This window comes from Amycolatopsis panacis (assembly GCF_003600245.1).
Classification (GTDB): domain Bacteria; phylum Actinomycetota; class Actinomycetes; order Mycobacteriales; family Pseudonocardiaceae; genus Amycolatopsis; species Amycolatopsis sulphurea.
The window spans coordinates 1-57,671 of sequence record NZ_QZFV01000093.1 but is presented as its reverse complement, the minus strand read 5'-3'; the positions used below and the strand labels follow the sequence as shown (position 1 = coordinate 57,671).

Below are 57,671 nucleotides of genomic sequence, written 5' to 3'. Positions count from 1 at the left end.
CACGAGGGAACCGATGGTCGCTACGGGCGCACCCGCACTGTCGGCCACCAGCACCGACACGGAATCGGTCCCGGTCGGGGTGACGCGGACCCGCAGGGCCGTCGCGCCGGTGGCGTGCAGGGTGACGTCGCCGAACAGGAACGGCAGCCGGATCCCTTCGCCGGGAGCCAGGCCGATCGCGTGCAACGCCGCGTCGAGCAAGGCCGGGTGCAGCCCGAATCGTGCGGCCTTGTCCTGTTCTTCGTCCGGCAGGGCGACCTCGGCGTAGATGTCGTCGCCATCGCGCCAGGCAGCCTTGAGGCCCTGGAAAACCGGGCCGTAGGCGAGCCCTGCGGCGGCGAAGTCCGAGTAGAGGTCGTCCACCGCAACGGCCGGTGCGTCGGGCGGCCACGCGGTCAGATCGGCCTTCGGCGGCGCCGAGGCCGGGGCGAGCACACCGGCGGCGTGCTCGATCCACGGTTCCCGCGGGCTGCGCGAGTGCACTGAAACGGTACGGCGCCCGGTCTCGTCCGCGGCGCCGACGAACACCTGGACGTCCAGCGCCCCCGAGCGGGGCAGCACGAGCGGCGCCCGCAGAGTCAGCTCCTCGACACTGCCGCAGTCCACCTCGTCCCCGGCGCGGACGGCGAGTTCGAGCAGGCCGGTGCCGGGCACGAGCACGGTGCCGAGCGCGACGTGGTCGGCCAGCCACGGCTGGGTCGCGAGCGAGAGCCGCCCGGTGAACACCCAGCCGTCGCCCCCGGCGAGCGGAACCGCGGCGCCGAGCAGCGGGTGACCAGCCGGTTCGAGACCGGCCGCCGCCACGTCGGCGCCGCCACCGGTCGGGGCGAGCCAGAACCGCTGATGCCGGAACGCCGAGGTCGGCAAGTCGACCATCCGCGCGCCGGAACCGGCGAACACCCCGGCCCAGGCGACCGGCACACCGCGGGTGTACGCGGCCGCCAGGGCGGTCATCGCGGTGCCGGCCTCGTCACGGTCCTTGCGCAGGAACGAGGTGAAGAAGCTGTCCACGGTGCCGAGCGCGTCGGCCGCCATCGCGGCGAGCACGCCGTCCGGGCCGATTTCGAGGAACCGCGTGACCCCTTCGGCGCGCAGCCCGGCGAGTGCGTCGGTGAAGCGGACGGTCGCGAGCAGGTGCTCGACCCAGTATCCGGGCTCGATGATCCGCTCCGCCGGTCCACCATCCACAGTGGACATTATTGGAATCGTGGGCGGGGCGAAGGTCAATTCCCCGGCCACGGCGGCGAATTCGGTCAGGATCGGGGCCATCAGCGCGGAGTGGAAGGCGTGTGAGACGTTCAGCTGCTTCGTCTTGCGGCCGAGTTCCTTGAACCGCCGCGCAACCTCAAGCGCCGGCGCGGCGGCTCCGGAGAGCACCACCGAATCCGGGCCGTTGATCGCGGCCAGCGAGACCTCGGCGCTCAGGTACTCGCGCACCTCGTCCTCGGTGGCCCGCACCGCGACCATCACGCCCCCGGCGGGCAATGTCTCGCTCAGCCGCCCCCGGGCCTCGATCAGCCTCGCGGCGTCGGCAAGCGACAGGACGCCCGCGACGTGCGCGGCGGCGATCTCGCCGATCGAGTGCCCGGCGACGAAGTCCGGGACGATCCCCCAGGACTCGACGAGCCGGAACAGCGCGACCTCCAGCGCGAAGATCGCAGGCTGGGCAACGCTCGCCCGGTCCAGCGCCGCCGCGTCGGTGAGATCCCGGACCATGGGCAGGTGCTCGCAGATCTCGTCGTAGGCACGGGCGAACGCCGGGTATGCCGCGTACAGCCCGGCGCCCATCCCGACGCGGTGCGCACCCTGACCGGCGAACAGGAACGCGGTCCGTCCGGAAAGGACTCGCCCGGTCACCACCGTGCCAGTCTTCTTCCCTTCGGCCAACCCGGCCACACCGGCGCGCAGCTCGTCCGAAGTGGATCCGAGGACAACCGCTCTCCGGTCCTGGGCGGTACGGGTGGTGGCCAGCGACAGTCCGATGTCGACGGTCTCGCCGTCCACTGTCATTAACCGGGAGGCCTGTTCGCGCAACGCTTCGTCGCTGCGGGCCGAGAGCACCCACGGAGTCACCACGGATGCGCCGATCTCGCGCGGCCGGTCCGGGGTCTCCGGGGCCTGTTCCAGGACGACGTGCGCGTTGGTGCCGCTGATCCCGAACGAGGACACCGCGCAGCGGCGCGGCCGGGACAGCTCCGGCCACCCGCGCCGCTGTGCCAGCAGGCTGACCTCGCCCGAGGCCCAGTCGACGTGCGAGGTCGGCTCGCCCAGGTGCAGGGTCCGCGGCAGCACGCCGTGCCGCATCGCCTGGACCATCTTGATGATCCCGGCGACCCCGGCCGCGGCCTGCGTGTGCCCGAAGTTGGACTTGATCGAGCCGAGGTAGAGCGGTTCCGCGTCGCGGTCCCGGCCGTAGGTGGCCAGCAGGGCCTGTGCCTCGATCGGATCGCCGAGCGAGGTGCCGGTGCCGTGTGCCTCGACAGCGTCCACTTCGGACGAATCGACGCCCGCGGCGGCCAGCGCCTGCCGGATCACCCGCTGTTGCGAAGGCCCGTTCGGCGCGGTCAGGCCGTTGGACGCGCCGTCGGAGTTGACTGCGGAACCCTTGACCACGGCGAGGATGTGGTGACCGTTGCGCTTCGCGTCGGACATCCGCTCCAGCACGAGCATGCCGACGCCTTCGGCCCAGCCGGTGCCGTCCGCGTCGGCGGAGAAGGACTTGCACCGGCCGTCGACGGCGAGGCCGCGCTGACGGGAGAAGCCGATGAACGTCCTCGGCGTGGCCATGACGGTGACCCCACCGGCGAGCGCAAGCGAGCATTCCCCCGAGCGCAACGCCTGCATCGCCCAGTGCAGGGCGACCAGCGACGAGGAGCACGCGGTGTCGACCGACACGGCCGGCCCCTCCAGGCCCAGGGTGTAAGCCACGCGGCCGGACAGCACGCTGCCGGAGGTCCCGGTGCCGAGGAACCCTTCGACACCCTCGGGCAGTTCGCCGAGCCCGGTGCCGTAGTCGTGGTACATGACCCCGGCGAACACCCCGGTCGCGCTGCCGCGCAACGCCGCCGGGTCGTACCCGGCGCGTTCCAGTGCCTCCCACGAGGTCTCCAGCAGCAACCGCTGCTGCGGGTCCATCGCCAGCGCCTCGCGCGGGGAGATGCCGAAGAACTCGGGGTCGAACTCGCCCGCGTCGTGCAGGAACCCGCCCTCGCGGGTGTAGGTCTTGCCGGGCCGGTCGGGATCGGGATCGTAGATACCGTCGACGTCCCAGCCGCGGTCCTCCGGGAAACGGGTGATCCCGTCCCGGCCGTCGGCCACCAGGTCCCACAGTTCTTCCGGCGAACCGACACCACCCGGGTAGCGGCACGCCATGCCGACGATGACGATCGGGTCGCCGGTGATCGCCGCGGGGGAGAACACCGGGGCGGCCGGGCCGTCCTGCTCGTCGAGCAGCTCCGCGCGCAGGAACTCGCCCAGCGCCGCGGGTGTCGGGTAGTCGAAGGTCATCGTCGCGGGCAGCCGGAGCCCGGTCACCTCGCCGAGGCGGTTGCGCAACTCGACCGCGGTGAGCGAATCGAAACCGAGTTCGCTGAACGCATGGCCGAGTTCGACTGCGTCCGGGCCGGTGTGGCCGAGCACCATCGCGATCTCGGTACGGATCAGCTCGGCCAGCTGCCGCAGCTGACCGTCGGCGGGCAGCCCGGCGAGGCGCTGCCGCAGCCCGTCCGCCTCGGGTGCCTGCGCGGAGCGCCGCGTGCGTTTGACCAGGCCACGCAGTACGTGGGGCACCTCACCGGCGCTCCCCCGCACGGCTGCGAGGTCCAGCGCCATCGCGACCGGGACCGCGTCCGAACCGAAGGCGGCCAGGTCGAACGCCGCCAGTCCGTCCTCAATGGACAACAAGCCGGTCGGGCCGGCCGGGCCGGTGCCCATCCCGGTCTCCCAGCGGCCGTAGGCGATCGACGTCGCGGGCAAGCCCTGGGCACGGCGCAGCACGGCGAGACCGTCAAGGAAACCGTTGGCGGCCGCGTAGTTCGCCTGTCCCGCCGAGCCGAGGGCGCCCGCCACCGAGGAGAAGGTGACGAACAGCTCGACGTCACCGGCCAGCTCGTGCAGGTGCCAGGCGGCTTCGGCCTTGGGCCGGAACACCTCGTCGACGCGGCCGGGCGTCATCGCGGCGAGCACGCCGTCGTCGAGCACACCCGCGGCGTGGACGACGCCGACGAGCGGATGTTCCTCCGGCACCAGCGAAAGCGTCGCCGCGACCTGCGTCCGATCGGAGACGTCGCAGGCGGCGAAGACGACCTCCGCGCCGAGCGCCGCGAGGTCCGCCGCGAGTACGGCCGCGCCCGGCGCGTCGGCACCGCGACGGCTGGTGAGCAGCAGGTTCCGGACGCCGTGCCGCTCGGCCAGACGGCGCGCGACCTGCGCGCCCAAGCCCCCGGTGCCGCCGGTGACCAGCACCGTGCCGTCGAGCGTCCAGTCGGCGGAGCCGCTCGGCTTCGCCCGGACGAGCCGTGGCACGCTCAGCGCACCGTCCCTGACCGCGATCTCGGGCTCCCCGGTGCCGACAGCGGCCGCGATGTCGCCGGTTCCTCCACTGTGGACCAGAACGATGCGACCGGGGTGCTCCGCCTGTGCACTGCGGACAAGACCGGCGACCGCCGTCTGCGCGGGGCTGTCCCCCACTGTGACGACCAATTGCGTAGTGCGATCGGACGCAACCCAGTCCCGCAGTACTTCGAGAACCCGGCCGACGAGTTCGCGGGCCTCGCCGTCGGGCACGGCATAGACGACCGCGTCGGCGTCCTCGTCTTCGGAGCCATACTCGTGGCACACCACGGGCTTTCCCTCGGCGACCGGCCGCCATTCGATGCGGAACAGCACGTCCCGTCCGGCTCCGTCCACCGTCGCGAACCGTTCCGCGTCAACGGTGAGCAGCGTCAGAGAGGCGGCGGTCAGGACCGGCTCGCCGGCGGCGTCGGCGACCAGCAGCGACACAGAATCGGTGCCCACAGGAGCCAAACGCACGCGCAGCGCGGTCGCGCCGGTCCCGTGCAGCGTCAGCCCTGTCCAGGAGAACGGCAGCCGGGCCGTGTCGGCGGAAAGCCCGGCAGCGTGCAACGCGGCGTCGAGCAACGCCGGGTGCAGGCCGTATCGCGTGACGTCGGTGCCGTCCGGGAGAGCGACCTCGGCGAAGGTCTCCTCACCGCGGCGCCAAGCCGCGTGCAGGCCACGGAACTGCGGCCCGTAGGCCAGCCCTGCTTCGGCGAGGTCTTCGTAGAAGCCGTCCAGTGGCACCGGTTCGGCACCCGGCGGCGGCCACTCGGCGAGGTTCTCGCCCGGTTCTCCGGCGCCGGGGGTGAGCGTGCCGGTGGCGTGCAGGGTCCATTCCTCGCCGGGCTCGGCGTTCTGCCGCCGGGAATGGATCGTCAGCGATCGGCGTGCGGCGCCATCGTCTGAAATGGACACTCGCAAGTGGACGGTCCGGGTCAACACCAGCGGTGCGTGCAGCGTCAGCTCGTCAACCGTGGCGCAGCCGATCTCGTCCCCGGCGCGGGTCGCCAGTTCGGCGAACGCCGTTCCGGGTAGCAGGACGGAGTCGAGCACTCGGTGCCCGGCCAGCCAGGGCTGTGCCTCAAGCGAGAGCCGGCCGGTCAGGACCAGGCCACCGCTGTCGGGCAGGGTGACCGCCGCACCGAGGAGCGGGTGGCCGAGCGCGCCGAGACCGAGCCCGGCGGCGTCACCGGCCACGGGCGGGGAAAGCAGCCAGAATCGTTCACGCTGGAACGAATACGTCGGCAGTTCGGTACCGCGCGCACCGGTACCCGCGAAGTAGGCTTCCCAGTCCACTTCGGACCCGTGTGCGTAGAGCAGACCCAGCGCGGAGAGCAAGGTAGTCGCCTCGCCGTGGTCCTTGCGCAGCGCAGGCGCGAATACCGCGTCGGCCGACTGCTGCCCCATCGCCGACAGCACCGCATCCGGCCCCAGCTCCAGGAACCGCGCAACGCCTTCCCCGGCCAAGGACTCCACGCTCTGGGCGAACAGGACCGGTTCGCGCACCTGCCGGACCCAGTACTCCGGATCGGTCAGATCCGCGCCGAGTTCCACCGTGGACACGACCGGGATCGACGGCTCGTGATACGTCAAACCCCCCGCCACCTCCCCGAACTCCACCAGCATCGGATCCATCAACCCCGAATGGAACGCATGCGACACCGCCAACCGCCGCGTCCTACAACCCGCATCCCCCAGCCGCCGCGCCACCGCAAGAACCGGACCCTCCACCCCCGACAACACCACCGACCGCGGACCATTCACCGCCCCCAACCACACCCCACCGTCGGCCGTGAAGGGACCCTTCACAGCCTTAGAGTCCGTGAAGGGTCCCTTCACAGCCCTCAAACCCGACACAAACGGCGCAACCTCATCCGCTGACGCCTCCACCGCCACCATCACCCCACCCACAGGCAACGCCTGCATCAACCGCGCACGCCCAGACACCAGCCTCGCCGCATCCCCCAACGACAACACCCCGCCAACATGCGCCGCAGCCAACTCACCAACCGAATGCCCCACCAGAAAATCCGGACGAACACCCCACGACTCCAGCAAACGAAACAACGCCACCTCAAGCGCAAACAACGCAGGCTGAGCACTCCCCGTCTCATCAAGATCACCACCCACCGGCAACAGTTCGCACACCTCGTCATACGCCGCCGCGAACACCGGGAACGCCGCGTAAAGCTCGCGACCCATCCCGATCCGCTGCGAACCCTGACCCGTGAACAGGAACGCGGTCCGTCCGGAAAGGACCCGTCCGGTCGCCGCGCGTCCGGTGTCCGCGAGCGCCGACAGGCCCGCGATCAGCTCGTCGCGATCGCCGCCGACGAGCACGGCCCGGCGCTCGTGCGCCGTCCGCTGCGTCACCAGCGAGTAGCCGACGTCGAGCGGGGTGGCCCGCTCCGCCGTGCGCAGCAGGTTCCGCGCCTGGTCCCGAAGCGCGTCGTCGGAGCGCGCGGAAAGGACCCACGGCACCACGGCCGGTGGTGTCGCTTCGGCCGGTTCGAGTGACGGGGCGGGCGCGTGCTCCAGGACGACGTGCGCATTCGTCCCGCTGAACCCGAACGACGACACCCCGGCCCGGCGCGGCCGGTCCGCCGCCGGCCAGTCCCTCGGCCCGGTCAGGAGCCGGACCGCGCCCGCGTCCCAGTCGACCTGCGCGGACGGTTCGTCCACGTGCAGGGTGCCGGGCAGCACGCCGTGGCGCATTGCTTCGACCATCTTGATCACCCCGGCCACCCCGGCGGCGGCCTGGGTGTGTCCGAGGTTCGACTTGACCGAGCCGAGCCACAGCGGCTCCTCGCGGTCCCGGCCGTAGGTGGCCAGCAAGGCCTGCGCCTCGATAGGATCGCCGAGCCGGGTGCCCGTGCCGTGTGCCTCCACCGCATCGATGTCCGAAGTGGACAGACCGGCGTTCGCGAGCGCCTGGCGGATCAGGCGTTGCTGCGAAGGACCGTTCGGTGCGGTCAGGCCGCTGCTGGCGCCGTCGGAGTTGACGGCGCTGCCGCGCACCAGCGCCAGCACGGGGTGACCAAGGCGTTCGGCGTCGGATAGCCGTTCCAGCAGCAGGATCCCTGCTCCCTCGCCCCAGCCGACGCCGTCTGCGCCGTCGGCGAAGGCCTTGCACCGGCCGTCGATCGCCATCGCCTGCTGTTTGCTGAACTCGACGAACGGGTCCGGCGTGGCCATCACGGTGACCCCGCCGGCCAGGGCCAGCGTGCATTCGCCCGACCGCAGGGCCTGCATGGCCAGGTGCATCGCGACCAGTGAGGACGAGCACGCGGTGTCGACCGAGACGGACGGGCCCTCGAAGCCGAAGGTGTAGGAGATCCGGCCGGACATCATGCTGCCGGAGCTGCCGGTGCCGAGGAACCCTTCCAGCTCTTCGGGAATCGCGGTCAGCCGGGACGCGTACTCGTGGTAAATCACCCCGGCGAAGACGCCGGTCGCGCTGCCCCGCAGGGTCTCCGGCCGGATCCCCGCCCGTTCGAACGCCTCCCAGGAGATCTCCAGCAACAGCCGCTGCTGCGGGTCCATCGCCACCGCCTCGCGCGGCGAGATGCCGAAGAACCCAGGGTCGAACTCGCCCGCGTCGTGCAGGAATCCGCCGCGGCGGGTGGCCGAGACGCCCTGCCGTCCCGGGGTGGTGTCGAACAAGGCTCCCAGGTCCCAGCCGCGGTCGTCGGGGAACGCAGTGATGCCTTCGCGGCCTTCGGCGACCAGCCGCCAAAGGTCTTCCGGAGACCGGACGCCGCCAGGGAAGCGGCAGCTCATCGCCACGATCGCGATCGGCTCGTCCGCCTCCGCCCGCCGTGGCGCGGCCACCCCGGCGACGGCGAGGTCGCCGAGCAGCTCGGCGCGGATGAACCCGGCCATGGCGACCGGGGTCGGGTGGTCGAAGATCACCGTGGACGGCAGGCGCAGGCCGGTGGCCGCGCCCAGCCGGTTGCGCAGTTCGACCGCGGTCAGCGAATCGAAGCCGAGGTCGAGGAAGCCACGGCCCGGTTCGACGGTCGCCGCGCTCAGGTGCCCGAGTACCAGCGCCACCTGCGAACGCACCAGGTCCAGCAGTTCGTGGTCCTGATCGGCCTCGGTGAGCCCGGCCAGCCGCCGGGCCAGCGAGGAACCCTTGCCACTGCCCGCCTGCGCGCTGCGCCGGGCCGGAGTCCGCACGAGCGCGCCGAGCAACGGCGGCAACGGCGCGGTCCGGGCGGAAGCGCTGAGCACCGGCAGGTCCAGCTTGACCGGCACCGCCATCGGCGCCCCGGCGGTGACCGCGGCGTCGAACAGCGCGAGGCCCTCCGCGACAGACAACGCGGGAGTGCCGTTGTTCCGCAACCGCGCGAGATCGGCGTCGCTGAGCGTCTCCCCCATCCCGGCGGCCCACAGTCCCCAGGCCAATGACTGGCCGGGCAGGCCCCGCGACCGGCGGTGCGCGGCGAGTGCGTCGAGGTAGGCGTTGGCGGCGGCGTAGTTGCCCTGCCCCGGAGCGCCGAGCACGCCGGCCGCCGAGGAGAACGTCACGAACATCGCCAGGTCGTGGCCCGCGGTCAGGTCGTGCAGGTGGCGGGCCGCGTCGGCCTTCGGGCGGAGCACGGTAGTGAGCCGGTCCGCGGTGAGGGAGTCGATGGTGCCGTCGTCGAGGACACCCGCGGCGTGCACGACGCCGGTCAGCTCCACGCCGTCGAGCAGCTCGGCCACTGCTGCGCGGTCGGTGACGTCGCAGGCGGCCACCGTGACCTCGGCGCCGAGGCCGGTCAGCTCGGCCTGCAGCCGTCCGGCGCCCGGAGCGTCCGGGCCGCGGCGGCTGGTCAGCAGGAGCCGCCGGGCGCCGTGTGCGGTGACCAGGTGCCGGGCGAACAACGCCCCGAGACCGCCGGTGCCACCGGTGACCAGCACCGTGGCAGCCGGGTCCAGCTTCTGCGGGACGGTCAGCACCACCTTGCCGATGTGCTTGGCCTGGCTGAGGAATCGGAACGCCTCGCGCGCCTCCCGCACGTCCCACACCCGGACCGGCAACGGCGTGAGCGCACCCTGCTCGAACAGTGCGATCAGCTCGGTCCACAGCTCGGCGACGCGGGCCGGGCCTGCCTCGATCAGGTCGAACGCCCGGTACCGGACGTCCGCGAAGTCGCCGGGGTCCCGGACGTCGGTCTTGCCCATTTCGAGGAACCGGCCGCCCGGGGCCATCGTCCGCAACGACGCGTCGACGAAATCGCCCGCGAGCGCGTTGAGCACCACGTCGATCCCGGAGCCGAACTTCTCCTCGAAATCGAGGCTGCGCGAGGAGGCGATGTGGTCGTCGTCGAGCCCGGCCGCGCGCAGGACATGCTGCTTGCCCTCGCTGGCGGTGCCGAACACCTCGGCACCGAGATGCCTGGCCAGCTGGGTGGCAGCCATCCCGACGCCACCGGCCGCGGCGTGAATCAGCACCGACTCCCCGGCTTGAAGCCCACCGAGATCACACAGCGCGTAGTACGCGGTCAGGAAGACCAGCGGGACGGACGCGGCCTGCTCGTAGGTCCAGCCTTCGGGTTTGCGGGTGATCATCGGCCGGTCTGCGAGCACGATCGGGCCGGCGCCCCCGGAGACCAGGCCCATCACCGCGTCGCCGGGCGCCAGGTCGGTCACCTCGGCGCCGACCGCGAGCACGGTCCCGGCGGCCTCGCTGCCGATCAGCCCCGCTTCGCCGGGGTACATGCCCAGCGCGTTGAGGACGTCGCGGAAGTTCAGGCCCGCCGCGCGGACCGCGATCCGTACCTCCGTCGCGCCCAGCGGACCGGAGGACGTTGACTCGGACAGGGTTTCCAGGGTCAGGTGGTCGAGGGTGCCCTTGCCGGACAGGCCGAGCCGCCAGTCCCCGGCAGGCGGGAGCAGCCGTCCGGCCGCCACGAGCCGCGGCACCAGCAGCGCGCCGTCCCGGACGGCCAGTTGCGGCTCGTCCGTGCCGAACACGACGTCGGTGATCTCCGCGGCGTCGACCAGCACGAACCGGTCGGGGTGCTCGGACTGCGCGCTGCGCACCAGTCCCCACACCGCCGCGAGCACCGGGTCCGGCGAGTCGGACTCGACGGCGACCGCGCCGTCGGTCTGCACGATCAGCCGCGAATCGGCGAACCGTTCGTCGGCCGGCCAGGCCTGCAGGACTTCCAGCGTCGCGGCCAGAACCTCGTGCACGTCCTCGCCGCCGGCCCGGTGCACGACCACCGGCGGGACGTCCTCGCCGACCTCCGACCAGTACGTCCACTCCGGAACCTCGACCGCGCCGGCGGTGATCGGCTGCCAGACCGTCTCATACAGGCCGTCCTGAGTGGACACTGGACGCAGCTGGTCCGCGGAGACCGGGCGTACCGCCAGCGAACCCACCTCGGCGACCGGCAGGCCCGCACCGTCGGCGACCCGCAACGAGACCGCGTCCGGACCGGACGGGGACAGCCGCACCCGCAGTTCGGCCGCGCCGGTGGCGTGCAGCACGACGTCGTTCCAGGCGAACGGCAACCGCGCCTGGCCGCCACCGATGGCGAGCGCGTGCAGCGCCGCGTCGAGCAGGGCGGGATGCAGCCCGAACCGAGCGGCCTGGTCCCGCGCCTGTTCGGGCAACACGACCTCGGCGAACACGTCGTCGCCGAGGCGCCACGCACCACGCAGCGAACGGAAGGTGGCGCCGTAATCCAGCCCCAGTCCGGCCAGCTCGGAGTAAAGGCCTTCCAGGGAAACGGCTTCCGCACCAGGTGGCGGCCATTCGGCCAGGCTCCATGAGGCGTCACCGGCGCCCGGGCCGAGCGTGCCGGTGGCGTGCGGCGTCCACGGCGCATCGGCAGCCGCGGCCCGCGGGCGGGAGTGCAGCGTCAGGGTGCGGCGGCCGCCCTCGTCCGGGGCTCCGGCCCACAGCTGGACCTGTACCGCGCCGGTGTCCGGCAGCACCAGCGGCGTCTGCAGAGTGAGTGCCTCGACGGCGCTCAGCCCGGCCTCGTCGGCGGCGCGGACGGCCAGCTCCACCAGCGCCGTACCCGGCACGACCACCGAGCCCAGCACGACGTGCTCGGCGAGCCACGGGTGGGTCCGCACCGAAAGGCTGCCGGTGAAGAGGAATCCATCGGCGTCGGCGACCGAGACCGTGGCGCCGAGCAGCGGGTGGTCCACGCGGCCAAGCCCCAGGCCCGTGGCGTCGCCACCGGAGGACGTGGTGGGTAGCCAGTAGTGTTCGCGCTGGAAGGGGTAGGTCGGCAGCTCGACAATCCGGGCACCGGTGCCCGCGAAGTAGCGACTCCAGCCGACTGTTCCGCCGTGGACATGCAGCGCGGCGACGGCGTTCAGCACCGTCGCCGCCTCGTCGCGGTCCCGGCGCAATGCGGGCACGAACAGCGCACCGGCGTCGTTGACGCAGTCCTGGCCCGCTGCGGAAAGGACTCCGTCTGGGCCGAGTTCGAGATACCGGGTCACGCCGGCCGCTTCGAGCGTTGCCACCCCGTCTGCGAAACGGACAGCGTCGCGGACGTGCCGGACCCAGTACTGCGCGGAGCAGATCTCCTCGGTCCGGGCGATCTCCCCGGTCACGTTCGAGACCAGTGCGATCTTCGGTGCCGCGTACGCGATCCCACGCGCCACCTCGGCGAATTCCGCGAGCATGTCGTCCATCAGCGCGGAATGGAACGCATGCGAAACCGGCAACACCCGGGTTTTGCGGCCCTGCGCGGCGAAGTGCGCCACCACCGCTTCAACACCAGCGGCCTCACCCGACACAACCACCGACGTCGGACCGTTGATCGCCGCCAACGACACCCGCTCCGCTGTGAAGGGACCCTTCACAGCCCCAAAGTCCGTGAAGGGACCCTTCACAGCCCCCGAAAGGAACGAAGCGACTTCGTCCTCGGCGGCTTGGACGGCGACCATCGCGCCGCCCGCAGGCAACGCCTGCATGAGCCGCCCGCGCGCGGCCACGAGACGGGCGGCATCGGCCAGCGACCAAACCCCCGCGACGTACGCGGCAGTCAACTCGCCGATCGAGTGGCCGATCAAGAAGGCCGGTTCCACGCCCCAGGACTCGACCAGCCGGTACAGCGCGACTTCCAGCGCGAACAACGCGGGCTGCGCGTTGCCGGTCTGGTTCAGCACGTCGGCGTCGGCCCCGAAGACGACCTCGCGGACGCCGGGGATCTCGGCACAGACCGCATCGAACCCATCCCTGAAGACCGGGAAGGCGTCGTACAGCTCGCGGCCCATGCCGAGCCGTTGCGAACCCTGGCCGGTGAACGAGATCGCGAGCTGTCCGCCGGCTGCTTCGCCACTGTGGACACCCGCAGCGGGGCGTTCCTCCGCAATAGCCGCAAGTCCGTCACGCAGGCCGTCAAGATCGGGAGCAGTGACGACGGCGCGATGCGATAGGGTCGCGCGAGTCGCGGCCAGCGAAAGACCGATGTCCGCCGGATCCGCCCCGCCATCCACAATGGACAAAAGGTTGCGGGCTTGCGCGCTCAGCGCGGGAGCGGTCTTCGCCGAGAGCACCCACGGGAGCAGCACCGGCGCCGTCGAGTCCGCAGTGGACTCTTCATGGTGATCCGGCGCCTGTTCCAGGATGACGTGGGAGTTGGTACCACTGATCCCGAACGAGGACACCCCGGCCCGGCGGATCCGCCCCGCGGGCCATTCGCGGGTTTCGGCGAGCAGTTCGACCGCACCGGCGGACCAGTCGACCCGCGGCGTCGGCGCGTCGATGTGCAGGCTCGCCGGGAGCACCCCGTGCCGCAGGGCGAGCACCATCTTGATGATCCCGGCGACGCCCGCGGCCGCCTGGGTGTGCCCGATGTTCGACTTCACCGAGCCGAGCAGCAACGGCCGGTCCGCCGCCCGGCCGCGGCCGTAGGTCTCCTGAAGCGCCTGGACCTCGATCGGGTCGCCGAGCGTGGTGCCGGTGCCGTGCGCTTCCACGACGTCAACGTCCTTTGTGGACAGATGTGCGTTCGCCAGGGCCGCCCGGATCACGCGCTGCTGCGAAGGACCGTTCGGCGCGGTCAGGCCGTTGGAGGCGCCGTCGGAGTTGACCGCCGTGCCACGGACGACCGCCAGCACCCGGTGCCCGTTACGGTGCGCGTCGGACAGCCTCTCCAGCACGAGCATGCCCGCACCCTCGCCCCACGCCGTGCCGTCGGAGGCGGCGGCGAACGCCTTGACCAGGCCGTCACGGGAAAGCCCCCGCTGCCGGGAGAACTCGATGAACGAGTCCGGAGTGGACATCACCGTCGCGCCGCCGGACAGCGCGAGGTCGCATTCCCCGGAGCGCAGCGCGCCGACCGCGAGATGCAGCGTCACCAGCGATGCCGAACACGCTGTGTCGACCGTGACGGAGGGGCCTTCCAGCCCCAGCACGTAGGACAGGCGGCCGGACAGCACGCTGCCCGAGACGCCGGTGCCCAGGTGGCCTTCGACCCCTTCGACTCCCTTGGCGAACTCGCGCCCGTAGTCCTGGCCGTTGGTACCCGCGAACACCCCCGTGCGGCTGCCGCCGAGCGAGGACGGGTCGATGCCGGCGCGTTCGAGTGCCTCCCAGGAGGTCTCCAGCAGCAGCCGCTGCTGCGGGTCCATCGCCACCGCCTCGCGGGGCGAGATCCCGAAGAACTCCGGGTCGAACTCCCCCGCGTCGTGCAGGAACCCGCCGTGGCGGACGTAGCTGGTGCCCAGGTGCTCGGGGTCCGGGTCGAACAGGCCGTCGACGTCCCAGCCGCGGTCGGCCGGGAACTCCGTGATCCCGTGCCGCCCCGCGGCCAGCAGCTCCCAGAGCTGCTCCGGGGTACCGGCGCCACCGGGGAACCGGCAGCCCATGCCGACGATCGCGATCGGCTCGGTGTCCCGGCCCTCCCGCTCGGCGAGCCGGCCACGGGTGCGCTGCAGCTCGCCGGTGACCCTGGTCAGATAGTCGCGAAGTTTGTCGTTCTCACCCACGGTGTCCCCACTCGTCGAGATCACGTACCCGGCCTCACGGGCCGAGTTGCCGGTCGATGAAGGCGAAGAGCTCGTCGTCGGACGACGAGTGAAGCTCGTCCGGCCCGGCCGCGGCGGCGAACCGGGCGGCGAGGGCATGCAGCCGCCCGGTCACCGCGGTGTGCGCGGCGCTGTCCGGATCGAGGTCGAGCAGGGCGTTCTCCACCCGGTCCAGATCGGCGAGCAGGGCCTCGCCGGGATCGGGCACCGCGGTCAGCGCGGGGAACAGGTAGTTCGCCAGGGCCGCCGGGGTCGGGTGGTCGAACACGAGCGTGGACGGCACGGCCAGCCCGGTCGCCGCGTCGATCCGGTTGCGCAGCTCGACCGCGGTCAGCGAGTCGAACCCGAGTTCGGCGAACGCCTGTTCCGGCCCGACCGCGGCCACGTCGGGATGGCCGAGCACCTGCGCGACGTGCTCCCTGACCAGCTCCAACAGCAGGCGGCGCTGTTCCGGCTCGATCAGCCCGGCGAGCCTTTCCCTGACCGGCACGACGTCCGATCGCGCACCGGGAGCCTCGGCCGCCGCGCCGGGCAGCTCCGCCAGCACCGGCGCGGCCCGGAACGATCGCCGGAACGCGGGCCAGTCGAAGTCCGCGACGGTCACGCAGGTGTCCCCGGCAGCCAGCGCACGGATCAGCGCGTCCGCCGCAGCCTCGGGCGCCATCGGGCGCAGACCCATCCGTCGGACGCCGTCGGTGTCCGCCATGCCGCCCTCGGCCCAGGGTCCCCACGCGACCGAGGTGGCCGGCAGTCCGTCGGACCGGCGTTGCTGGGCGAGCGCGTCGAGATGGGCGTTGGCCGCGGCGTACGCGGCTTGTCCGCCGTTGCCGAGCACCCCGGCCACCGAGGAGAACAGCACGAACGCCTCCAGCTCGCCGGTCAGCTCGTGCAAAGCCCGCGCGGCCCCGGATTTGGGGGCCGCGACCCCGGCGAACCGGGCCGGGCTCAGGCTCTCCACGAGCCCGTCGTCCAGCACGCCCGCAGCGTGCACGACCACCCGCAGATCCGTGAGTCCGGCGACCACAGTGGACAGTGCGGCCCGATCGGCGAGATCGCAGGCGCACACCGTCACCTCCGCACCCAGACCGGTCAGTTCCGCGCGCAGTTCCGTGACACGGGGCGCTTCCGGGCCACGGCGGGAGAGCAGGACGACATGTTCGGTCCCGGCCCGGACCAGCCGCTTCGCGACCACCGAGCCCAACGCCCCGGTGCCGCCGGTGATCAACGCGGTGCCGCTGGTCGTCCAGTCCCCGTCCGGCTGTTCGGTGGGCACGAGGCGTCGCGCGTAGACCCCGGAGGGGCGGATCGCAACCTCGTCTTCCATGCCGGCCAGCACTTCGCGCAGCGACGCGACAGCCCGCGCATCGCAGGTTTCCGGCAGGTCCACGCAGCCGCCCTGCTGACGCGGCCGTTCCAGCGCGGCGACCCGGGCGACGCCCCACACCTCGGCCTGCACCGGCGAGCCGACGCGTTCGTGCGCTCCGACCGCGATCGCGCCACGAGTCGCGAACCAGATCTCGGCGGACTGATCGCGGAACACGGCCGCCGCGCCGGGACCGTCCTCGGCGAAGACGAGCGCCTTGCCCGCGTACCCCGCAGCGAGCCCGGGCACCACACGGGTGTGCAGCGCCTCGGCGGCGGCGGTTGCCCACGCGTTCGTTTCCCCGGCGACGACCAGCCAATCCCCTGCCGGGGTGCCGGAGGTCCGGACCTGCGCCCATCGGATCCGGTACCGCCACCGGTCACGTTCGTTGTCTACAGTGGACGCTCGGGCGCCCGTGGTGAGCCAGTATCGGTCCCGCCGGAACGGGTAGGTGGGCAGATCGACGTGCCGGGCACCGGTTCCGGCGAAGATCCCCGCCCAGTCAAGCCGGACCCCGTGCACGCTCAGCGTCGCCTGGGCGAGCGTGGCCGCGGTGACCTCGTCCCGGTCCTTGCGCTGGGCCGGGACGAACAGTGCGTCCGGCACGCAGTCGGCACCCAGCGCCGAAAGCGCGCCGTCCGGGCCGATCTCCAGGAAGCGCCGAACTCCCTTGGCGTGCAAGGTCGCGACGCCGTCGGCGAAGCGGACCGCTTCCCGGACGTGGCGCACCCAGTACTCCGGGTCGCACACCGCCGCCGGGTCGGCGATCTTCCCCGTGACATTCGAGACGAGCGGGATCGTCGGCGTCGCGTACTCGACGCCGCGGGCGACCTCGCGGAATTCGGCGAGCATGTCGTCCATCAGCGCGGAATGGAACGCATGCGAAACCGGCAACACCCGGGTTTTGCGGCCCTGCGCGGCGAAGTGCGCCACCACCGCTTCAACACCAGCGGCCTCACCGGACACGACCACCGACGTCGGGCCGTTGATCGCCGCCAACGACACACGCTCCGCTGTGAAGGGACCCTTCACAGCCCCAAAGTCCGTGAAGGGACCCTTCACAGCCCTAGAACCCGAAAGGAACGAAGCGACTTCGTCCTCGGCGGCTTGGACGGCGACCATCGCGCCGCCCGCAGGCAACGCCTGCATAAGCCGTCCACGCGCGGCCACGAGCTTCGCGGCGTCGGCCAGCGACCAGACTCCGGCGAGGTAAGCGGCGGTCAACTCGCCGATCGAGTGGCCGAGCAGGAAATCCGGCCGGACGCCCCAGGACCGCACAAGCGCGGCCAGCGCCAACTCGAAGGCGAACAACGCGGGCTGCGCCACCGCGGTCCGGTGCACCGCCCCTTCATCGGCGCCGTACAGCGCCTCCGCCAGGGAGAACCCGGTGTGCGCATCGAGAGCTGCGGCGACCTCGGCGAAAGTCGAAGCGAACACCGGAAACGCGGACAGCTCGGCGCCCATACCCAGCCGCTGCGAACCCTGCCCGGTGCAAAGGAAAGCGAGCTTGCCCGTGCCGGACTGCCCGGTCACCAGCCCGGGTGCGGATTCCCGGCGGGCCAGCGCGGAAAGCCCCGACAGCAGGTCGTGAGAATCGTTCCCGGTCACGACGGCGCGGCAGGGCAGCGCGGCACGGCCGGTGGCCAGGCTGTAAGCGACATCCAGCGGATCGAGCCCGGCCTCCACCCGGACGCGCAACCGCTCGGCCTGCTCCTGCAATGCCTCCTCGGTGCGAGCCGACAGCGGCCACGAAATCCGGGGCACCGTGGTCCGCTCGGGCCGGGCCTCCGGCTCCGGCGCCTGGCACAGCACGACGTGCGCGTTGGTACCGCTGATACCGAACGAAGACACGGCGGCGGCGCGCGGCCGATCGTGCACCGGCCACTTGCGATGCTCGGTGAGCAGGGAGACCGCGCCGGTGTCCCAGGCGACGTGCGGTGAGGGCTCGTCGACGTGCAGCGTCCTGGGCAGCTCTGCCCGGCGCAGCGCTTCGACGGTCTTGATGATCCCCGCGACCCCGGCCGCGGCCTGCGTGTGGCCGAAGTTCGACTTCACCGAGCCCAGCCACAACGGCTCGTCGCGGTCCTGGCCATAGGTGGCCAGCAATGCCTCGGCTTCGATCGGATCGCCGAGCCGGGTGCCGGTGCCGTGCGCTTCGACGAAATCGATGTCCCGGGCCGACATCCGCGCATCGGCGAGCGCGGCGCGGATCACGCGCTGCTGCGAAGGACCGTTCGGCGCGGTCAGGCCGTTCGACGCACCGTCGGAATTGATCGCGGATCCCTTGACCACAGCCAGAACCCGGTGGCCGTGGCGCTGGGCGTCCGAAAGCTTCTCCAGTAACAGAACGCCCGCGCCTTCGCTCCAGCCGGTCCCGTCGGCGGCCGCGGCGAACGACTTGCACCGGCCGTCCGGGGCGAGCCCGCGCTGCCGCGAGAACTCGACGAAAGTGTCCGGCACGGCCATCACCGTGACCCCGCCCGCCAGCGCGTACGAGCATTCGCCCGCCTGCAGCGCCCGCGCGGCGAGGTGGACCGCGACCAGCGACGAGGAGCACGCCGTGTCCAGCGACACCGCCGGGCCTTCGAGCCCGAGGGTGTAGGCAACCCGGCCGGAGAGCACGCTGCCCGAGGTGCCGGTGCCGAGAAAGCCTTCCACCCCTTCGGGAAGCTCACCGCCGCCGGTGGCGTAGTCGTGGTACATGATCCCGGCGAACACCCCGGTCGGGCTGCCGCGCAGGCTGCCCGCGTCGATGCCCGCGTGTTCGACGGCCTCCCAGCAGACCTGCAGCAGGAGACGCTGCTGGGGGTCCATGGCCAGCGCTTCCCGCGGGGAGATCCCGAAGAACTCCGCGTCGAACTCCGCGGCCTCGGGCAGGAAACCGCCCTCCCGGGCGTAGGAGGTGCCGAGGTGGTCCGGGTCCGGGTGGAACAGGTCCCCGAGCGGCCAGCCGCGGTCCGCGGGGAACCCGGAGATCGCGTCCGAACCGGCTGCCACGAGGTCCCACAATTGCTCAGGAGAGGCGGCGCCGCCGGGCAGGCGGCAGCCCATGCCGACGATCGCGATCGGGTCCGGTTCGGCGGCGGCCAGTTCGCGGCAGCGCGCGGCCAGCCTGCGGTTCTCCTTGACCGACTCCCGCAGCGCGGTGATCAGCTCCTCGGATGTCGCCATCAGATCCTCCGTACCGGACGCGACGGGCGGCGGGGGCACATGAGGTCATCCTGCGGACTCGCGCGGCCGGCGCCGGAGGCTGCTCACCACCGGCGCCCCATCGCCCGGTAACCGGGCGTCCATTCCGCCACCGGCCGGCGGGGCGGGCACCCTACCGCGCGGCACCGCGAAATCCCGTCCGGAACCCGAAAGTCGAGGATCCCGCCGGAATCCGGACGGCCCGCGATCGAGGGGCGACCGTTCGGGGCACCCTGGGCGGCACGACGGCCCACACCGCAGAAGGGGAAGTGATGCAAGACAACGAAGTCAGAACCATTATGGCCGGTACCGGGGAGGTCGACGTCGCGGTCTACCGGGATTGGGAGAAGGCCGGGTTCTTCATGCTTCCCTCGGTCGGTGAATACCCCGTCTACGACGGCATGCTGTACGAGTACATGATCGACGACAAGATCCGGACCGAGACCTACCGGACCGCGGTTCGGCGGCTCGCGCCGGGACGGACCGTGCTGGACATCGGCACCGGCGCGGACGCCATCTGGGCGATCGAGAGCGCCCAGGCCGGCGCGCGCCACGTCTACGCGATGGAGGTGATCCCGGAGTCGGCGCAGCAGGCCAGGGCCGCGGTCGAGAAGGCCGGGCTCACCGACCGCATCACCATCCTGGAAGGCCTGTCCACCGAGCTGTCCCTCCCGGAACGGGTGGACCTGTGCGTTTCCGAGATCATCGGCACGATCAGCAGTTCCGAGGGCGTCGCGCCGGTCCTGCGGGACGCGCGGGAACGGTTCCTCAAGCGCGACGGCTGGTTCATCCCGCACCGCAGCGCCAGCACGGTCGCCGCGGTGGACCTGAACCGGCTGCCCACCCCGTGCCGTCCCGCGCTCGTCGAGGGCTGCGAAGGCTGGCTGCAGAACATCTTCACCAGCGTCGGGCGGCCGTTCGACGTGCGCATGTGCATCTTCGGCATCACCGAGTCCACGCTGCTGACCGAGCAGGCGGAGGTGGAAGTGCTGGAGTTCAACGGCGAGCTGGCCGAGTCCGGCACCGACCACTTCGAACTCGAAGTGACCACCGCGGGCAGGCTGCACGGTTTCGCCCTCGGTGTCCGGCTCTGGGTGGACGAGACCGACGGGGCCATCGACTCCATCCAGGAGCTGACCAACTGGTCACCGCTCTACGCCCCGATCTCCCGGGAAGGGATCGAGGTGCGTCCCGGCGACCGCATCCCGCTGACGTTCACCCGCACCACCAGCGACGACGGCGTCCACCCGGACTACCGCCTCGCCGGTGAACTCCAGCGCACCGACGGCACCACCGTCACGCTGGAGTGGGACTCGCCGCACCACACCGCCGGGTTCCGGGGCGACGACTTCTACCGGGAGCTGTTCCCTATTCCCGAATAGGCGCTGCCTGGGCGATCGGAGGAGGGGGCACCCGGCCGGGTGCCCCCTCCTCCGCGTCCGTGGTGGTCAGTCCCGGTCTGCGGTGGACATGGCCTGGGACACCAGATCGCTGACGTCGAGCTCGTCGACCTCGGCGTCGGTCTCCGCGCTCGGCGTGGTGCCGGTGGCCGATGCCAGGCGCAGCAGCGCGTCCAGTACGCCGAGTTCCCGGAACCGGTCGACGGAGACGGTCGCCAGCGCGTGCCGCAGCTGTCGTTCGTCGATCACCGGTTCGGCCCCGAAGAGAAGGCCGGTCAGGTGCTCGGCGAGCGCGGCCGGGGTCGGATAGTCGAACACGACCGTCGCACCGAGCGGGACACCGGCCGCGGTGGCCAGGCGGTTGCGCAGTTCCACCGAGGTCAGCGAGTCGAATCCGAGGTCGGTGAACGCATGCGCGGAATCGATCTCGCCGGCCTCTCCGAAGCCCAGTACGCCCGCCGTGTGCTCGCGGACGAGGTCGAGCACGGCATCGGCGCGCTCGGCCGGGGCGAGCGTCGCCCAGCTCCGCTCCGCTGCCGCCTCCTGGCGCGCGGGGCGCCGACGCGGTACCCGCACGAGTCCTGATAGGACAGTCGGGAGCCGCCCGGCCACCGCCTCGTCGCGCAGCCGTTCGGTGTCGAGCTTGACCGCGACCGCGACCGGCCCGGCGGCCAGGTCGAACAGCGCCAGCCCCTCGTCGGCGGACAACGCACCGAAGCCGTCCCGCCGCATCCGGCCAGTCTGCGACGCATCAAGTTCCGTGCCCATGCCGGACTGATCCCACAACCCATAGGCCAGAGAGCGCGCAGGCAAGCCCAATTCGTGCCGATGGGCCGCCAGTGCGTCGAGAAACGCGTTCGCCGCAGCGTAGTTGCCCTGCCCCGGCGAGCCGAGCACCCCGGCCACCGACGAGACCAGCACGAACTCGGTCAGCGGCAGGTCGCGGGTCAGCTCGTGCAGATGCCACGCTCCGTCCGCCTTCGGGCCGAAGACCGCATCGAGCCGGTCCGGCGTCAGGGCGGTGACCACGCCGTCGTCCAGGACACCGGCCGCGTGTACGACGCCGGTGAGCGACGGAATTGACGCCACCAGGCTCGCAACAGCGTCCCGATCGGACACGTCGCACGCGGCGATGGCCGCTTCCGCACCGAGCCCGGCAAGCTTCCCGGCCAGTTCGGCGGCGCCGGGGGCTTCCATGCCGCGGCGGCTGGTCAGCACGAGCGACCGGACGCCGTGCTCGCGCACCAGCCACTCGGCGAGCAGCGCGCCCACGCCGCCGGTCCCGCCGGTGACCAGCACCGTGCCGTCGCGATCCCAGGCCGTCTTCTCCCCCACTCCGGCACGGGCCAGCCGGGGCACGAAGGCGGCGCCGTCCCGCACTCGTACCGATTCCTCGCCGGTCGCCAGCGCAATGTCCACATCGGACTGTCCACCGTGGAGCAGGATGATCCGGCCGGGGTTCTCGGCCTGCACGGACCGCACCAGCCCGCCCACCGCGGCGTCGGCCGGGGTGTCCCCGATCAGCACCACCAGCCGGGCGGCGGCGAAGCGTTCTTCGGTGAGGAACCGTTGCAGCACCGCCAGTACCGCGTGCAGTCCGTCATCCTGCCCGGGCAGGACGACCACCGGCGGCACGGTGTCGCCGAGGTCGTCCCAGGTCACCGTCTCGACCGGAACCAGTGCTGCGGTTTCGGCTCGGACGTGCTCCAGGCGGAACAACGACTGTTCATGCCCGCCCAGCTGGTCCGCCGAGACCGCGCGCACGGTCAGCGCCCCGACCGACAGTACCGGTGTGCCGTCCTGCCCGGCGATCGCGAGCGCGATCTCGCCCGGGCCGGTGAAGGTCAGCCGTGCCTGTGCCGCGGTGACTCCGCTGGTGTGGAGGGTGACATCGGTCCAGGTGAACGGCAGCGCACCGTCGCCCTCGCTGAGGAACATGCCGTGCAGTGCGGCGTCGAACAGCGCCGGGTGCAGGCCGAAGCGTTCGTCGTGCGCGGCCTCGGGCAGGGACAGCTCGGCGAAGATGTCCTCTCCGCTGCGCCAGGCCGCCCGGACGCCCTGGAACAGCGGGCCGTACGCGAAGCCCTCCGCCGCGAGATCCTCGTAGAACGTGGTCAGGTCGATGGATTCAGCGTCCGCCGGCCGGTCGAACCGCTCCGCCGGGCCGGGTTCTTCGGCAAGCCGCCCGGTGGCGTTGAGTTCCCAGCCCTCCGCACCCGTCCGTCGCGAATGGACGGACACCGCGCGCTCCCCGGTCACCGTCACCTGCAGCTCGACCGCCCCCACCGGCGGCACGACAAGCGGGGCACCCAGGGTCAGCTCGGCGAGACGTCCACAGCCCGCCTCGTCCCCCGCCCGGATGGCCAGCTCGGCCAGCGCGGCACCGGGCAGCAGGACCGTGTCCAGGACGGTGTGCTCGGCCAGCCAGGGGTGCGTGGCCAGGGACAACCTGCCCGTGAACACGATTCCGTCCCCGTCGGCCAGCGACAGCCCGGCGGCCAGCAGTGGATGCCCCGGCGCGGCGAGCCCGGCCGAGATGACGTCCGCCTCCGCCGTGGTCTCCAACCAGAAGTGCTTGCGCTGGAACGGATAGGTCGGCAGGTCAACGGTGCGGACCGCACCGAAGTAGCCACGCCAGTCCACTGTGGATCCGTTGGCGTGCAGTGCGCCGAGGGCGGTGACGACCGCGGTCGGCTCATCGTGGTTCTTCCGCAGCGTCGGTATGAAGACCGCATCGACGGTCTCCGGACCCATCGCCGAGAGCACCGCGTCCGGACCAATCTCCAGATAACGCGACACACCCTGCCCGGCCAGCGCGCTCACGGCATCCGCGAACCGCACCGGCTCCCGTACGTGCCGCACCCAATACTCCGGATCCGTCAAATCCGCACCCAGCTCCACAGTGGACACGATGGGGATCGACGGCTCGTGAAACGTCAACCTGCGAACAACCTCACCGAACTCCGCCAACATCGGATCCATCAACCCCGAATGAAACGCATGCGACACGACCAAACGCTTCCACCTCCGACCAGCAAACCCCTCCACCACCGCCAGCGTCGGACCCTCCGCACCCGAGAGCACCACCGACGACGGGCCGTTCACCGCCGCCAACGACACCCCCTCCACAGCCGTGAAGGGACCCTTCACAGCCCTGGAGTCCGTGAAGGGTCCCTTCACAGCCCTCGAACCCGACAAGAACGGCGCCACCTCATCCTCCGACGCCTGAAGGGCCACCATCACACCACCCGTCGGGAGAGCCTGCATCAACCGACCACGCACCGACACCAACATCGCAGCATCCTCAAGCGACAAAACCCCAGCAACATGCGCCGCCGCGATCTCACCAACCGAATGACCCGCCAGAAAATCAGGCCGCACACCCCACGACTCCACCAGACGGAACAACGCCACCTCAAACGCAAACAACGCCGGCTGAGCATTCTCCGTCTGGTCGAGATCATCACCGATCGACAACAGCGCGCACACCTCGTCATACGCCGCCGCAAACACCGGAAACGCCGCATACAACCCACGACCCATACCCAGACGCTGCGAACCCTGACCCGTGAACAACAACGCCGACCGGCCTGCCGTCGCCCGGGTCCTGGTTCCCTGTCCGCGCGCCAGGTCGGCGAGTCCGGCCCGAAGCTCGGCGCGGTCGGCGCCGACGACGACGGCGCGCCGCTCGTGCGCGGGCCGGGTCGCCGCCAGGGAGTAGCCGACCTCGGCCAGATCGCCGTCCGAGTCCACGATGGACAGCAGGCGCTCAGCGACGGCGCTGAGCGCGGCATCGTTCTTCGCCGACAGCGGCCACGGCACCAAACCTCGCGTGAGGGGCTCGGAGACGGGCTCGTCCGGAGTGAACTGCTCGATCAGCACATGGGCGTTGGTCCCGCTGATCCCGAAGGAGGAGACCCCCGCCCGGCGCGGCCGGTCCGTCTCCGGCCAGCGCCGCTGTTCGGCCAGCAGGGAGACCGCACCGGCGTCCCAGTCGATCTCCGTCGACGGGTCGTCGACGTGCAGGGTCTTCGGCATGACACCGTGCCGCATCGCCTCCACCATCTTGATCACCCCGGCCACACCAGCGGCAGCCTGAGTATGACCCATGTTGGACTTGATCGAACCCAGCCACAACGGCCCCTCGCGATTCTGGCCGTAAGTGGCCAGCAACGCCTGCGCCTCAATCGGATCACCCAGCCGCGTACCCGTGCCGTGCGCCTCCACCACATCCACGTCCGAAGTGGACAGAGCGGCATTCGCCAACGCCTGACGAATCACCCGCTGCTGCGAAGGACCATTCGGCGCGGTGAGGCCGTTCGAGGCGCCGTCCTGGTTGATGGCCGAGCCGCGGACCAGCGCCAGCACCGGATGTCCGTTCCGCTGCGCGTCGGAGAGCTTCTCCAGCACCAGCACACCGGCACCCTCCGACCAGCCAGTGCCATCCGCCTCCGCCGAGAACGACTTGCACCGACCGTCAGCGGAAAGGCCGCGCTGCAACGAGAAGTCGACGAAGGTTTCAGGAGTCGCCATGACCGTCACCCCGCCCGCCAGCGCGAGCGTGCACTCACCGGAGCGCAATGCCTGGGCCGCCAGGTGCAACGCCACCAGGGACGACGAGCACGCGGTGTCCACCGACACCGCCGGGCCTTCCAAACCCAGGGTGTAGGCCACCCGGCCGGTCAGGACACTTCCGGATGTCCCGGTGCCCAGGAATCCGGCGACCTGCTCGGGAACCCGGGCCGTTTTCGTGCCGTAGTCGTGGTACATGATCCCGGCGAACACCCCGGTCTGGCTGCCCTTGAGCGACACCGGATCGACGTGGGCGCGTTCGAGGGCCTCCCAGCTCACCTCCAACAGCAACCGCTGCTGCGGATCCATCGCCAACGCCTCACGCGGCGAAATCCCGAAGAACTCCGGATCAAACTCCCCCGCGTCGTACAGAAAACCGCCCTGGCACGTATAGGTCTTGCCCGGCAAACCCGGTTCCGGATCGTAGATCCCTTCGACGTCCCACCCACGGCTGTCCGGGAACGACGAGATCGCGTCGCTGCCCGAAGCGACCAGGTCCCACAATTCCTCCGGCGAACGCACGCCGCCCGGATACCGGCAGCTCATCGCCACGATCGCCACCGGCTCGTCCGCCACCGCCGGGGCGACGGCGGGACCACGCGTCCCGGTCTCGCCGACCAGCTGCACAGCCAGGAATCCCGCTACGTCGGCCGGTGTCGGATAGTCGAAGATCAAGGTCGCGGGCAATCGCAGGCCTGTCGTCTCGCCGAGACCATTGCGCAGCTCGACGGCGGTCAGCGAATCGAAACCCAGCTCCGTGAAGGCACGCGACGGATCGACCGCAGTCGCGCCGTCGTGACCAAGGACGGCCGCCACCTTGTCCCGGACCAGGTCTCGCAGAACGCCAGAACGGTCCTCTTCGGACAGTGCGGTGAGACGTTCGGCCAGGCCGATCTCGCTGCTGCGCGCCGCCGCCCGTCGTTCGGGAACCTTGGCCAGCGCACGGAGCACCACGGGTACCTCGGCGGTCCGGGCATGCTCGCGCAGCGCGACACGGTCCACTCCGAGCGGCACCACGACCGGCGAGCCCACGGTCAGCGCCGCGTCGAACAGCTCCAGACCATCCTCAGTGGACAGTGGCGGGAGGCCTTCCCGGCGCATCCGCCGGATCTGCGCCTCGTCCAGTTCGCCGCCCATGCCTTCCCGCCACAACCCCCAGACCAGGGAGACCGCGGGAAGGCCCAGCTCGTGCCGATGCCGGGCCAGCGCGTCGAGGAAAGTGTTGGCGGCGGCGTAGGAAGCCTGGCCGGTGGCGCCCAGCATCCCGGCGAAGGAGGAGTAGAGCACGAACATCGCCAAGTCATGTTCCCGAGTCAGCTCGTGCAGATGCCATGCCGCATCCACCTTCGGCCGCAGGACGGCGTCGAGACGTTCCGCGGTCAGCCCCTCCACCAGACCGTCGTCCAGCACTCCCGCTCCGTGCACGACGCCGGTGAGCCGCACCTGCGCGAGCAACGCCGCCGCCGCGTCCCGATCAGCGACATCACACGCCGCGACCTGCACGTCCGCACCCAGTTCGCCCAACTCCGTGACCAGCTCCGCCGCACCGGGGGCGGCCGGACCACGACGGCTCGTCACCAGCAGCCGCCGGACGCCGTGCTCGGTCACCAGATGCCGTGCAATCATCGCGCCCAGGCCACCGGTACCACCGGTGACCAGCACCGTCCCCTCCGGATCCAGCGGACGGGGTGCGACCGCTTCCGCCGTCAGGCGGCCGAGCCGGGGAACGACCAGGTCCGCACCGCGGATCGCGATCTGGGGCTCTTCGGTGGACAGTGCCGCCGACATCCCGCCGAGGTCGCCGTCGACCAGCACGAACCGGCCCGGGTGCTCCGCCTGCGCGCTCCGCACCAGGCCCCACACCGCGGCGGAAGCAGGGTCCTGTGCCTCGTCACGGGTGTGCACCACCAGCGTCGACCCGGCGAACCGAGCCTCGCCGAGCCAGTCCTGCACCATGCCCAGCGCCCTGGCGCACACTTCGTGGGTCGCCTCGATCGTCCTCTCCGCCGGGACAACGGACCACACCACCACCGGCGGCACCGGTCCTTCTTGGACGTCCACCCAGGACACCCAGTCCACCGGAGTGCCGCTTGCGGGCACCGGCGTCCAGTCCAGACCGTACAGCCCGCCCGGTAACCGGCTGTTCGCCGAGCTGTCGTCGAGCGGACGTACGACGAGTGAGTCCACAGTGATCACCGGCGCCCCAGCCGGGTCGACAGCGACCAGGGAAACGGTTTCCGCCGCGGAGAACGAGATCCTGGCCCGCAGGTCCGTCGCTCCGGTCGCCGACAGCCGGACCCCGTTCCACGAGAACGGCACCTGGGCCTGATCGACGCCGCGCAGGAACATCGCGTGCAGAGCCGAGTCCAGCAACGCCGGGTGAATCCCGAATCCCGCAGGGGCGTCCAGCGACAGCTCCACGAACACGTCGTCGCCCAGTGCCCACGCCGCCCGCATCCCACGGAACACCTCGCCGTAGGTGAACCCCGACGCGACGAGACCTTCGTAGAAGCCGTCCAGATCACACGGCTCCGCACCCGCCGGTGGCCACACGTCGCCGAGCGCCGCGACTTCGGTGGCGAGGTCGGGGACCATTGTGCCGGTCGCGTGCCGGGTCCATTCGTCCTCGCCGCGGGGTCGCGAGTGGATCGACAGTCCGCAACGGCCGTCCCTGTCCGGCGCGGACACCGCCACCTGGACGTCGACCGTTCCCGACACGACCAGCGGCGCGCCCAGCGTCAGCTCCTCGACGCACGCGCACCCGGCTTCCACGCCGGCGTGCAATGCCAGCTCCAGGAACGCGGTCCCCGGCAGCATGGCCGCCCCGTTGACCAGGTGACCCGCCAGCCACGGATGCGTGGCCAGCGACAGCCGCCCTGTCAGCAACAACCCGTCCCCGTCCGCCACCGACACCGACGCACCCAGCAACGGATGCTCCGCCGCCGTCAGCCCGACCGAGGCGACATCCGCGTCCGGCGTGCTCTCCAGCCAGAAGTGCCGACGCTCGAACGGATAGGTCGGCAGGTCGACCGTGCCCGTTGCGCCGAAGAAGGCATCCCAGTCCACTGTGGATCCGTGCGTGTGCAGGGCACCCAGCGCGGTGACGACCGCGGTCGGCTCGTCGTGGTTCTTCCGCAGCGTCGGGATGAAGACGGCATCGACGGTCTCCGGCCCCATCGCCGAGAGCACCGCGTCCGGACCAATCTCCAGATAACGCGACACACCCTGCCCGGCCAGCGCGCTCACGGCATCCGCGAACCGCACCGGCTCCCGTACGTGCCGCACCCAATACTCCGGATCCGTCAAATCCGCACCCAGCTCCACAGTGGACACCACCGGGATCGACGGCTCATGAAACGTCAACCCACGAACGACCTCACCGAACTCCGCCAGCATCGGATCCATCAGGACCGAATGAAACGCGTGCGACACGACCAAACGCTTCGACTTCCGGTCAGGGAACCGCTCCACCACCGTCAGCGTCGGACCCTCCGCACCCGAGAGCACCACCGACGACGGACCATTCACCGCCGCCAACGACACCCCCTCCAGGGCTGTGAAGGGACCCTTCACAGCCCTGGAGTCCGTGAAGGGTCCCTTCACAGCCCCAGAACCCGACAAGAACGGCGCCACCTCATCCTCCGACGCCTGAAGGGCCACCATCACACCACCCGTCGGGAGAGCCTGCATCAACCGGCCACGCACCGACACCAACATCGCAGCATCCTCAAGCGACAAAACCCCAGCCACGTGCGCCGCAGCGATCTCACCAACCGAGTGACCCGCCAGAAAATCCGGGCGTACACCCCACGACTCCACCAGACGGAACAACGCCACCTCAAACGCAAACAACGCCGGCTGCGCATTCTCCGTCTGGTCGAGATCATCACCGATCGACAACAGCGCACACACCTCGTCAAACGCCGCCGCGAAAGCCGGGAACGCCGCATACAACCCACGACCCATACCCAGACGCTGCGAACCCTGACCCGCAAACAACAACGCCAACCGGCCTGCCGTCGCCCGGGTCCTGGTTCCCTGTCCGCGCGCCAGGTCGGCGAGTCCGGCCCGAAGCTCGTCGCGGTCGGCGCCGACGACGACGGCGCGCCGCTCGTGCGCGGGCCGGGTCGCCGCCAGGGAGTAGCCGACCTCGGCCAGATCGCCGTCCGAGTCCACGATGGACAGCAGGCGCTCAGCGACGGCGCTGAGCGCGGCATCGTTCTTCGCCGACAGCGGCCACGGCACCAAACCTCGCGTGAGGGGCTCGGAGACGGGCACGTCCGGAGTGAACTGCTCGATCAGCACGTGGGCGTTGGTCCCGCTGATTCCGAAGGAGGAGACGCCCGCCCGGCGCGGCCGGTCCGTCTCCGGCCAGGGCCGCTGTTCGGCCAGCAGGGAGACCGCACCGGCGTCCCAGTCGATTTCCGTGGACGGATCGTCGGCGTGGAGGGTCTTCGGCATGACACCGTGCCGCATCGCCTCCACCATCTTGATCACCCCGGCCACACCAGCGGCCGCCTGAGTATGACCTATGTTGGACTTGATCGAACCCAGCCACAACGGCGCCTCGCGATTCTGGCCGTAAGTGGCCAGCAACGCCTGCGCCTCAATCGGATCACCCAGCCGCGTACCCGTACCGTGCGCCTCCACCACATCCACGTCCGAAGTGGACAGAGCGGCATTCGCCAACGCCTGACGAATCACCCGCTGCTGCGAAGGACCATTCGGCGCCGTCAGACCATTCGACGCGCCATCCTGATTCACGGCGGAGCCACGGACCAGCGCCAGCACCGGATGCCCGTTCCGCTGCGCATCCGAGAGCTTCTCCAGCACCAGCACACCGGCACCCTCCGACCAGCCAGTGCCATCCGCCTCCGCCGAGAAAGACTTGCACCGACCATCGGGAGACAATCCCTGCTGGCGCGAGAAATCGAGGAACGTATCCGGCGTCGCCATCACGGTCACACCGCCTGCCAACGCCAGTGTGCACTCGCCCGAGCGCAATGCCTGCGACGCCAGGTGCAACGCCACCAGCGACGACGAGCACGCCGTGTCCACCGACACCGCCGGGCCTTCCAAACCCAGCGTGTAGGCCACCCGGCCGGTCAGCACGCTCGCCGACGTCCCGGTGCCGAGGAAACCGGCCACGTTGTCCGGGATCTTCGTCAGCTTCGCCGCGTAGTCGTAGTACATGATTCCGGCGAACACGCCGGTCGGGCTGCCCTTCAACGACGCCGGATCCAGCCGGGCGCGTTCGAGGGCCTCCCAGCTCACCTCCAACAGCAACCGCTGCTGCGGATCCATCGCCAACGCCTCACGCGGCGAAATCCCGAAGAACTCCGGATCGAACTCCCCCGCGTCATACAGAAAACCGCCCTGGCACGTATAGGTCTTGCCCGGCAAACCCGGTTCCGGATCGTAGATCCCCTGGACATCCCAGCCTCGGCTCTCAGGGAACCACGAAATCGCATCAGTACCCGTGGAGACGAGATCCCACAGCTCCTCCGGCGACCGCACCCCGCCCGGATACCGGCAGCTCATCCCGACAATCGCCACCGGCTCGTCCACCACCGCCGCGGCCACCGCCGGAGCGGCCGTCGACGCCCGGCCGGTCAGCTCGCCGGTGAGGAACCGGGCCACGTCCGCGGGCGTCGGGTAGTCGAAGATCAACGTCGCCGGCAGCCGCAGACCCGTTGCCGCGCCAAGACCATTGCGCAGCTCGACCGCGGTCAGCGAATCGAAACCCAGCTCCGTGAACGCACGCGACGGGTCCACGGTCTCGCCGCCGTCGCGGCCGAGCACACTCGCCACCTGGGTGCGGACCAGGTCGAGGATCGCTTCCGGCCGTTCGGTCTCCGACAGCCCGGCCGTCTCCGCGGTGCGGGCGATCGCGCGGGTGACGCCCCGTACCAGCCCGCGCAGCAGCGGCGGCACGCCGGCCGTCTTCGCGGCGTTCCGCACCGTGGCGAGGTCGAGCCGGACCGGGACGGTGACCGGCGAGCCGTCCGCAATGGCCGCGTCGAACAACGCGAGCCCCTCGTCGACGGCCAGGGTCTCGAAGCCGTCCCGGTCGATGCGCTGCCGGTCGGCGGCGTCGAGCGTGCCGCCCATGCCCTGTTCCCAGAGCCCCCAGACGAGGGACTGCGCGGGCAGGCCTTCCTCCCGGCGACGGAGAGCGAGCGCGTCGAGGAACGCGTTCGCCGCGGAATAGGAACCCTGGCCGGGTGAGCCGAACAGCCCGGCGATCGAGGAGAACGTGATGAAGAACGAGAGGTCCCCGGTGAGTTCGTGCAGCTGCCACGCCGCTTCGGCCTTGGGGCGGAAGACCCGCTCCAGCCGGTCCGGGGTGAGTGCGGTGAGCACCCCATCGTCGAGGACTCCGGCCGCGTGCACGACACCGATGAGCGGACGCTCGGCGAGCGTGAGCGCGGACGCCAGCGCCGCACGGTCGGCCACATCGGCGGCGGCGATCGTGACCCGCGCTCCCCGCTCGGTCAGGTCCGCGGCGAGGCCGGCGGCGCCCGGCGCGTCCGCACCGCGACGGCTGACCAGCAGCAACTCCCGGACTCCGTGCCGGGTGACCAGGTGCCGGGCGAGGAGCGCACCGAGCCCGCCGGTGCCCCCGGTGATCACGACCGTGCCGTCCCCGTCCAGGGGGCGCGTCTCGGTGGGGACGTTCGCCCTGGTCAGCCGGGGTGCGAACAGCGCGCCGCCGCGGACGTGGATCTGCGGCTCGCCGGTGGACACCGCCGCGGCCACCTCCTCGCCGGGGCCCCGGAGCAGCACGAAGCGGCCCGGGTGCTCCGCCTGCGCGGCGCGGACCAGACCTTCAGCCGCCGCGTGCGCAAGCGAATCCCCGGTGCGGACGACGAGTTTCGGTTCCGCACCGGCTAGGAACTCCTGCAGCACTTCCAGGGTCCGGACGGTCACCGTGAGCGGGTCGCCCTCCGGGACTTCGAAGACGCGGTACTCGCTGTCGGGTGGCCCCGGCGTGACCGGCACCAGTTCTGGGAGGAAGAGCCCGTCGTGCCCGGCCGGGGCGGGAGCGGTCACCTCCCGCACGGTCAGCGCACCCACCGACAGCACGGGCCGGCCGGTGCCGTCGCTCAGCTCGAAGGCGAGCGCGTCGTCACCGGCCGGGAAAGCGTGGACCCGCAGGTCGGTGGCACCGCGGGCGTGCAGGGTGACGTCATTCCAGGCGAACGGCACCGCTCCCTGCCCCGGACCACCGGGTGCGGCGCTCGCCTGCAACGCGGCGTCGAGCAGCGCCGGATGGATCCCGAACTGCCCCGCCTCGGCGGGCTCGGGCAACGACGCCTCGGCGAAGATCTCCGCACCGCGCCGCCATGCCCGGCGCAGGCCCTGGAACACCGGGCCGTAGTCGAGCCCCGCTTCGGCGAGCCGTGAGTAAACGTCGTCGAGGGGCAGGGTTTCGGCGTTCTCCGGCGGCCACGCGACGGGCTCGGGGTGGGGCACGGGGTGCCCGAGGACACCGGTCGCGTGCGGCGTCCAGGGATGGCCCGGTACGCGGGAGTGGATGGAGACCGCGTGCCTGCCGCCGGTGTCGGCGGCGCCGACCACCACCTGAAGGTCGAGCACGGTGCCCTCGGTGAGCACCAGCGGCGCCTGGAGCACGAGTTCCTCGACGCCGGTGCAGCCGACCTCGTCCCCGGCCCGGATCGCCAGCTCGGCGAAAGCCGCCCCGGGCAGCAGCACGGCGCCACCCACGACGTGGTCGGCCAGCCACGGATGTGTGGCCAGCGACAGCCGCCCCGTCAGCAGCAACCCGTCCCCGTCCGCCACCGACACCGACGCACCCAGCAACGGATGCTCCGCCGCCGTCAGGCCGACCGAGGCGACATCCGTCCCGCCGTCGCGCTGGTCCAGCCAGAAGTGCTCGTGCTGGAAGGCGTAGGTGGGCAGGTCGATGATTCGGGCACCGGTTCCGGCGAAGAAGGCGTGCCAGTCCACTGTGGAGCCGTGAGTGTGCAAGGCAGCCAATGCCGTGACGACCGCGGCCGGTTCGTCATGGTTCTTCCGCAGGGAGGGAATGAACTTCGCGTCCACCGTTTCCGGACCCATCGCCGAGAGCACCGCGTCCGGACCGATCTCCAGATAACGCGACACACCCTGCTCCGCCAGCGCGCTCACGGCATCCGCGAACCGCACCGGCTCCCGTACGTGCCGCACCCAATACTCCGGATCCGTCAAATCCGCACCCAGCTCCACAGTGGACACGATGGGAATCGACGGCTCATGAAACGTCAACCCACGAACGACCTCCGCGAACTCCGCCAGCATCGGATCCATCAGGACCGAATGAAACGCATGCGACACCGACAACCGCTTCCACCTCCGACCAGCGAACCGCTCCACCACCGCCAGCGTCGGACCCTCCGCACCCGAGAGCACCACCGACGACGGACCGTTCACCGCCGCCAACGACACCCCCTCCAGGGCTGTGAAGGGACCCTTCACAGCCCTGGAGTCCGTGAAGGGTCCCTTCACAGCCCCAGAACCCGACAAGAACGGCGCCACCTCATCCTCCGAGGCCTGAAGGGCCACCATCACACCACCCGTCGGGAGAGCCTGCATCAACCGACCCCGCGCAGACACCAACATCGCAGCATCCTCAAGCGACAAAACCCCAGCCACGTGCGCCGCCGCAATCTCACCAACCGAGTGACCCGCCAGAAAATCCGGGCGTACACCCCACGACTCCACCAAACGGAACAACGCCACCTCAAACGCAAACAACGCCGGCTGCGCACTCCCCGTCTGGTCGAGATCATCACCGATCGACAACAGCGCGCACACCTCGTCAAACGCCGCCGCGAAAGCCGGGAACGCCGCATACAACCCACGACCCATACCCAGACGCTGCGAACCCTGACCCGCAAACAACAACGCCAACCGGCCTGCCGTCGCCCGGGAACCCCGCGCCACCTCGGCAAGACCCGCACGCAGTTCGGCACGGTCCCGGCCCACGACCGCGGCCCGATACGGCAACGCGGCACGCGCTGTCGCCAGGGAGAAGCCGACATCCACGGGGTCCGCCGCGTCGTCGGCGGCGAGCAGGCGTTCCGCCTGGGCGGGCAAGGCTTCCGCAGTCGCTGCGCTGAGCAGGTACGGCACGGCGGGCAGTGAAGCCCGCACGGGCGCGGGTTCGGGAGCGGCGGCCTGTTCGAGGATGACGTGCGAGTTGGTCCCGCTGATCCCGAACGAGGACACCGCCGCCCGCACCGGACGGTCCAGCTCCGGCCACGGAGTCGGCTCGGTCAGCAGCGACACGGCGCCGGCCGTCCAGTCGACCTCCGGGGTCGGGGTGCGCACGTGCAGGGTGGGCGGCAGCACCGGATGCCGCATGGCCTCGACCATCTTGATGATCCCGGCCACCCCCGCGGCCGCCTGGGTGTGCCCGATGTTCGACTTGATCGAGCCGAGCAGGAGCGGCTGCCCGGTGGCGCGGTCCTGGCCGTAGGTGGCCAGCAGTGCCTCGGCCTCGATCGGGTCGCCGAGGCGGGTCCCGGTGCCGTGCGCCTCCACCACGTCGACGTCCGAAGTGGACAGACCGGCATTCGCCAGCGCGGCCCGGATCACTCGCTGCTGCGAGGGACCGTTCGGTGCGGTCAGCCCGTTGGACGCGCCGTCGGAGTTGACCGCGCAGCCGCGGATCACCGCGAGCACCCGGTGTCCTTCGCGCTGGGCGTCGGACAGCCGTTCCAGCAGCAGCATTCCGACGCCTTCGCCCCACGCGGTGCCGTCGGCGTCCGCGGAGAAGGACTTGCACCGGCCGTCCGGCGCGAGACCGCGCTGGCGGGCGAAGTCGACGAAGATGCCCGGGCTCGCCATCAGGTTCACGCCGCCGGCCAGCGCCATCCCGCATTCGCCCGAACGCAGTCCCTGCACCGCCGAGTGCACCGCGACCAGTGAGGACGAGCACGCGGTGTCGATCGAGACCGCCGGGCCCTCCAGCCCCAGCGTGTAGGCGATCCGTCCGGAGTGGACACTGCAGGTGGTGCCGGTGAGCAGGTAGCCGTCGACGGTGTCGCCGGGCTCGTGCAACCGCGGGCCGTACTCCTGCGCGGACACCCCGACGTACACCCCGGTCGCGCTGCCCTTGAGCCGGGCCGGGTCGAGCCCGGCGCGTTCCAGGGTTTCCCAGGTGACCTCCAGCAGCAGCCGCTGCTGGGGCTCCATCGCCAACGCCTCCCGCGGCGAGATGCCGAAGAACTCCGCGTCGAACCCGCTCGCCCCGGCCAGGAAGCCGCCGGTGCGGACATACGTGGTACCCCGGTGGTCGGGATCGTCGTCGAACAACCTGGCCACGTCCCAGCCCCGGTCCGCCGGGAACCCGCCGATCCCGTCCCGGCCCTGCGCGACCAGCTCCCACAGCCGTTCCGGCGAATCGGCCCCGCCGGGGAACCGGCAGGCCATGCCGACGATCGCGATCGGCTCGTGGCTCCGCGCCTCCACGTCGGCCAGCCGCCGCCGGGTCCGCTGCAGATCCCCGGTTACGCGCTTGAGCAGGTCCAGGATCTTCTCGTGGTCTGCCATCACACCTCTTACGGCTCGATCGGCGGGCTGGTCACTGGGGGTCAGGGGGCTCAGGAGATCCCGAGTTCGGTGGCGAGGAAGTCGACCACCTCGTCGGCGGTCGCCGAACGGAGCCGGTCACCCGCCTCGGCCTCGGTCCCGGTGAGCCGATCCAGCAGGTCGCGCAGCCGGACGGCCACCGCGCGGCGGCCCTCGTCCCCGGCCGCGATCCCGGCCAGGCCGGCCTCCAGCCGGTCCAGTTCGGCCAGCACGGTCTCGGCCGGACCTGCCGAGGGCGGAGCCAGCTCCGCCAGCAGGTGCGCGGCGAGCGCGGCGACCGTCGGATGGTCGAACACCGCGGTCGAGGACAGCCGGAGCCCGGTCGCGGCGCCGAGCCGGTTGCGCAGCTCGACCGAGGTGAGCGAATCGAACCCGAGGTCCTTGAACGCGCGGTCCGGGTCGATCGAGACCGTCCCGCCGTGCCCGAGCACTGCCGACGCCTGGTCCCGTACCAGCTCCCGCACCAGGGTCACCCGGTCCTCATCGGACCGTCCGGCGAGCCGCTCCGCCACCCCGGATCCGGTCGTGGCCGCGGCTGCACGGCGAGGGGGAACCCGGACCAGGGAACGGAGTACCGCGGGCACCACGCAGCTCCGGGCGTGCTCACGCAGCGCGGCGCGGTCGAGTTCCACCGGCGCCACCGCGGGCAGCCCCGTGGCGAGCGCGGCGTCGAACAGGGCGAGACCGTCCTCACTGGACAGTGGCGGGAAGCCTTCCCGGCGCATCCGCTCGACGTCGTCGTCGCCCAGCGCGGCGCCCATGCCCTCCCGCCACAGTCCCCAGGCCAGCGAGACCGCGGGCAGCCCGAGTCCGTGCCGATGCTCGGCCAGGCCGTCCAGGAAGGCGTTCGCGGCTGCGTAGGCGGCCTGCCCCGCCGAGCCGAGCACTCCGGAAACCGAGGAATAGAGCACGAACATAGCCAGGTCACGGTCCCGGGTCAGCTCGTGCAAGTGCCAGGCCGCATCCACCTTCGGCCGCAGCACACCGTCCAGCCGATCCGCCGTCAGCCCCTCCACCAGACCGTCGTCCAGCACCCCCGCCGCGTGCACCACACCCGTCAACGGCACGTCCGCCAGCAACGCGCCGAGCGCATCCCGATCAGCCACATCACACGCCGCGACCCGCGCGTCTGCACCCAGCTGACCCAGCTCCGCAACCAACTCCGCCGCACCCGGAGCCGACGGACCACGACGACTCGTCACCACCAGACGCCGGACCCCGTGCTCAGTCACCAGATGCCGCGCGATCATCGCACCCAGACCGCCGGTACCACCGGTGACCAGCACCGTCCCCTCCGGATCCAACGGCCGGGGCAGGCTGAGCGCGATCTTGCCGATGTTCTTGGCCTGGCTGAGAAAACGGAACGCCTCGGGAGCCCGCCGGACGTCCCAGCTCCGCACCGGAAGCGGCGTCAACCGGCCCGTGTCGAACAGGGCGCCCAGCGCCGTCCACATCTCGGCGATCCTGGCCGGTCCCGCGTCCAGCAGGTCGAACGCCCGGTAGACGAGCCCGTCCGCCGGTTCGCGGACGTCCGTCTTGCCCATCTCCAGGAACCGCCCGCCGGGAGCGGTCAGGCGCAGGGACGCGTCGACGAAGTCGCCGGCGAGCGCGTTGAGCACGACGTCGACACCGCGACCACCGGAAGCGGCGAGGAACAGCGGTTCGAAGTCCAGCGTGCGCGAGGAGGCGATGTGGTCGTCGTCCAGCCCGGCCGCGCGCAGAACATGCTGCTTGCCCTCACTCGCAGTGCCGAACACCTCGGCACCCAGATGCCGCGCCAACTGGGTCGCAGCCATCCCGACCCCACCGGCCGCGGCGTGGATCAACACCGACTCCCCGGCCCGAAGCCCACCCAGATCACACAGCGCGTAATACGCAGTCAGAAAGACCAGCGGGACGGTCGCCGCCTGCTCGTCGGTCCAGCCGTCCGGCACCCGGGCGAGCAACGCCCGCTCTTCGGTGACCACCGGACCCACGCCGTCGCGGACCACGCCCATTACCCGGTCGCCCGGCGCCAGGTCCGCCACGGCGTCGCCGGTCTCGAGCACGACTCCGGCGACCTCGCAGCCGATCGGCCCCGCCTCACCGGGGTACATGCCGAGCACGTTCAGCACGTCCCGAAAATTCAAACCCACCGCACGGACGCCGATGCGCACCCCCTCCGGCGCGAGCGAGAGATCGGCGACCGGGCTCAGGGTGAGATTCTCGACGGTCCCCTCGCCGGACTTCTCCAGACGCCACCCGCCCTCCGCCGGAGGCACCAGCGCCGCGGCCGGGTGCGTGAGACGCGGAACGAACGCCGCGCCGTGCTGGATCGCGACCTGCGGCTCCCGGAGGGCCAGCGCCGAGGACAGCTCCTCGTCAGCGCAATCGACGAGCACGAAACGATCCGGATGCTCCGCCTGCGCACTCCGCACCAGCCCCCACACCGCAGCGGCCACCGGATCACCGGCCGGCATGCCATGGGTGCGCACCACCAGCGTCGACCCGGCGAACCGCTCGTGACCGAGCCACTCCTGCACCACGGCCAGCACCCGCGCGCACGCCTCGTGCGCCGCTTCGATCACTTCCCCGGAGGGAGCGACCGACCACACCACCCATGGCGGAACCGATTCCGGGCCGACGTCCACCCAGGACACCCATTCCAGCTCACCGGCAAGGGGGATCGGAGTCCACTCTGGAGCGAGCAGCCCGGCGGGCGCCCCGGCCGTCCGGACCCGAGCCTCCGGACGGCGCACCACCAGCGAATCGACCGTGATCACCGGAGCGCCGGCGGAGTCCACCGCGAGCAGAGAAACCGCTTCCCCGTCAAGGAAAGAGACCCGCACCCGGAGCGCCGTCGCACCCGAGGCGGACAGCCTGACCCCGTTCCACGAGAACGGCAGCGCGCCACGGGATTCCTCCGGCTCACGCAACGCCATCGCATGCAGGCTCGCGTCCAGCAGCGCCGGATGAATCCCGAAACCCTCGGCAGCATCCTCCGGCAGCGAAAGCTCGGCGAACACCTCCTCACCGCGTACCCACGCGGCCCGCAAACCCCGGAACAAGTCCGCGTAGGCGAATCCCCCAGCGTCGAGCTGGTCGTAGAGTCCTTCCAGCGCAAGCGATTCCGCTTCCGCGGGCGGCCACTCGGTACCGAAAGGAGGCAGCTGCGCGGGCACCTCCGGAACGACCGAGCCGGTGGCGTGCGAAGTCCACTCGTCCGCGCCGCGGGGTCGCGAATGGATCGACACGGCGCGGCGGCCGTCTTCGTCCGAAGTAGACACAACCACCTGGACGTCAGCTGCGCCGGACAGCACCAGCGGCGCCGCCAGCGTCAATTCCTCGACGCAGGCGCACCCGGCCTCCGCGCCCGCATAGAGCGCGAGTTCCAGGAAAGCCGTGCCCGGAAACAACACCTCGCCGTTGACCACGTGCCCGGCCAGCCACGGATGCGTCGCCGTCGACAGGCTTGTGGTGAAGACGAGTTCACCGTCCGGACGCGAGAGGACGGCCCCGATCAAGGGGTGCCAGGCTCGCTGCAACCCGAGGCCGCGCACGTCGCTTGTGCCACGCTGGGGAAGCCAGTAATGCTGATGCCGGAACGGATAAGTGGGCAGGTCGAGCCGACGGGCGCCAGGCACCAGCGCGGTGAAGTCGACCGCCGCGCCGCGCACGTACGCGGTGGACACGGCGGTCAGCAGCTCCGTGACCTCGGCGCGGGCACGCCGCACAAGCGGGGCGCAGACGACGGCAGCGGAGGACGCGGCGTCGGCGATCATCCCCGACAGCACCCCGTCCGGCCCCAGTTCGAGGAACGTCCGGACACCTTCGTCCAGCAGCAGACGGCCGGCGTCGGCGAACCGGACGGTCGCCGACACGTGCCGGATCCAGTAGTCCGGCGAGTCGAACCCGCCGAGCTCACCGGTGACGGTCGAGACGATCGGCACCCGCGGCGGATGGTAGTCGACCAGCCGCGCCACCGTCGCGAACTCCACCAGCATGTCCTGCATCAGCGGGGAATGGAACGCGTGGCTGACCCGCAGCCACTTCGCCTCGCCGCCGAGCCCCGCGACGATTCCGGTCAGCACCTCCTGCGCGCCGGAAAGCACCACGGACTCGGGTCCGTTTACCGCGGCGAGCCCCACCGTCTCCTCGTGCCCCACCAGCGCGTCACGCGCCTGCTCCTCCGAGATCGGCAACGCGACCATCGCGCCGGCCTCGGGCAGCTCCTGCATCAGCCGGCCACGGACGGTGACCAGCATCGCCGCGTCCGCCAGGGAAAACACCCCCGCGGCGTGCGCGGCGGCCAGCTCACCGATCGAGTGGCCGCACAGGCAGTCCGGGCTCATCCCCCAGTGCTCCAGCAGCCGGTACAGCGCGACCTCGATGGCGAACAGCGCGGGCTGGGCGTATTCGGTGCGGTCGAGCAACTCCGGGGCGGCATCGCCGAACACGACCTCCGCGAGCGGCACTTCCAGCTGAGAATCGAAATAGCCGCACACTTCGTCGAACGCATCCGCGTAAGCGTCGAAGGCGTCGTACAGCTGCGCGCCCATCCCGATGCGCTGTGCGCCTTGTCCGGTGAACAGGTAGGCCAGCGTTCCCCCCGCGGTCGCACTGCCGCGGACCACTCCAGGCGTGGAATCGAGGGCCGCGAGCGCGTCCACCAGCCGTTCGCGATCCGGGGCCAGCACGACCGCGCGTTCGGTCAACGCGGCGCGGGTCCCGGCGAGAGAAAAGGCCAGGTCCGCGAGATCGGTTCCCTCACCGGCGAATGCGCGGAGCACCTCGGCCTGGGCGTGCAGCCCCGCTTCGTCGGCGGCGGAGAACGCGACCGGAACGAGCGGCGGGACCACCGCGCCCGCCGTCTCCGCTGCCTCCGCCTCCGGCGGTTCCTCCAGGATGACGTGCGCGTTGGTGCCGCTGATGCCGAACGAGGACACTCCGGCCCGGCGCGGCTGCTCGCCCCGTTCCCACGGCTCCGGCCCGGTGAGCAGCCGGACCGCGCCGGCCGACCAATCGACGTCCGGCGACGGCGTTTCGGCGTGCAGCGTGCGCGGCAGCCGGTCGTGCCGCATGGCCATGATCATCTTGATCACCCCGGCCGCGCCCGCCGCGGCCTGCGCGTGGCCGAGGTTGGACTTGATCGACCCCAGCCACAACGGCGTCCCACGATCCTGGCCATAAGTCGCCAGCAACGCCTGCGCCTCGATCGGATCACCCAGCCGCGTGCCCGTACCGTGCGCCTCCACCACGTCGACGTCCGAAGTGGACAGACCGGCCCCGGCGAGCGCCGCCCGGATCACCCTTTGCTGCGAAGGACCGTTCGGTGCGGTCAGGCCGTTCGAGGCGCCGTCGGAGTTGATCGCCGAACCGCGCAGCACGGCGAGCACCGGATGGCCGTGCCGCATCGCGTCGGAAAGCCGCTCCACCACGAACATCCCGGCCCCTTCGGCCCAGGCGGTGCCGTCCGCGGCGGCGGAAAACGCCTTGCACCGGCCGTCCGGAGCGAGTCCGCGCTGCGCGGAGAAGGCGACGAACGCACCGGGCGTGCCGAGCACGGCGACCCCGCCGGCCAGCGCGAGCGAGCACTCCCCCGACCGCAGTGCCTTCGCGGCCAGATGCAGCGCGACCAGCGAGCCCGAGCACGCAGTGTCCACACTCAACACCGGCCCTTGCAGGCCGAGTGTGTAGGCGATCCGGCCGGCGACCACGCTGGGCGCGGTGCCGGTGAGCAGATGCCCGTCCAGTCCTTCCGGGGCGTCCGCGAGTTTCGGTCCGTACTCCTGCGGTTCCACCCCGACGAACACCCCGGTGGTGCTCCCCCGCACTGTGGCCGGATCGATGCCGGCGCGTTCCAGCGCCTCCCACGACGTCTCCAGCGCGAGCCGCTGCTGCGGGTCCATGGCGAGCGCTTCCCGGGGTGAGATCCCGAAGAAGCCCGCGTCGAAACCGCCCGCGTCGTCAAGGAATCCGCCCGCACGCACGTAGGTGCGGCCGGGAATGCCCGGGCGCGGATCGTAGATCCCGTCGACGTCCCAGCCACGGTCGGCCGGAAAGCCGGAGATCACGTCGCGGCCCTCGTCGGCGACCGTCCACAACGCCGCCGGGGAACCGATTCCGCCGGGATAACGGCAGCCGATGCCGACGATCACGACCGGCTCGTCCGGGTCGCCCCCGGCCGAGGGCTCCGCGGCCGCCGGGCCGGCGCCGAACAGCAGTCCTCGCAGGTACTCCGCGAGCATCCCCGGCGCCGGATGGTCGTAGGCCAGGGTCACCGGCAGGTCGAGCCCGGTGTCGCTGGTCAGCCGCGCGTGCAGCCGCACCGCGAGCAGCGAGTCGAACCCCAGCTCGGTGAACGCCTGATCGGCGCCGATCCCGCCGGGCGGCAGCCGGCCTAGTACCGCCGCCGTCGCCCGGCGCACGACGCCGAGCAGCTTCCGGTACTGCTCCGCGGCGGTCAGGCCGGTCAACCGCCGCAGGTGGTCCACCTCGGTCATCCGCGCACCCCACCTCTCGCCGACCTTTTCCCGGTACCGGGAAACGGAAACCGCCGATCACGCTAGCCACGGCCGGGCGAGGACCGGGGTGAACAATTCCACCGGCGAGTAACCGCGCGGGGTTCCCGGCGAGTTTCCGGTCCGTGAGCAGCCGGTGGAAAAGGCATGCCGGTGCCGCGGCCCGCCGTCGTTACCGTCGGGCAGGGCGAACCGGAAGTCCCGCCGGAGCAGGCGTCCGCCCGGGCGGGCGGCGCCCGGCGACCGCGGAAGGACTTCCCCTTCCCCGCGGCGGCGCCGCGGAGCGCGGACCGGGACCCTCCCGGCCGGAGACCGCACGCGGGCAGGCCGGAACCGACTACTGCCGGAGGTTGACGCCGATGACCGTGTCCCCCGCCGAAGCACGACCAGCGCCCGATCCGGGCGTCCCCGCGGCCATGCTGTGCCCGGATTTCCCGTTCGCCTACGCCGATTGGCTCCGTCATCCCGCCGGGCTCGGGCAGGTGCCCGCCGCCGCGCACGGTACCGAGGTCGCGGTGATCGGCGGTGGCCTGTCCGGGATGGTCGCCGCGCACGAACTGCTGAAACTCGGCCTCAAGCCGGTGGTCTACGAGGCCGGGGAGATCGGCGGCCGGATGCGCTCGGTCACCCTGGCGGGCCATCCGGAGGCGGTCGCCGAACTCGGCGCCATGCGCTTCCCGCCGTCGGCCGGCGCGTTGTTCCACTACATCGACAAGCTCGGGCTGAAGACCACGCCGTTCCCGAATCCACTCTCGAACGCCGCGCCCAGCACGGTGATCGATCTCTACGGACGGACTCACCACGCCCGGCACGCGAGCGAACTGCCGCGGATCTTCGGCGAGGTCTCCGACGCCTGGGCCAAGACCCTGCAGGAGCAGGCCGGCCTCTCGCTGCTGGAGGACGCCCTGCGCCGCCGCGACATCCCGACCGTCAAGACACTGTGGAACGACCTGGTCGCCAAGTACGACACGGAATCCTTCTACGGGTTCCTCACCTCCTCGCCGCAGTTCGCCTCGTTCGAACACCGGGAGATCTTCGGCCAGGTCGGGTTCGGCTGCGGTGGCTGGGACACCGACTTTCCCAACTCCGCGCTGGAAATCCTGCGCGTGGTCTGCACCGACACCGGCGACGAGCACCACCGCATCATCGGCGGCTGCCAGCAGCTCCCACGCGGGCTGTGGCAGTATCGCCCGGACACGCTCGCACACTGGCCCGCCGGCACCTCGCTCGCCGGATTGCACGGCGGCACACCGAAACCGGCCGTGATCCGCATCGACCGGACCGGCGACGGGTTCACCATCGAGGACGCCTCCCACGAAGTACGGGCCTACCCGGCGGCGATCTTCACCGCGCAGAACTGGAATCTGCTCTCCGGCATCCGCAGCGATCCCGCCCTGCTGCCCCAGCCCGTCTGGACGGCGCTGGAACGCACCCACTACATGGGCGCCTCGAAGCTGTTCGTCATCACCGACCGGCCGTTCTGGCTCGACCGCGACCCGGTGACCGGGCACGACGTGATGAGCGCGACGCTGACCGACCGGATCCCCCGCGGGGTCTACCTGATCGACAACGGCCCGGACGCGCCCGGCACGATGCTGCTGTCCTACACGTGGAACGACGATTCCCTGAAAGTCGCGACGCTCACGCCCGAACAACGGCTGGAGGTGATGCTGACGGCGCTCGGCCGGATCTACCCGGGAGTGGACATCCGCTCGCACATCATCGGCCCGCCGATCGCGACCACCTGGGAGACCGAACCACACTTCAAGGGCGCCTTCAAGGCGAGCCTGCCCGGCGGCTACCGCTACCAGCGCCGGCTGTTCACCCAGTTCATGCAACGCGATCCGGCCGAGCCGCACCGCGGGTTCTTCCTCGCCGGCGACGACGTGGCCTGGATCGCCGGGTTCTCCGAGAGCGCGGTGATCACCGCGCTGAACGCGGTCTGGGGGGTCGTCGCGCACCTCGGCGGCGGAACCAGCCCGGACAACCCCGGTCCCGGCGACCGGTTCGACGACCTCGCCCCGGTCCGCCTCGATTGAGTGCCAGAAAGGACTTCCGTCATGACGGCCAGAATCTACGGACCCGACTCCGTCACCGATCGGCGCGACCTGGAGCGGCAGGCGCTCCGGGCGGCCGACGTCCTGCGCGAGCGCGGGATCGGCTCCGGTGACCGGGTTCTGCTCAAGATCGAGAACTCCACCACCTACGTGATCATGCTGTTCGCCCTGATGCACATCGGCGCGTCGATCGTGCTGGTCGACCACCGGGAACAGGCCGACACCACCGCGGAGACCGTGCGCACCTCCGGCGCCGGGCTCGTGCTCGCCGACGACGACGCTCCACTCGCCCCGGACACGCCGGTCGCGTTCGGCTACGAGATCATGGTCGCCGCGGCGGACCGTGCGCCCGGTGACGGGCACCTGGACTTCGAGGCGTGGGGCAAGCTTTCCGACAGCCTGGTGATGTGGTCCTCCGGATCCACCGGCGTACCCAAGGGCGTGGCCAAGAACGGCGCGCGGTTCCTCAAGAACCTGGAACGCAACGCCGCGCTGGTCGGGCACAAGGCCGACGACGTCCTGCTGCCCCTGCTGCCGTTCAACCACCAGTACGGGCTTTCCATGGTGCTGATCGCCTGGCTCACCGGCGCTTCCCTGGTGATCGCGCCCTACCGGCGGCTCGACCGCGCGCTGAAGCTCGCCGGCCGCGCGGGCGCCACCGTGGTGGACACGACGCCCTCGACCTACCGCAGCATCTTCAACCTGATCGGCAAACGGCCTTCGCTGGCCGGGGAATTCGCCCACGTCCGGATGCTGTGCAGTGGTGCCGCGCCGCTGGAACCGGCGCTGACCGAGCGTGCCGTCGAACTGTTCGGCCTGCCGTTGCTCGACAGCTACGGCAGCACCGAGATGGGCAATGTCGCGTTCGCGAACCTCGCCAATCCGCACGGCTGCGGGCAGGTCGTCGACGGGCTCGCCCTCGAAGTCCGCGCCGAGGACGGCACGGTCCTGCCCGCCGGCGAGATAGGCGAGCTGTTCGTGCGCGACCCCGACCTGATGGAGGGCTACCTCGGCGCGGACGGCGCGGTGCGCCCGGTCGACCGCGGCTGGTACGCCACCGGCGACCTCGGCTACCTCGACGCGGACCGGAACCTGTTCGTGGCCGGGCGCAAACGCGCGGTGCACCGCAACGGCCACACCCTGCACCCCGAGGTGATCGAGCACCGGCTCGCCGGACGGGGCTGCTCGGCCAAGATCGTCGCGGTACCCGACCAGCGGCGCGGCGCCAGCCTGGTGTTCGTCGTCCAGGACGGCGACCGGCGGGACGCACACTACTGGCGGGAGGTCATCTGCGCGGTGCTGCCCCCGTTCGAACAGCCGAACCGGGTGCTGGTCACCGAGCAGTTCCCCTTGAACCGCAACGGAAAACCGGATCATAAGCGACTCGCGGAACTCGCCGCCGCGCCGTCGCACTGACCACCGCGTACATGTCCACAATGGATACAACAACGGACGCTGTCCTTTACCACAGCGAAAACTCGCCACCGCACGGCCCCACTGACTCCTGAGACAGGTGCACACCATGGACACAACCGCCGACGCCGTCCTGTTCCCCGGCATGGGCCCTGCCCGCGCCGGCGAACTGGGCCGGTTCCTGGTCATCGACCCCCTTGCCCGGCGACGGGTCGCGGTCGCCGACGAGGCGCTCGGCTACCGGCTGGTGGACCGGCTCCGCGAAGCCGGCGACGAGTACACCGAGTACTTGCAGATCGCGTTCGTGCTGGCGTCGCTGGCGCTGGCCGAACGGGCCGAGGCCGAACACGGCCTGACCCCGGTGGTCTGCGGCGGGTCCAGTTTCGGCGAGCGCGCGGCCGTGGTGCGGTCCGGGGCGCTCCCGCTCGCCGAGCTGGTGCGGCTGGTGGCCGGCATCGCGCGCTGTGAACAGGAGTACTTCACCACCCGGCACCAGGACCTCGTGAGCCAGTTCGTGGTGCGGCTACCCGAAGAGTGCCTGCCCGAGCTGCTCGACGGGATGGTGCACGACGTCTCCGGCCGGTTCGACCCGGACGTGCACCTGATCACCCTCGCCGAGGCGGATCTGGACGAGTTCATCCGGCGGGTCCGCGCCGCCGGCGGGTACGCGCTGACCACGATGCGCCCCGCCGCGCACTCACCGAGACTCACCGGGCTGCGGGACCGGCTGGCCGACGAGGTCTTCGGCCGCTATTCCTTCCGGGATCCCGAGCTGCCGGTAGTGTCCGATCAGGACGGTGCGTTGCTGCGCACCGGCGAAGCGGTCGCTTCGCTGCTGCTCGAATCGACGGTCACCATGGTGCGGTTGCCGGAACTGGCCGCCCGCTTCGCCCGGCTCGGCGTCCGCCGCACCCTCGTTCCCGGCCCGGACCATCTGCTGCACCGGTTGCCAGGGCTGGCCGGGCAGACCGAACTGCTGCGCGCGGACGTCAAGGAGGCGCTCAAACCACGACGGCCCCGTCGCCGGGCCACCGCGGTGGCGGCATGACCGGGTGCAGGCGGGCCCAGCGCGTGGCCACGCTGCTGGCCGCCTGCCTCGCCGAGCTGATGGTGGCGGTCGATCTGACCGTGCTGCACCTCGCGATCCCCGCGTTGACCGTCCAGCTCGATGCCTCCACCGAGGCTCTGCTGTGGATCGCGGACATCTACGGCTTCGTGATGGGCGGGCTGCTGATCACGATGGGCAACCTCGGCGACCGGTTCGGACGGCGCCGGGTGCTGCTCGCCGGCGTCACCGTGTTCGCCGCCGCTTCGGTGCTCGCCGCCTACGCACCGACCGCCGGGTTCCTCATCGCCGCACGGGCGCTGCTCGGCGTGGCCGGTTCGGCCGTGCTGCCGTCGGCGACTTCGTTGCTGCGCGCGGTTTTCACCGGCCAGCGCGCCCGCGCGAGAGCGGTCGGCATCAGCTCCGGAGTCTCCGCCGCGGGCTTCGCGATCGGGCCGATCTGCGGCGGGCTCCTGCTCGACCACTTCTGGTGGGGCGCGGTGTTCCTGGTCAACGTCCCGGTGACCCTGCTGATCCTGCTGGCCGCCCGCTTCGTGCCGGAATCACGCACTCCCGGGCGATTGCGGCTCGACCCGCGCAGCGTGCTGCTCTCGGTGGTCGGCATGGTCGCGGTCATCTACGCGCTCAAGGGGGCCTTCCACGCCGGGCCGTCGCATCCGGAGGTCTGGCTCTCCTTCCTGCTCGGGGCGGGTGCCCTGCTGTGGTTCGGCGCCCGCCAGAACCGGCTCGAACAACCGCTGATCGACCTCGGGCTGTTCCGGCGAAGAGCGTTCTCCGCTTCGGTGGGCTCGAACCTCGTCTCGGTGTTCACCATGTCCGCGTTCGCACTGATCAGCAGCCAGTACTTCCAGCTCGTCCTGGGCTGGTCGCCGCTCAAGGCCGGGCTCGGCTTCGTCCCCGGGGCCCTGGCGGCGCTGCTGACGGGCGGACTCCTCGCGGCGATCGCGGTCGAACGGTTCGGCCGCGCCCCGTCCGTCGCCGCCGGGCTCGCCCTGGCCGCGGCGGGCTTCACCCTGTTCGGCTTCGTCCAGCCGCATTCGGTGTATCCCCTGGTGCTCACCGCGCAGGTGGCCTTCGGCGCGGGTGCCGGGCTGACGCTCACCGTCACCGGGGACACCATCCTCGGCACCGTCCCCCGGGACCGGGCGGGCGCCGCTTCGGCCATCTCCGCGACCGCCTACGAACTCGGCGGCGCACTGGGGATCGCGGTCATGGGCAGCGTGGTCTCCCTGGTCTACCGCCAGGAATTGCGCTTGCCCGGCGCGGTCGGACCGGACCTCGCCGAGCACGTGCGGGAATCCTTCGGCGCCACCGCGGCGCTGTCCGGCGGGCTCACGGAACCGGTCGCGGGCGTGGTGCGGGCCGCCGCCTCCGAAGCGTTCGTCGGCGGAATCCGGGTGTGCATGTTCGGCAGCGCGGCGGTGCTGGCCGTGCTGGCCGCGGTCGCGCTGGTGACCCTGCGCACCGTCCCGAAGGTGATCGAGGCGGACCGGCCCGCCGCCACACCGCTCACGACTGATATTCGCCGGTGAGCATGGCCGCGGCCAGCTCAACCCGGGACCGGTACCCGATCCGGGAGAACATCCGGCTCAGCTGCCCCTCGACGCTCTTCTCGCTGGTCCCCAGCACGGTGGCGAGCCGGCGGTTGCTCAGCCCCTCGGCGACCAGGATCGCCAGCAGCCGCTCGTTCTCCGCGGTGGTCTCGGCCCGGCCCGCCAGCACGATCCCGCGGGCCCGGGCGGCCTTGCGCACCCTGGCCCGCCAGAACCAGGCACCGAGTTCGCCGAACAGCTCGTATCCCGCGCCCAGCGACCGTTCGGTGTCGTGGCCCGCGAGTCCCGCGTGGAAGAAGGCCATCGCGCTCTCGTAGCGGCCCGCCCGGTACTCCCCGGCGAGTTCCACCGCGCGCCGAGCGGCCTCGACGTCCTCGAACACCACGGCCCGCGCGAGGAAATGCTGGAGGTGCGCGCGGACGGTGTCCAGTTTCCAGGCCGTGGCCGCCGATCGCGCGGCCCAGTGCGCCGCCTCGGCGGGTTTCCCGCGGCGAACCGCGGATCGGGCCAGTTCCGGCCACAGCTCCTCGGTGCCGAGCAGGTACCCGTGCTCGTCGGCGGTCGCCGCGGCGGCCAGGAGCAGTTCGTCGGCCCGCTGGTCCTCCCCCAGTTTCGCGGCCACGGTGAACTCGGCGTGGTCGATCACATGCGGCAGCTGCAAGTCCCGGCCGTCGGCCGCCAGGTCCTGTGCACGGCGCAGCCTGCCCTGCGCGGCCAGGATCCGGATCGCGCCGCCCACCATCAGCACCCCGGGCAGCGGACGCGCCGCGCTACGCCGCTCCAGCAGCGCGCGATGCGCGATCCGCATCGCCTCCGGCCAGTCCCCGGCCAGGTAGTGCAAGAGGAACCGGTCCGGGCCGGACAGCTGGTCCGCGGTGATCCCGGACCCGGCCATCCGGTCGACCGCGGATTCGCGTTCACCGAGCAGGAGCAGCATGTTGATCTCGAACCGGTGGTGTTCGAGCCAGTACTGCGATCGCCGGGCCGTGAACCGCGGCCCGTCATGGGCCAGCCACTCCCTCAGCCTGGCCGGAACCCCGACGACCACGTCGGCAGCGGTCAGGAAGACCTCCCCGAAATCGGCGGTGATCGGGTCGCCCCGGTGCCAGATCGCGGCCTTGTCCCGGAGCAGCCTGCCCCCCTCGCCCCAGCGCCCCAGCGCCATCAGCGCCAGGGCGCGGTTGACGATCTCCTGTGCCGCACCGCCGGGCAGCGGGGGGCACGCGGACTCGGCGATCTGCCGAAGCTCCTGCTCCTCCCCCGCGGACGCCAGCCAGATCAGGTAGACGACGGACAGGCTGTGGAGCACGCCGGCGGGCAACCCGCGCACCTGGCCGCGCAAGATCCGGCGCACCATGCCGACGGCCTGGCCCACCCGGACGTATCCGGGCGGCGTCCCGCCGAGCGCGACGAGCGCTCTGATCTTCTCCTCCGGCCGCCGGGCCCACTCCGCGGCCGCGCTCAGCCAGCGTTCCGCCCTCGGCTCACCGGCGAGCATGCGCGGCACGCCGTACTCCAGCAGTTCGGCCGCGGCCCGTTCGGTGTCCACCAGCGCCCCGGCTTCGACCAGGCTGTCGAGCAGGAACTCCCGGCCGGACACGGTGATCGTGCCGGCCCAGATCGCCTCCACGGCGATCGCCGAGTACCGGCGCCGCGCGAACGGGCCGAGGGCGCCCAGCAGGCTTGCCCGGACCGCGGGCACCCGGAACCGCCGTCCCCCACCCGCGGCCGGGACCAGGACACGGGCGGCGGCGAGCCGGTCGAGCAGCCGGCGAACCGTGCGCTCGCCCTGCTGCAGGGCCTGCGCGACCAGCGCGGGCGCACCCGGCCCGGCCGGAGCCAGCACGGCCATCGCGGCCGCCACCGCCCGGATCCCGGGCCCGGCCTCCCCGACCGCTCCCACCAGCGGATGGTCCCCCAGGACCACCGAGGACTCCGCCCAGGCGATCCGGTACGCCGTCCGGTCGATCAGCCGCAGCGCCCCAGCCGCCTGATAGGCGTGGACCAGTTCCAGGAGCGCGGCCGGGTTGCCGCGGCTCGCCGTGTGCAGCGCCCGCACCAAATCGGCATCGGGATGCGCGGACACCAGCCCGGCGATCAAGGACTGGGACGCGCTCACCGGCAGCGGCCGGATCAGCCGCAGCCCGGCCCGGCCCTGGGCACGCAGCCGCTCGAAGACGGCGGCCAGCGGGCTCTCGCCGGGCTCCGGGAACCCGCCGGTGATCCGCAGCGTCACCGCAAGCCGCACCTGCCCGTGCGCCAGGCACAGGCGCGAAATCGGTTCCAGCAGCGCCACCGTCGCGTCGTCCAGCCACTGCACGTCGTCCACCAGCACCAGCAGCGGCGCCCGCCGGCGCAGCGCGGCGAACACCGCGGAAGCCAGCCACGCCGTCTCCTCCGGCCGGGCCGGCGACCCGGCCGCGCTGAGCCGGATCAGCGTGGCCAGCACCCGGCGCAGCTGCGGTCCACCGCCCGGCCGATCCGGATCGAGCCCGGACAGTATCCGGAAAAGCGCGCCATAGCGGCATTCCCGGTCGGCTTCGGTGAGCCGGACGGTGCGGACCGTACCGGTCTCCGCCGCGGCGATCCCGGCCAGCACGGTGCTGCGTCCGCTGCCCGGCTCCCCGGCGAACACGGTCAGCGGCCAGGGCACGGAGACGGACGCGACCGCAGGGGCGGCCCGGTCGACGGCTCCCGCTCCGCCCTCCATGGCCCCATTTGATCATGACCCGCCACCTCCCGGCCCCGAATCGAGGGGAAGAGGCAACGACGTTTCCCCCGGCGGTACCGGTTTCGCCCGGATCCTGGACGCGGACCAAGCGGCACTCCATGCTCGGCACAACGGCTAGGGGTGACATGGCAGCCTCATCGATCAGGGATGTGGGGCACGAAGAGGCCGGCATCGTGCTCGAAGGACTGCGCGCCGGTCCCGGTGCGGTGTGGCTGGTGGCCGGACCGGCCGGTTCCGGGCGGACCACACTGCTGGCCACCACCGCCCAGCGGTACCGGCGGGCGGGCACCGCCGCGATCCGGATCTCCGCGGCCGGCGCCCCGCGTGATCCGCTGCGCCGGCTCGCCACCACGCTGCGCACCCTGATCAGCACCGGCGCACTGCCCGGACCGGCCGCCGTGGCGGCCACCGCCCGGCTGCCCGAGCGGCTCGCCGCCGGGTCCGGGGCCGCCCCGCTCGCGGTGGCGCACGACCTGATCACCGCGGTCGCCGGGATCGCCGCCGTCGGGCCGGTCGCGCTGCTGTTCGACGACCTCGACGCGTTCGCGCCGGAGGTCGCCACCGTGCTCGCGCTGCTCGCCGAGGGTGTGCGCGGATCGGGCGTCCTCACGATCTTCACGATCACCGACACCGCGCTGCCCGCCGCGGCGACCCACCGGTTCCGGATCCTCGCCGACGCCACGATCACGCTCCGGGAGCACACCACCGAGGAGATCACCGCCCTGCTTCCGGTCTGGACCACCGGGACCGGGCGGACCCCCACCGATCAGGCACTGGTCGACGCGCTCGTCACCGCGCTCGGCCCGCTGGCGGGCAATCTCGCGACGGTACGCCAGGTCGTCGCCGAACTGCGCGACAGCGGCAGGCTGATCGTGCTGGACGGGCACGTGTGCCTCACCGGCCGGGGACCGATCGCGCTGCCCCGCGGCCATCCGCTGCCCGCCGCGCTGCGACGGCTCGGGCCCGTCGCGGGCCGGCTGGCCACCATGATCGCCGGGCTGGACGAGCACGGCGCCGTCGGGATCGACGACCTGCCCGCGGTGGCGTGGGCACTCCGGCTCGCGCGGACCGAGGCCGGGCAGGCGCTCGACGATCTCGTCCGCCTCGGGGTGCTGCGGATCTCGCCGTCCGGGCGCATCCGGCCCGCGGCTCCCGCGCTCGGGGCCGCCCTGCGGCAACGCCACCGCCCGCGCTGGCGCGGCGCCGTGCACCGGGCCTTCGCCGAACTGCCGGGCGCGCCGCCGTCCGCGGCGTCGACCGGGCGACGGGCCGAGCTGGCCTGGTTCCTCACCGAATCGCCGGACGCGCAGTCCGGCCGCGACCCGGATTTCTTCCTCACGGCGGCGACCGAGGCCGAGGCGACCGATCGGGAACTCGCCTGCCGGTACCGGATCGCGGCCCTGCGGCGGTCGGCGCCCGGCGGGCCGCACTGGGCGTGGCTGATCGGCGAGGTCGTCGAAGCGCACTTCGCGCTGGGCCGGTACCGACGGCTGGCCGGCGAGCTGGGCACGACCGTGGTGCCCCGGCTGCTCGCCGAGATCCAGTACGTGCCCGACAAACTGCTGATGATGGTCACGGTGTGCTGGCTCGCCGTCCTGACCCATGAGGACCGGCACGCCGACCTCGACCGGGCCACACCCCTGCTCACCGAACTCGCCCGCCGGGGACAGCTCCCGGGCGGCGAGATCCTGCCGGACGCGATCCGCCGCGCCGATCCCCGCACCGTGGCGCGGCTGCTGGCCGCGACCGGCCGGGTGGCCGGCCCGCTCGGCACGGGCTGCGCGCTCCTGATCGGCTCTTCGGCGGCCGACAGCCCCCGCCTCCACGCCGCGTGGCTCGACTGGACCGGTTCCCCCCTACCCGCGGAGACGTCCGAAGCCGCGGACCGGCTCGACCGCGCCGGCGCGCTCCGGTCCCTGCTCGGAAAGCGTTACACCCTCCCGAAAAGGGGTCCCGCCGCCGACTACCACCACCTCCTGGCGGCCTACCGGGACGGCGACTGGGATGCCGCGTTGTCCTCGGCTCGCCGGATGGAGAGCGACCGCCGGACCCGCGGCACCCCGGCCTCGCACCCGCTCGCCGCGGTGCTCGCCGCGGAGATCTGCGCGCAGCGCGAGGAACCCGCCCGCGCGCAGGACTGGCTCCGGAATGTCCCGCACACCACCGCGACCGGCTCCTATCTCGCCTGGGTGTGGCTGGGAATCCGTTGGCAGACCGAGGAAACCGACCAGGCTCTGCACCAGGGCCGGCAGGACTACCTCGCACTGCACAACACCGGATGCCTGCCCGGCATGGAACTCCTGCTGTCCCGCCTGATCGCCTACGCGACCCACCTCGGCGACCGCACCACGGCGACCCGGGCACTGGCCGAGCTGATCCCGCTCTCCCGCCGTCGCCGCACCGCCCACGTCCGCGAAGCAACCCTGGTCTTCGGTGGCATGGTCCGCAACGATACTGCCGCACTGACCAACGGCATCCGGATGGCGCGAGCATCTGGCGACACATTCCGCATCGCGCAGGCCTGCCTGGCGATGGGACGGCTCTCTCCGTCGCCCGAAACGTGGCTGCTGAAAGCACACCGGACCCTCAAACGCCTCGGCGCGACCCGCGAGGTGGCCACCGTGACCGCCCTGCTGCGGGCCCGGCAGATCCCGGTCCCGCGGGAGACTCACCCCCGGACCGAACTGGACCGGCTCGACCTGCGGATCGCCGAACTGGTCTCGCGGGGCCACACCAACCGCCAGATCGCCGCCGCCCTGGCCACCAACGAGAAACGCATCGAAGCCCGGCTGACCGCCCTGTTCGAACAGACCGGCTGCGCCGGACGCGTCGATCTGACCGCCGCCTGGCTGCACGGCCGGCTGCAGCCGGGTCCGCGGAAGTCCCGGACGGTCGCGGTCTAAGGCGGATCGTTGCCGGGGGCGGATTGCCGTACGGCGGATCCCGCTGCAGAAGACTGGCAGGTATTGCGCTGCAACGGTTCCTCCACACCCGGCACGACTCGCGCCCGGAACCACCCCCGCCGCCACCGCACTCCAACGTTCCGTGAAGGGACCCTTCACAGACTCTGAGTCCGTGAAGGGTCCCTTCACAGACCCGAAACCGGTCCGGCGCACGCCACGAGGTGGTCGCACACACCTCCGCATCGCCCACTGCCGGGCCCCCGACCAACTTTGCCGACACCCTGGACGCCGAGGCTGTGAAGGGACCCTTCACAGCCCCAAAATCCGTGAAGGCCACCTTCACGGCCGTCCCCGGACCGGACGGCGAGGATCGCCGGCCGGTCTTGTGCTGGGCGGATCAGCTCAGCGCCGGTGCGGGGCACCTGGATCCAGAGCGGAAGTCCTGCCACCACCAGGAAACGGTAGGGATCGGGAGGGGGCCCGCGGTGCCGTCCGAGGGCGTCTCGGCGAAGTGCGTGGGCAGAGAGATGGGGTTGTCCAGGTGGAGATACCGGGCGCACGTGCGGCCCCAGTCGAGGTTCCCACGGATCCATCCGTCCAGTCCGGCCAGGTACCGCCGGAGTGAGGGGCCTGCGGCCGCCGCCACCTCGTCCCGCAGGGTCAGGTAGCGGAGCAGAATGCGGTCTCGTAGGCCCACCGTCCTGCGGACCGCTTCATCCAGTGTGCAGCCGTCGCGGCGCATGAGCAGGTCGAGAACGCGCTGAGGATCGCCGCTTCGGTTGATCTCCTTGTGGTAGGACATGAGGTCGTTGTCGATCGAGACCAGCAGAGACATCATCTCGGTCAGCGCACGCACCTCGGGTCGGCACAGCTCGTCCACCCCGGCTTCGCAGCCGTGCACGACGTCCAGCAGAGAGGCACAGACGTCGAGGCTGCCGCTGAAGATACGCATCGCGACGTAGTCGTTCAGGTCCGGAATGGAACCGCGGGAACGGTGAGATGCCTCCCAGACCTGACTGAACAGGTACATGCGCAACGCCATGACCCACCGTGAGATCTGAGCCGGGCTCGCGAGGGAGTCGAGGGACAGGCGAATATCCCTGAGTCCGGACGTCCATGGGTCGTCGTCGAACATCCGGTCCGGCGCGGGGGTCTCCGCGACGCGCAGCATCCGCGCGGTGACGACCGCCAGATCCTGCGGCCGTCCGCCGAACATGCCTTCGCTGCAGTAGCCGTCATCGAACGAGAACAGCCACATGAGGAAGCGGGTGTACACCCGCAGAGCGTCCTCGGTGCCGCCGGGCGCGACTCTCGCGGCCAGCTCACCCGCCCCACTGGCCGCATTGCGCGCGCGGTGATCGTCGTCGCGGTAGATTCCCAGCCGATCCATCCATTCGACCGCGTCGGCGTGAAGCGCCCGCCACTGTGGATGAATGCCTTCCGGTATGGGGCACCACACCGCCGGTACCTGGATCAGTTCGTAGTCCTCGTCCATTACGCACCCCGGGGTTGCTGTCGTGCCGGCTGAACCGCTCCAGTGCGGGAGGTGGCGATCATCGTCAGTTCGACCGTCCGCTCGATACCAGCGGTGACCGTTCGGCGGGTCGGCCTGTCGGCCACGGCGTGAAAGGTCCAATTCGAACAGAGTGTCGCGAGGTGGATGGTCATCGCGGTGATGGCGAAGGACTCACCGACGCACTGCCTCCGGCCCATCCCGAAGCTGATCATGGCGCCCCGCGGGCGCAGCTTGACCTGCTCGGGAAGCCACCGATCCGGGTCGAACCGCTCCGGATCGGGGTAGAAGCGGGGATCCCGGTTCATGGCGAACGGGCTGAAGATCAGGTCGGTGCCCACGGGAATGGGCACGCCCGCGAACTCCAGGGGCTCCTCGGCACGCCTGGTCAGCAACCACGGAGAGGCGAGACGGGCCGCCTCCATGGCGACCCTGCGGGTGTAGTCCAGCCTCGACAGGTCCTCGGCCTGGACACTGGTCCGGCCGGCCAGGACACGGTCGAGTTCCTCATGGATTCGCTCCTGCACATGGGGGGCGCGGCCGAGCCCGTCGAACGCGAAGTTCATCGCGCCCGTCGTGGTGTCGGTGGCGGCCATCAGCAGTGTCATCACCTCGTCGACCAACTGCTCCTCGGTCATGCCCTGGCCGTTCTCCTCGTCCCGCGCAGCCAGCAGCATGGACACCAGGTCCGCCCGGTTGCCGGTGTCGTCGGCGAAGGAACGGATGATCTCGCGAACCACCTGCTGAATGTCGGCGACTGCGGCGTTGAACCTCCGCGCGGCCCGTGTCGGCACCCAGTCGAGATACACCATGGACGCGATGAGACGGCGGAAAGTGCCGTCCAGCACCTGCGGCAGACACCTCTGGATGGCCTTGACACCATGGTCGCCGATGGCTGAAGAGAACAGCGCCATGGTGTTCGAGCCGATCACCATCGAGCTGATCTCGCGCTCCAGCCTCACCGCCTGGTTGTGTTTCAATTTCGCGGAAGCAGCCTGGGCCTCGGCCGCGACGGACTCGACGTAGCGCTCCATCTGCTTCCGATGGAAGGCCGGCTGGATGAGCCGTCGCTGCCGCATGTGGAAGGCGCCTTCGGAATTGAGCAGGCCGTTGCCCAGCAGCGGGCGGAGCTTGTCGAACAGTAGTCCCTTGGAGATCTTTCCCGCATCGACGGTCAACATTTGCTGAAGGAGTTCTGGATCATTGATGATGTATGCCGGGCGCCTGCCGAGATGAACCCGCACGATGGGCCCGCATGCGCGCTGGGCAGTGAGAAAATCCAGTGGCTTTACGGCGATGGGCACGGCGTGACCGATCAATGGCCACCGACCGGCTGCTTCGACTGCCATATTCGTGGGTCTCCAATCAGGACAAAAGTATGCAGGGCTCCTGAGCTGGCTCGTCTGCTACGGAGTCTCCGCGACCTTGCGCTTGTCCACCTGGGCTGGATGTGGCTCCAGGCGGCACGACGGCTTGTGCGCGCACACCTGCCCGACTGCGGACGGAATCAAGACCGCAGCCGGGAGCCGTCTGATCATTTACTGGGAAGAGGTGGGGAATGTTGATCAGAATGGATCTTCGCCGCATTGCGATGCGAGTGGATGGCTATTACTTCACCTGACCCACCTTCCTTGGGGCCCAGGGCAGGAGACTACGCTATACGTCAACTGGTCACCAAGTTGTCTGCCGGAATTGATCTCCGATATCGGATGATCATGGTGTGCAGGCCGGGGACGAGCGCCCGTCATATGACGAGATTGCCGCTCTGGTTGCTGCCCAGGCGGTGATGATCAATTAGTTAAGGGCGGACAAATACCGCGCTACGCGCCGAGGTCGCCGAGGTGAAACGGCAATGGGGGGGGCAGAACTCGTCGAACTCCTGGACCCACGGCGTTGGCAAAGGTGGATGGTCTTGAGCAGGGGGAGTGGGCGGCGGGTGTTGCGAGCGTAGTGGCGTGGTGGCGTGGTGTGGTGATCGGTCACCGAGAGCAGCGCACCGAACACGCACCACCAGACCCGACCCCCTTGCCCCACGCCACTTCCGCCCCACCCGGCACCACCCCGCACCCACCCCCGCCCCAACGTTCCCGTGAAGGCCACCTTCACAGCCCCAGGGTCCAGGGTGTCGGCAAAGTCGGTGTGGAGGTCCGTGAAGGGTCCCTTCACGGACTCTGAGTCTGTGAAGGGTCCCTTCACAGACCCGAAACCGGTCCGGCGCACGCCACGAGGTGGTCGCACACACACCTCCGCATCGCCCGCTGCCGGGCCCCCGAC

13 protein-coding genes (1 of these 13 running past the window's edge) are annotated in these 57,671 nt (G+C 71.2%); 6 read left to right on the top strand and 7 right to left on the bottom strand.

Going from position 1 to position 57,671, the window contains the following annotated elements; genetic code table 11:
- Positions 1-14,502, bottom strand: part of the annotated coding region (locus tag D5S19_RS19325; protein ID WP_120024752.1) for a type I polyketide synthase (this coding region is incomplete at its 3' end). 2,389 nt of the annotated region lie to the left of the window's left edge; 14,502 of its 16,891 annotated nt are in view.
- A 34-nt stretch (positions 14,503-14,536) separates the two neighbouring features.
- Entirely contained in the window at positions 14,537-19,075 is a 4,539-nt protein-coding gene (locus tag D5S19_RS19320) for a type I polyketide synthase (RefSeq protein WP_120024751.1), read from the bottom strand.
- Between the two features lie 290 nt (positions 19,076-19,365).
- Between D5S19_RS19320 and D5S19_RS19315 the strand changes: the two genes are divergently transcribed.
- Complete coding sequence (locus D5S19_RS19315; protein ID WP_120024749.1) at positions 19,366-20,475, top strand: 50S ribosomal protein L11 methyltransferase; 1,110 nt, start codon at positions 19,366-19,368, stop codon at positions 20,473-20,475.
- A gap of 66 nt (positions 20,476-20,541) precedes the next feature.
- Here D5S19_RS19315 and D5S19_RS19310 read toward each other — a convergent pair whose 3' ends face one another.
- Positions 20,542-35,625 carry an SDR family NAD(P)-dependent oxidoreductase gene (locus D5S19_RS19310; protein ID WP_407641762.1) on the bottom strand — a complete coding sequence of 5,028 codons (15,084 nt, stop codon included), beginning with the start codon at positions 35,623-35,625 and terminating at the stop codon, positions 20,542-20,544.
- Between the two features lie 47 nt (positions 35,626-35,672).
- Complete coding sequence (locus D5S19_RS19305; protein WP_407641763.1) at positions 35,673-42,134, bottom strand: SDR family NAD(P)-dependent oxidoreductase; 6,462 nt, start codon at positions 42,132-42,134, stop codon at positions 35,673-35,675.
- A gap of 386 nt (positions 42,135-42,520) precedes the next feature.
- On the opposite strand from D5S19_RS19305, the gene D5S19_RS19300 reads away from it, so the two are divergent.
- The 4 genes from D5S19_RS19300 (at position 42,521) to D5S19_RS19285 (ending at position 48,229) form a co-directional block, all read left to right on the top strand.
- Positions 42,521-44,200, top strand: coding sequence for a flavin monoamine oxidase family protein (locus D5S19_RS19300; protein WP_120024746.1), 1,680 nt, complete (start codon positions 42,521-42,523; stop codon positions 44,198-44,200).
- A gap of 21 nt (positions 44,201-44,221) precedes the next feature.
- Entirely contained in the window at positions 44,222-45,634 is a 1,413-nt protein-coding gene (locus tag D5S19_RS19295; RefSeq protein ID WP_120024745.1) for a class I adenylate-forming enzyme family protein, read from the top strand.
- 106 nt (positions 45,635-45,740) lie between these two features.
- Positions 45,741-46,679, top strand: coding sequence for an ACP S-malonyltransferase (locus D5S19_RS19290; RefSeq protein ID WP_233574034.1), 939 nt, complete (start codon positions 45,741-45,743; stop codon positions 46,677-46,679).
- A complete protein-coding gene (locus D5S19_RS19285; RefSeq protein ID WP_120024744.1) occupies positions 46,676-48,229 on the top strand; it encodes an MFS transporter in 1,554 nt (517 codons plus the stop codon). Before D5S19_RS19290 ends, D5S19_RS19285 begins: the two co-directional genes overlap by 4 nt.
- Here the strand turns inward: D5S19_RS19285 and D5S19_RS19280 are convergent.
- Positions 48,207-50,960 carry an AAA family ATPase gene (locus tag D5S19_RS19280; protein ID WP_120024743.1) on the bottom strand — a complete coding sequence of 918 codons (2,754 nt, stop codon included), beginning with the start codon at positions 50,958-50,960 and terminating at the stop codon, positions 48,207-48,209. The genes D5S19_RS19285 and D5S19_RS19280 overlap by 23 nt on opposite strands.
- Before the next feature lie 146 nt (positions 50,961-51,106).
- On the opposite strand from D5S19_RS19280, the gene D5S19_RS19275 reads away from it, so the two are divergent.
- Positions 51,107-53,884: an AAA family ATPase gene (locus D5S19_RS19275; RefSeq protein ID WP_158605571.1), complete on the top strand. Its 2,778-nt coding sequence runs from the start codon at positions 51,107-51,109 to the stop codon at positions 53,882-53,884.
- Positions 53,885-54,281: 397 nt separating this feature from the next.
- On the opposite strand, the gene D5S19_RS19270 is transcribed toward D5S19_RS19275, so the two are convergent.
- Together D5S19_RS19270 and D5S19_RS19265 are read right to left on the bottom strand one after the other, a co-directional pair.
- A complete protein-coding gene (locus D5S19_RS19270; protein ID WP_120024741.1) occupies positions 54,282-55,379 on the bottom strand; it encodes a terpene synthase family protein in 1,098 nt (365 codons plus the stop codon).
- Entirely contained in the window at positions 55,379-56,746 is a 1,368-nt protein-coding gene (locus D5S19_RS19265; protein WP_120024740.1) for a cytochrome P450, read from the bottom strand. Before D5S19_RS19265 ends, D5S19_RS19270 begins: the two co-directional genes overlap by 1 nt.
- Between the last annotated feature and the right edge of the window lie 925 nt (positions 56,747-57,671).

Coding starts and splice junctions, on each gene's coding strand:
- D5S19_RS19280 (WP_120024743.1), bottom strand. CDS start 50,960: ATGGAGGGCGGAGCGGGAGCCGTCGACCGGGCCGCCCCTGCGGTCGCG.
- D5S19_RS19300 (WP_120024746.1), top strand. CDS start 42,521: ATGACCGTGTCCCCCGCCGAAGCACGACCAGCGCCCGATCCGGGCGTC.
- D5S19_RS19295 (WP_120024745.1), top strand. CDS start 44,222: ATGACGGCCAGAATCTACGGACCCGACTCCGTCACCGATCGGCGCGAC.
- D5S19_RS19270 (WP_120024741.1), bottom strand. CDS start 55,379: ATGGACGAGGACTACGAACTGATCCAGGTACCGGCGGTGTGGTGCCCC.
- D5S19_RS19275 (WP_158605571.1), top strand. CDS start 51,107: ATGGCAGCCTCATCGATCAGGGATGTGGGGCACGAAGAGGCCGGCATC.
- D5S19_RS19315 (WP_120024749.1), top strand. CDS start 19,366: ATGCAAGACAACGAAGTCAGAACCATTATGGCCGGTACCGGGGAGGTC.
- D5S19_RS19320 (WP_120024751.1), bottom strand. CDS start 19,075: ATGGCGACATCCGAGGAGCTGATCACCGCGCTGCGGGAGTCGGTCAAG.
- D5S19_RS19290 (WP_233574034.1), top strand. CDS start 45,741: ATGGACACAACCGCCGACGCCGTCCTGTTCCCCGGCATGGGCCCTGCC.
- D5S19_RS19265 (WP_120024740.1), bottom strand. CDS start 56,746: ATGGCAGTCGAAGCAGCCGGTCGGTGGCCATTGATCGGTCACGCCGTG.
- D5S19_RS19285 (WP_120024744.1), top strand. CDS start 46,676: ATGACCGGGTGCAGGCGGGCCCAGCGCGTGGCCACGCTGCTGGCCGCC.